This is a genomic window from Luteimonas sp. GW821-FHT14E02 (assembly GCF_058803905.1).
In genome coordinates this window covers 203,052-260,722 of record NZ_JBXAPK010000002.1, presented here as the reverse complement: position 1 = coordinate 260,722, position 57,671 = coordinate 203,052, and the positions used below count along the sequence as shown (strand labels likewise).

General features: G+C 64.9%; 50 protein-coding genes (2 of these 50 cut by a window edge). 20 read left to right on the top strand and 30 right to left on the bottom strand.

The genetic code is table 11. The annotated features are described in order from the left end of the window. On the top strand, positions 1–52 hold part of the coding region annotated (locus tag AC1RNP_RS04185; protein WP_493049993.1) for a hypothetical protein (this coding region is incomplete at its 5' end). The annotated region extends 255 nt beyond the left edge of the window; 52 of 307 annotated nt are visible. A 400-nt stretch (positions 53–452) separates the two neighbouring features. On the opposite strand, the gene AC1RNP_RS04180 is transcribed toward AC1RNP_RS04185, so the two are convergent. Continuing rightward, positions 453–809, bottom strand: coding sequence for a Rieske (2Fe-2S) protein (locus AC1RNP_RS04180; RefSeq protein WP_493050284.1), 357 nt, complete (start codon positions 807–809; stop codon positions 453–455). A gap of 105 nt (positions 810–914) precedes the next feature. Between AC1RNP_RS04180 and AC1RNP_RS04175 the strand changes: the two genes are divergently transcribed. From AC1RNP_RS04175 to AC1RNP_RS04155, 5 genes are all read left to right on the top strand, one after another. Continuing rightward, complete coding sequence (locus tag AC1RNP_RS04175; protein ID WP_493050283.1) at positions 915–1,196, top strand: hypothetical protein; 282 nt, start codon at positions 915–917, stop codon at positions 1,194–1,196. A 30-nt stretch (positions 1,197–1,226) separates the two neighbouring features. After that, a complete protein-coding gene (locus tag AC1RNP_RS04170) occupies positions 1,227–1,940 on the top strand; it encodes a fumarylacetoacetate hydrolase family protein (protein WP_493049992.1) in 714 nt (237 codons plus the stop codon). A 56-nt stretch (positions 1,941–1,996) separates the two neighbouring features. Then, the gene (gene mscL, locus AC1RNP_RS04165; protein ID WP_493049991.1) at positions 1,997–2,404 is read left to right on the top strand and encodes a large-conductance mechanosensitive channel protein MscL; all 408 of its coding nucleotides are present in this window, start codon (positions 1,997–1,999) and stop codon (positions 2,402–2,404) included. 257 nt (positions 2,405–2,661) lie between these two features. After that, positions 2,662–3,015, top strand: a complete 354-nt coding sequence (locus AC1RNP_RS04160; protein WP_493049990.1) for a gamma-glutamylcyclotransferase family protein — start codon at positions 2,662–2,664, stop codon at positions 3,013–3,015. A gap of 184 nt (positions 3,016–3,199) precedes the next feature. Further along, a complete protein-coding gene (locus tag AC1RNP_RS04155) occupies positions 3,200–4,600 on the top strand; it encodes a M28 family peptidase (protein WP_493050282.1) in 1,401 nt (466 codons plus the stop codon). Between the two features lie 129 nt (positions 4,601–4,729). On the opposite strand, the gene AC1RNP_RS04150 is transcribed toward AC1RNP_RS04155, so the two are convergent. The 3 genes from AC1RNP_RS04150 to AC1RNP_RS04140 form a co-directional block, all read right to left on the bottom strand. Further along, entirely contained in the window at positions 4,730–6,397 is a 1,668-nt protein-coding gene (locus AC1RNP_RS04150; protein WP_493049989.1) for a hypothetical protein, read from the bottom strand. A gap of 81 nt (positions 6,398–6,478) precedes the next feature. Beyond that, positions 6,479–7,252 (bottom strand): TrmH family RNA methyltransferase, encoded by a 774-nt coding sequence (locus tag AC1RNP_RS04145; RefSeq protein ID WP_493049988.1) that lies wholly within the window; start codon positions 7,250–7,252, stop codon positions 6,479–6,481. Further along, a complete protein-coding gene (locus AC1RNP_RS04140; protein WP_493049987.1) occupies positions 7,242–7,775 on the bottom strand; it encodes a GNAT family N-acetyltransferase in 534 nt (177 codons plus the stop codon). Before AC1RNP_RS04140 ends, AC1RNP_RS04145 begins: the two co-directional genes overlap by 11 nt. A 328-nt stretch (positions 7,776–8,103) precedes the next feature. Between AC1RNP_RS04140 and AC1RNP_RS04135 the strand changes: the two genes are divergently transcribed. Both AC1RNP_RS04135 and AC1RNP_RS04130 read left to right on the top strand, forming a co-directional pair. Further along, positions 8,104–9,282: an efflux RND transporter periplasmic adaptor subunit gene (locus AC1RNP_RS04135; RefSeq protein WP_493049986.1), complete on the top strand. Its 1,179-nt coding sequence runs from the start codon at positions 8,104–8,106 to the stop codon at positions 9,280–9,282. A 9-nt stretch (positions 9,283–9,291) separates the two neighbouring features. Continuing rightward, on the top strand, positions 9,292–12,474 hold the full coding sequence (locus tag AC1RNP_RS04130) for a multidrug efflux RND transporter permease subunit (RefSeq protein WP_493049985.1): 3,183 nt from the start codon (positions 9,292–9,294) through the stop codon (positions 12,472–12,474). Between the two features lie 81 nt (positions 12,475–12,555). Here AC1RNP_RS04130 and AC1RNP_RS04125 read toward each other — a convergent pair whose 3' ends face one another. Both AC1RNP_RS04125 and AC1RNP_RS04120 read right to left on the bottom strand, forming a co-directional pair. Next, positions 12,556–13,950: a heavy metal sensor histidine kinase gene (locus tag AC1RNP_RS04125; protein ID WP_493050281.1), complete on the bottom strand. Its 1,395-nt coding sequence runs from the start codon at positions 13,948–13,950 to the stop codon at positions 12,556–12,558. A 56-nt stretch (positions 13,951–14,006) separates the two neighbouring features. Then, positions 14,007–14,690 (bottom strand): heavy metal response regulator transcription factor, encoded by a 684-nt coding sequence (locus AC1RNP_RS04120; protein ID WP_493049984.1) that lies wholly within the window; start codon positions 14,688–14,690, stop codon positions 14,007–14,009. Positions 14,691–15,010: 320 nt separating this feature from the next. Between AC1RNP_RS04120 and cysK the strand changes: the two genes are divergently transcribed. Beyond that, positions 15,011–15,967, top strand: coding sequence for a cysteine synthase A (gene cysK, locus AC1RNP_RS04115; protein WP_493049983.1), 957 nt, complete (start codon positions 15,011–15,013; stop codon positions 15,965–15,967). Between the two features lie 101 nt (positions 15,968–16,068). Here the strand turns inward: cysK and AC1RNP_RS04110 are convergent, their stop codons facing one another. The 13 genes from AC1RNP_RS04110 to gap form a co-directional block, all read right to left on the bottom strand. Next, positions 16,069–17,079, bottom strand: coding sequence for a class I fructose-bisphosphate aldolase (locus tag AC1RNP_RS04110; RefSeq protein ID WP_493049982.1), 1,011 nt, complete (start codon positions 17,077–17,079; stop codon positions 16,069–16,071). Positions 17,080–17,185: 106 nt separating this feature from the next. After that, positions 17,186–17,755 (bottom strand): hypothetical protein, encoded by a 570-nt coding sequence (locus AC1RNP_RS04105; RefSeq protein WP_493049981.1) that lies wholly within the window; start codon positions 17,753–17,755, stop codon positions 17,186–17,188. 60 nt (positions 17,756–17,815) lie between these two features. Next, positions 17,816–19,282, bottom strand: coding sequence for a pyruvate kinase (gene pyk / locus AC1RNP_RS04100; RefSeq protein WP_493049980.1), 1,467 nt, complete (start codon positions 19,280–19,282; stop codon positions 17,816–17,818). Positions 19,283–19,416: 134 nt separating this feature from the next. Continuing rightward, the gene (locus tag AC1RNP_RS04095) at positions 19,417–21,690 is read right to left on the bottom strand and encodes a tetratricopeptide repeat protein (protein ID WP_493049979.1); all 2,274 of its coding nucleotides are present in this window, start codon (positions 21,688–21,690) and stop codon (positions 19,417–19,419) included. Then, a complete protein-coding gene (locus AC1RNP_RS04090; RefSeq protein ID WP_493049978.1) occupies positions 21,687–23,735 on the bottom strand; it encodes a DUF3857 domain-containing transglutaminase family protein in 2,049 nt (682 codons plus the stop codon). Before AC1RNP_RS04090 ends, AC1RNP_RS04095 begins: the two co-directional genes overlap by 4 nt. A 265-nt stretch (positions 23,736–24,000) precedes the next feature. After that, positions 24,001–24,216, bottom strand: coding sequence for a DUF6289 family protein (locus AC1RNP_RS04085; protein ID WP_493049977.1), 216 nt, complete (start codon positions 24,214–24,216; stop codon positions 24,001–24,003). A 78-nt stretch (positions 24,217–24,294) separates the two neighbouring features. Beyond that, positions 24,295–24,522, bottom strand: coding sequence for a DUF6289 family protein (locus AC1RNP_RS04080; RefSeq protein ID WP_493049976.1), 228 nt, complete (start codon positions 24,520–24,522; stop codon positions 24,295–24,297). A gap of 75 nt (positions 24,523–24,597) precedes the next feature. Beyond that, positions 24,598–24,816, bottom strand: a complete 219-nt coding sequence (locus AC1RNP_RS04075; RefSeq protein ID WP_493049975.1) for a DUF6289 family protein — start codon at positions 24,814–24,816, stop codon at positions 24,598–24,600. A gap of 106 nt (positions 24,817–24,922) precedes the next feature. Beyond that, positions 24,923–25,141: a DUF6289 family protein gene (locus tag AC1RNP_RS04070; protein WP_493049974.1), complete on the bottom strand. Its 219-nt coding sequence runs from the start codon at positions 25,139–25,141 to the stop codon at positions 24,923–24,925. A gap of 233 nt (positions 25,142–25,374) precedes the next feature. Then, positions 25,375–26,559, bottom strand: a complete 1,185-nt coding sequence (locus AC1RNP_RS04065) for a phosphoglycerate kinase (protein WP_493049973.1) — start codon at positions 26,557–26,559, stop codon at positions 25,375–25,377. Positions 26,560–26,692: 133 nt separating this feature from the next. Further along, entirely contained in the window at positions 26,693–28,051 is a 1,359-nt protein-coding gene (locus AC1RNP_RS04060; protein WP_493049972.1) for a DUF3999 domain-containing protein, read from the bottom strand. Then, entirely contained in the window at positions 28,048–30,753 is a 2,706-nt protein-coding gene (locus AC1RNP_RS04055; RefSeq protein ID WP_493049971.1) for a DUF2339 domain-containing protein, read from the bottom strand. The genes AC1RNP_RS04060 and AC1RNP_RS04055 overlap by 4 nt, the downstream gene beginning before the upstream one ends. Positions 30,754–30,963: 210 nt before the next feature. Then, positions 30,964–31,965 (bottom strand): type I glyceraldehyde-3-phosphate dehydrogenase, encoded by a 1,002-nt coding sequence (gene gap, locus AC1RNP_RS04050; protein ID WP_493049970.1) that lies wholly within the window; start codon positions 31,963–31,965, stop codon positions 30,964–30,966. A 212-nt stretch (positions 31,966–32,177) separates the two neighbouring features. On the opposite strand from gap, the gene AC1RNP_RS04045 reads away from it, so the two are divergent. The 5 genes from AC1RNP_RS04045 to AC1RNP_RS04025 all read left to right on the top strand — a co-directional run bounded on the left by AC1RNP_RS04045 (position 32,178) and on the right by AC1RNP_RS04025 (position 36,005). Beyond that, positions 32,178–33,026: a S1/P1 nuclease gene (locus tag AC1RNP_RS04045; protein ID WP_493049969.1), complete on the top strand. Its 849-nt coding sequence runs from the start codon at positions 32,178–32,180 to the stop codon at positions 33,024–33,026. 114 nt (positions 33,027–33,140) lie between these two features. Then, complete coding sequence (locus AC1RNP_RS04040) at positions 33,141–33,707, top strand: hypothetical protein (RefSeq protein WP_493049968.1); 567 nt, start codon at positions 33,141–33,143, stop codon at positions 33,705–33,707. Positions 33,708–33,747: 40 nt separating this feature from the next. After that, entirely contained in the window at positions 33,748–34,533 is a 786-nt protein-coding gene (gene modA, locus AC1RNP_RS04035; protein WP_493049967.1) for a molybdate ABC transporter substrate-binding protein, read from the top strand. A 147-nt stretch (positions 34,534–34,680) separates the two neighbouring features. Beyond that, positions 34,681–35,373 carry a molybdate ABC transporter permease subunit gene (gene modB, locus AC1RNP_RS04030; RefSeq protein WP_493049966.1) on the top strand — a complete coding sequence of 231 codons (693 nt, stop codon included), beginning with the start codon at positions 34,681–34,683 and terminating at the stop codon, positions 35,371–35,373. A gap of 2 nt (positions 35,374–35,375) precedes the next feature. Beyond that, positions 35,376–36,005, top strand: coding sequence for an ATP-binding cassette domain-containing protein (locus AC1RNP_RS04025; protein WP_493049965.1), 630 nt, complete (start codon positions 35,376–35,378; stop codon positions 36,003–36,005). Positions 36,006–36,034: 29 nt separating this feature from the next. Here the strand turns inward: AC1RNP_RS04025 and AC1RNP_RS04020 are convergent, their stop codons facing one another. Both AC1RNP_RS04020 and AC1RNP_RS04015 read right to left on the bottom strand, forming a co-directional pair. Beyond that, the gene (locus AC1RNP_RS04020) at positions 36,035–37,474 is read right to left on the bottom strand and encodes a TonB family protein (protein WP_493049964.1); all 1,440 of its coding nucleotides are present in this window, start codon (positions 37,472–37,474) and stop codon (positions 36,035–36,037) included. Then, positions 37,461–37,829: a BlaI/MecI/CopY family transcriptional regulator gene (locus tag AC1RNP_RS04015; protein ID WP_493049963.1), complete on the bottom strand. Its 369-nt coding sequence runs from the start codon at positions 37,827–37,829 to the stop codon at positions 37,461–37,463. The genes AC1RNP_RS04020 and AC1RNP_RS04015 overlap by 14 nt, the downstream gene beginning before the upstream one ends. Positions 37,830–37,940: 111 nt before the next feature. Here AC1RNP_RS04015 and AC1RNP_RS04010 point away from each other — a divergent pair, with 111 nt between their 5' ends. Beyond that, positions 37,941–39,878: an acetyl-CoA hydrolase/transferase C-terminal domain-containing protein gene (locus tag AC1RNP_RS04010; protein ID WP_493049962.1), complete on the top strand. Its 1,938-nt coding sequence runs from the start codon at positions 37,941–37,943 to the stop codon at positions 39,876–39,878. A 50-nt stretch (positions 39,879–39,928) separates the two neighbouring features. Here the strand turns inward: AC1RNP_RS04010 and AC1RNP_RS04005 are convergent, their stop codons facing one another. The 3 genes from AC1RNP_RS04005 to AC1RNP_RS03995 form a co-directional block, all read right to left on the bottom strand. Then, complete coding sequence (locus tag AC1RNP_RS04005) at positions 39,929–41,518, bottom strand: hypothetical protein (protein ID WP_493049961.1); 1,590 nt, start codon at positions 41,516–41,518, stop codon at positions 39,929–39,931. Between the two features lie 181 nt (positions 41,519–41,699). Continuing rightward, the gene (locus tag AC1RNP_RS04000; RefSeq protein ID WP_493049960.1) at positions 41,700–44,048 is read right to left on the bottom strand and encodes a TonB-dependent receptor; all 2,349 of its coding nucleotides are present in this window, start codon (positions 44,046–44,048) and stop codon (positions 41,700–41,702) included. Positions 44,049–44,312: 264 nt separating this feature from the next. Then, complete coding sequence (locus tag AC1RNP_RS03995) at positions 44,313–44,780, bottom strand: DUF3574 domain-containing protein (RefSeq protein WP_493049959.1); 468 nt, start codon at positions 44,778–44,780, stop codon at positions 44,313–44,315. 250 nt (positions 44,781–45,030) lie between these two features. Here AC1RNP_RS03995 and AC1RNP_RS03990 point away from each other — a divergent pair, with 250 nt between their 5' ends. Continuing rightward, positions 45,031–47,481, top strand: coding sequence for a TonB-dependent receptor plug domain-containing protein (locus AC1RNP_RS03990; RefSeq protein ID WP_493049958.1), 2,451 nt, complete (start codon positions 45,031–45,033; stop codon positions 47,479–47,481). A 103-nt stretch (positions 47,482–47,584) separates the two neighbouring features. Here the strand turns inward: AC1RNP_RS03990 and gloA are convergent, their stop codons facing one another. The 3 genes from gloA to AC1RNP_RS03975 form a co-directional block, all read right to left on the bottom strand. After that, entirely contained in the window at positions 47,585–48,118 is a 534-nt protein-coding gene (gene gloA, locus AC1RNP_RS03985) for a lactoylglutathione lyase (RefSeq protein WP_493049957.1), read from the bottom strand. A gap of 108 nt (positions 48,119–48,226) precedes the next feature. Then, on the bottom strand, positions 48,227–48,643 hold the full coding sequence (locus AC1RNP_RS03980; protein ID WP_493049956.1) for a thiol-disulfide oxidoreductase DCC family protein: 417 nt from the start codon (positions 48,641–48,643) through the stop codon (positions 48,227–48,229). A gap of 6 nt (positions 48,644–48,649) precedes the next feature. Beyond that, on the bottom strand, positions 48,650–49,276 hold the full coding sequence (locus AC1RNP_RS03975; RefSeq protein ID WP_493049955.1) for a DUF4166 domain-containing protein: 627 nt from the start codon (positions 49,274–49,276) through the stop codon (positions 48,650–48,652). Positions 49,277–49,365: 89 nt separating this feature from the next. Here AC1RNP_RS03975 and otsB point away from each other — a divergent pair, with 89 nt between their 5' ends. The 3 genes from otsB to otsA are packed head-to-tail and all read left to right on the top strand — an operon-like array spanning position 49,366 to position 53,342. Further along, positions 49,366–50,157, top strand: coding sequence for a trehalose-phosphatase (gene otsB, locus AC1RNP_RS03970; RefSeq protein WP_493049954.1), 792 nt, complete (start codon positions 49,366–49,368; stop codon positions 50,155–50,157). After that, positions 50,154–51,947 (top strand): glycoside hydrolase family 15 protein, encoded by a 1,794-nt coding sequence (locus AC1RNP_RS03965; RefSeq protein WP_493049953.1) that lies wholly within the window; start codon positions 50,154–50,156, stop codon positions 51,945–51,947. Before otsB ends, AC1RNP_RS03965 begins: the two co-directional genes overlap by 4 nt. A 24-nt stretch (positions 51,948–51,971) precedes the next feature. After that, positions 51,972–53,342 carry an alpha,alpha-trehalose-phosphate synthase (UDP-forming) gene (gene otsA, locus AC1RNP_RS03960; RefSeq protein WP_493049952.1) on the top strand — a complete coding sequence of 457 codons (1,371 nt, stop codon included), beginning with the start codon at positions 51,972–51,974 and terminating at the stop codon, positions 53,340–53,342. Between the two features lie 159 nt (positions 53,343–53,501). Here the strand turns inward: otsA and pgeF are convergent, their stop codons facing one another. Both pgeF and rluD read right to left on the bottom strand, forming a co-directional pair. Further along, on the bottom strand, positions 53,502–54,281 hold the full coding sequence (gene pgeF, locus AC1RNP_RS03955) for a peptidoglycan editing factor PgeF (protein WP_493049951.1): 780 nt from the start codon (positions 54,279–54,281) through the stop codon (positions 53,502–53,504). Continuing rightward, on the bottom strand, positions 54,278–55,264 hold the full coding sequence (rluD, locus tag AC1RNP_RS03950) for a 23S rRNA pseudouridine(1911/1915/1917) synthase RluD (RefSeq protein ID WP_493049950.1): 987 nt from the start codon (positions 55,262–55,264) through the stop codon (positions 54,278–54,280). The genes pgeF and rluD overlap by 4 nt, the downstream gene beginning before the upstream one ends. A gap of 92 nt (positions 55,265–55,356) precedes the next feature. Between rluD and AC1RNP_RS03945 the strand changes: the two genes are divergently transcribed. Then, on the top strand, positions 55,357–56,241 hold the full coding sequence (locus AC1RNP_RS03945) for an outer membrane protein assembly factor BamD (protein WP_493049949.1): 885 nt from the start codon (positions 55,357–55,359) through the stop codon (positions 56,239–56,241). Between the two features lie 100 nt (positions 56,242–56,341). On the opposite strand, the gene AC1RNP_RS03940 is transcribed toward AC1RNP_RS03945, so the two are convergent. Continuing rightward, a protein-coding gene (locus AC1RNP_RS03940) for an NAD+ synthase (protein WP_493049948.1) crosses the window boundary here: on the bottom strand, positions 56,342–57,671 show its 3' portion. It continues 323 nt past the right edge of the window; the window shows 1,330 of its 1,653 coding nt (coding positions 324–1,653); the start codon falls outside the window, past its right edge — the gene reads right to left on this strand; its stop codon occupies positions 56,342–56,344.

Genomic DNA, 57,671 nt, shown 5'->3' with positions numbered 1-57,671 from the left:
ACGAACCAAAGAAAAACGCTTTTCTCGACACAGCAATCCCATGGCGGATTGAGCCCCAGGATTTTCCGACTCGCCATCCATGGCTCGGTCGGAAAACGGCGGGCTTCCTGCCCGCCGCCCTTCGGGTCTAGGCACATATCGGCTCGCAAGGTTTAGCAGCCAAGAGCAAAATCTTTGCTCGGCTTTGCCTCATCTTTCGCTTCTAAAGATGCTTGAACGCACTTAGCTCCCGGAGACCCGGAGGGCGGCGCACAGGGATGTGCGCCGTTTTTCGACCGAGCCATGGATGGCGAGTCGAAAAATCCCGATAGCAATGAAACCCTGGGGCTGCTTCGTCGGGGAAAGCGTTTTTCTTTGGTTCGTTTCTTTTGGCGCTTACCAAAAGAAATGAACTCGGCCGCGACAGCGGACGAAACGCTCTTGCTTACCCTTAAACAACCGAAGAACCACACCTACCCCAAAAACACCTGCCCATCACTAACCCGCACCGCCACCGCCCGCAGGCTTTCCCCCCGGCACGGCCCAGCCACGCACCCACCATTGACCAACTCGAAGCTGGCACCATGCGCAGCGCAAACCAACAACCCATCCTTCGATTTCAGAAACTGCCCCGGCGCCCAATCAAGCCGCCGCCCGGCATGCGGACAGACATTGAGCCAAGCGCGCACATGGTCGCCATCACGATAGAGGATCAGCGATTCAGCGTCGCCGTCGATCACCGCCTCGACCTCGGCGAAGCCGCCATCCGGCAGCTCCGGCAAGGCGATCAGCCGCCGCGAAGGCTCGGATGAGGGGGTTGCCGTTTCCATTAACGAACTTCTTACATCTTCGTTCATGCCGCGCCCGATACTTGTCGCTTGAAGTTCGAACCACATCATTGTGTCACGTCGATGTCCGCACATTCGTTCCAGACCATGTTCCGTAACGTGAAAACCCGCCTCACCCTTGGCCTTGCCGCCCTCTTCGCACCGCGCAAGCCGCGCCACACGCTGCTGCGCGTTGCATTCGGCCTGCTCGGCGTGGCCCTGCTGCTGGTGTTGCTGGTGATCGGCGTGTTCGTCGGCGCGGCCATGTTGATCGGCGGCCTACTGCTGCGCCTGCTCGGTCAGCGCGGCAAGCCAGTGGCGACGCGCAAGCGTGTGGTCGACGGCGAGTATCGCGTCGTCCCGAAGACCAATCAGCCGCTGCTGCGCTGAAATCGCGACATCTCTCCAGCCTCCGATCCAATGACTGACGTCATCCCCGCGCCCGTCCCGCCGCGCGTTCCGGTCCGTGGCGGTGCCACGTTTCCCGTGCGCCGCATTTATTGCGTCGGCCGTAATTTCGCCGATCACGCCAAGGAAATGGGCGCCGAGGCTCCGGCCGCGAAAAGCGAGCGCGGATCGCCGGTGTTCTTCGCGAAACCCGCCGATGCGCTCGCGCTGGATGGCACCGCCGCCTATCCGCCCGGCACGCAGAACCTGCACCACGAGATCGAACTGGTGGTGGCACTCGGCCACGATGCGCCCGCGGGCGTGCTCGCCATCGAGGATGCGCAGGCGCTCGTGTTCGGCTACGGCGTCGGCCTCGATCTGACGCGCCGCGACCTGCAAGCCACGGCGAAAGCGAAAGGTCTGCCTTGGGATACGGCCAAGGGCTTCGACCAATCCGCGCCGATGAGCGAGCTGGTGCCCGCCGCCCAGGTCGGCGATCTGGCATCACGCACGTTGTCGCTGCATGTCAACGGCACGCTGCGCCAGCAATCACAGCTCGACCAGATGATCTGGGACGCCCCGGACATCCTGCACGAACTGTCCAAGCTCTATGCCTTGCGTGCCGGCGACCTGATCTTCATGGGCACGCCTGCCGGCGTGGCGGCGCTGGAAGCCGGCGATGTCTGTGTCGGTGCTCTTGACGACCTCATCGAACTGGACTGTCGCATCCTGCCGCCTGCCGTGTAAGCAATCCCCTCGCTGTGTAAGCTATCGTCTCCACAGGCGATTGCGAGGGTGAAATCATGGGCATGATCAGCGAGTTTAAGGAATTCATCGCGCGCGGCAACGTCGTCGACCTGGCGGTCGGCGTGGTGATCGGTGCTGCCTTCGGCAAGATCGTGACCTCGATGGTCGACGGCGTGGTGATGCCGGTGATCGGCTATCTCAGCGGCGGCGTCAGCGTCACCGACTGGAAACAGGTGCTCAAACCCGCTCAACTCGATGCCGCCGGCAAGGAAATCGCGGCCGAGGTGGCGATCAAGTACGGCGCCTTCCTGCAGACCATCATCGATTTCGTCCTGATCGCCTTCGTGATCTTCCTCTTCCTCAAGGCCTACAACCGTCTGCGCAAGCCCGCCGAGGCAGCGCCCGCCGCGACGCCGGAAGACATCGTGCTGCTGCGCGAGATTCGCGATTCGCTGAAGAAGTAATTCCCGCCTGCGCTTTGCCGGGAGCCGAAGTCTCGGATCTCTTGCCTTGAAAGCGCGAATGACATCGCCAGGATTCTCGATGCAGATCCTGGCGGTGTCGACGCCCGGCACCTCCTCATCCCCAGCCTTAAAACCGGCGATAAGCAGCGACGAAAAACGCTCAACGCTGGCATGACTCACAACAAGTCGAAGCATCGCCGCCACTTGCTAAGCTCGTGGTCTGGCAGCTGTTCAAGAGCACTCTCTTCAAGCGCACGATGACTTCCCGACTTTTCGTTTACGGAACGCTCGCCCCAGGGCGACCCAACGAACACATCCTGGCGAACGTCCCGGGAAAATGGCAGCCGGCGACGGTGACCGGCACGCTGTTCCAGGAAGGCTGGGGCGCGGCGATCGGTTATCCCGGCATCGTCCTGGACGAGCACGGCGGCAAAGTCGAAGGATTTCTCTTCAGCTCGGACGCCCTGGCCGAACACTGGGCGCGCCTCGACGAGTTCGAGGGCGAAGGCTACGAACGCGTCATCGCCCTGGCGAAGCTGGACGACGGTTCGATCGTGGATGCCTATATCTACAGCCTCAACGAAAGCGCCATCCCGGCGAACGGCAGCTGATGCGCATCGGATGCGAAGCCGCTCCGCGGCCCGGTTCAATCCAGACGATAACCTGACGAGAGAAATGCTCAAGTCGCACATGACTTGCGACAGATAGCACCGGCGTCGCGGGTTGCTAAGCTCGCGGTTTCCCTTCGTCCAAGGACATCGCATGCGCGCATCGCTCCGTCTCGCGCCGACGGCAATGCTGTTCGCCGCTTCGCTTCTGTCGTTCACCGGTGCAGCGATGGCCGCGCCGCGCGAGACGCGCATTCCCGAGGCCGCCCTCAAAGGCGCGGCCGAGTTGCGCGAGCGCGCGCTCGCCAGCGACCTCGGTTTCCGCATCACCGAATCATTGACGACGGAAGTCGGCCCGCGCCTGGCCGGCAGCGAAGCGGATGCGCGCGCCGTGCAGTGGGCGGAAGCAAAATTCCGCGAGCTTGGATTCGACAAGGTATGGAAGGAACCAGTGACGTTTCCGAAATGGGAACGCCGTGGCGAACATGGCGAAATACTGGGTACAAACCGCCAGCCATTGGCACTGACCGCGCTCGGCGGCAGCCCCGGCGGCACGGCCGAAGGCGAGATCGTGCGTTTCGCCGATCTTGCAACACTAGAAGCAGCGCCCGCGGGTTCGCTCGCCGGCAAGATCGCCTTCGTCGATTTCCGCATGCCGCGCGCGAAGGACGGCGCTGGCTACGGTCCTGGTGGCGGCATCCGCAGCCGTGGTCCATCGGCGGCGATCCGCACCGGCGCGATCGGTTATCTGATGCGCTCGGCCGGCACCGATTCGCATCGCAATCCGCACACGGGCATCACCCGTTTCGATGACGGCCTGACACCTGTGCCGTCTGCGGCGCTGGCCGCGCCGGATGCCGACCAGCTCGCGCGACTTCTGGAGCGTGGTTCCGTTCGCGTGCGCTTCGCGTTGGATTGCGGATGGGATGGCCAGGCCACGTCCTACAACGTGATCGGCGAGATGCGTGGTGCCAGCAAGCCCGATGAAGTCGTGCTGATCGGCGGGCATCTGGATTCCTGGGATCTCGGCACCGGCGCGATCGACGACGGTGCCGGCGTCGGACTGACGATGGCGGCCGCCAAGCTGATCGGCGACAGCAAACAGCGGCCCGCGCGCACGATCCGCGTGGTCGCCTTCGCCAACGAGGAACAAGGGTTGTACGGCGGCAAGGCCTACGCGCAGGAACATGCCAGGAGCGTCAAGCAGCATCAGCTCGCCGCCGAAAGCGACTTCGGCGCGGGTCGCATCTACGCCTACTCGAGCTCCGCGCCCGCATATGCGCAGGCCGCGGACCAGCAGATCGCCGAAGCGCTGGCACCGCTCGGCATCGAACACACGCCCGGCAAGGGCGGCCCGGGACCGGACATCAGCCCGTTCGCGGCACAGGGCTTGGCCTGGGCACGCCTGGCGCAGGACGGCACCGACTACTTCGATTATCACCACACGCCGGACGACACGCTCGACAAGATCGATCCGAAGGCGCTTGCGCAGAACGTCGCCGCGTATGCCGTGTTCGCCTATCTCGCCGCTTCGGCGGATGGGGATTTCGGCAGCGAAGCGAAGAAAGTGACGCCACCGGAGGAATAAACACCTCCGACACTACTGCTCGTCATCCCGGCGAAAGCCGGGATCCAGCCTTGTGTTCGGCAAGTGCGAAGCTTCCAGAAAAACTGGATCCCGGCTTTCGCCGGGATGACTCACGTTGGGCTGCGAGCCTTAGCGAATGAGTGCCACCACGCGTACCGCGCCCGCCCCCTCCTGCTGCATCCAGCCAATCCAACCTGCATCCGTCGCGGTATCGCGGATCGCGATGCCCCGCGCGATGCCGTCGGCATCAATCAAGAGCAACCGTTGCGCGGAAGCGTCATCGACATTGAAGCGCACGCGGCGTCCGGGCGTGCCGAGGCGATTGCCCACGCCATCGACCTTCATCTCGCGCACGTTTTGCAACCGCAACGCATCCGCTGCGGGCGCACGGCCAAGCCACTGCGTTTCCGGCCATGCGAATACCGCCGTGCGCGCCGTCCTGATCGCCGGCAGGGCTTGCACCAGTTCGTCGGGCACGGTTTCGCCCGTCGCCAGTTCCGGTTCGAGCACGCCAACCGCCGCGGCCACCGCGGTCTGATCGGCGACGCGCCACATGCCCGCGCCGAGTTTCGCCATCCAGACCTCGCTCGGCAGCAGGACGATCGCGCATAGCGTCGCCAATACCACGGCTCTGCCGGGACGCATGTAGGCAACCGTGGCGATGCCCAGACCACTCCAGAACAGGCTCGACCACACCACATAGCGGGGTGCCAGCAACTGATCGGGATGATCGAGGAAATACTCCAGCCGCACCAATACGATCATCGCGCCGACAGCGACCGCGAACCAGGACAAGCCGACGCCGAACAATGCCGCCGGCAACGGCGCGAGGCGCGCGCGCAGCGTACTCAACGCCAGCCAGGCCAATCCGAACACGGCCAGCAGTACGTGCGGCCAGCGCGCGAGCATGACCGGACCGAACGATGTCTGATAATTCTGCGCGAAGGATTCGGCGAATTTGCGAACGGGTGCGACCGGCAGTTGCGTGGCCAACGCCGGATCGAGCACGGGCCACGCCACGTAGACGGCGGGACCCGCGAGCCAGCGCAGCAGTCGATCCGCTTGCGCTCCCGGCACGAGGCGCAACGCCGCCGCATCGTTTCCGCCGCTCAGATGCAGCAGCGCCAGCGTGACCAGCAACCCGCAAGCCAATGCGACATGCGTCCACACCAACGCGCGACGCAGTCCCGCCACGATGAAGAACGCCGCGAAGCAGGCGATTCCGCTGCCGAAGGAAAACGCCGCGATCAAACCGAAGAGCGATGCGACGATGGCATCCTTGATGCCAATCCCGGCGTCATCCTGTCGCGACAACAGGCCGAGACCGATCGCCAGGCACAAGGTCACCGCACACGCATGCACGCTCTCGTTTGCATGCCCGAGTGCGCGCACGTTGCCCAGCCAGAACAATCCGAGCACGGCGAACAGCATTGCTGCCGCTCTCTGCGCAGGAGTCGGCAGGGAACGCAGCGCGCGCCACGCAAGCACCACTGTCGCCAACGCGAACGCGATTCCGACGCAGACCTGTAACCACTGTCCGGCGTGGAAGAATTGCATTTCCGCCACGCGCACCGCATTCGGGATGATCTCGTGGTGGCCGTTGTCCGGCGCGAGAACATTGTTCGGAAAGGGTGTCGTCAGGAAATGTCCCAGGAAGCGCCAACCATCCGCATAAGGCACGCGCGGTGCGTACCACATGACGATGATGGCGACCACGGCATAGAGCGCCGCCAGCCCCCAGGCAAGCGGGATCGCGATGGGCGCACGCGTAGATGATGTCTGCGTTGGATCATTCATAAGGGCGAATTAGAGCATTTTTGCCGTCATTCCTGCCCCGCATGAATGACGAGCGATGTCTCACGCTCAATCCCAGAATGCCTAGGAATGGTTTCTCGCCCAAGCGAAAAGCAGCACCGCCGTCGCGGCGGCGACATTGAGACTCTCGACCGTTCCAGTCCCGGGAATCGACAGGCGCAGATCGCAAGCCTCCGCGAGCGCCGCATCCATGCCCTCGCCCTCCGCGCCGAGCACGTACACCAGCCGCTCCGGCAACGCGGCCGCGAACAGATCATCGCCACCGCGCACGACGGTCGCGGCCAGCGTGAACCCCGCGCCTCGCAGCTGTCCGATGGCGTTCACGGCATTGCCCAGGCGGACCAGCGGCACCGCCTCCGCGCCACCTTCGGCGACGCGTGCGGCGGCACCGGACAAGGCCAGCGTCGAATCCCTCGGCAGCAGCAATGCGCCGACACCGAAATGCGCCGCGGAACGCAGGATCGCGCCAAGGTTGTGCGGATTGCCGACACCATCCAGCCACAGCGCGCACTGCGGTCCCGCAGGCAGATCACGCAGCCACGAACCCAGCGCGCCCGGCTCCTCGCGCAGGACCTCGGCGACCACGCCTTCATGATGCGAACTGGCCGCCAGCTTGCGCAGGTCGTCCTCTTCCACCACGCGATAACCGACGCGACGCGCCACGCACCATTGCAGCAGCGGCTGCAACTGCGGGATGCGGGTTTCGAGCAGGTACAGCTTGCGAATCGCCTGCGGACGCCGCGCGAACACGGCCTGCACGGCATTGAGACCGTAAATGCGCAATTCGGCATCGCGCTGCCCGCGCAACGCCGCGGAGGCTGATGGGTCACGGCGCATCGGCAAGATCCTTCCGTGTTCTGGCGAACGTGCGCAGATCGTGCAGGCATCCGCGCTTGAGCACGGCGCAGCGCTGCGTGCCCTCCTCAGTGAAACCGTTCTTGAGCAGCACGCGCGCGGAGCCGATGTTGAAATCCAGCACCGTCGCCTGCAAGCGATACAACTGCAGTTCGTGCATCGCCCAGGGCGCGAACACGCCGACGATGCGCGTCATCAAGCCGCGCCCCCAAAGGCTGCGCCCCAGCCAGTAGCCGAATTCCGCGCCGATGCGGCGCTCGCCCTGCCCGGGACGCACACCGATGCCGCCGCTGGCCTCGCCGCCGATCTCGATCGCGAACACCGGCTGGCTCAGGTCGATCACCTGCCCCGCCAGGAACGCCTCACCGTCGGCCCGGGTGTACGGATGCGGAAATCGGTCGCTGACGCCGCGCGAGACCTGTTCGTCATCAGCATGCCGCAGCAGCGCGTCGAGATCGCCCGCCCGCCAGCGCCGCAGCACGATGCCATCGCCGACGTCGATCATCGGGCACCCCGCGCGACCGCCATCTTCCTGGGCGTGACCATGGCCAACGACATCTCCTCTTTCACTCAAGCTATCCTAGAAACCCCGACAGCGCGCCGGATGCGCAGAGTACCAAGCCGCCGCCGGGGCGTCCCGAAACCACGGCGTCACCGGCACGGCCGCAGGGCATGGAAGATGAATCCCCTGATAACGGATTTGTACACATCCCGCTTGCCGCGATCGTCTGACAGGGTTGTCATTTTCGTGTCAGCGTGACGACCGGCGGGCATTGCTAGTCTCGTTGCAGTGCGTCAACACGGCTTCGCCGTGAACCTTGGAGACCCGTTCGTTGGCTTCCTTCGACAATAGCCGCTGCAAGCTTCTTGCCGCGATCGTTCTGTGCCTCGGCATCGCCGGCTGCGGCACCTCGGACAAACAACCCAAGCGCGACAAGGTCGTGGAAGTCGGCTATGTCGTCGTCAAGCCGACTTCCGTCGCGTTGACCAACGAGTTCAACGGCCGGGCGGTGGCCTACGAGAGCTCGGAAGTGCGTCCGCAGGTCGGCGGCCTGATCCAGCGCCAGCTGTTCCAGGAAGGCAAGCTGGTGCGTGCCGGCGAGCCGCTGTATCAGATCGATCCCAGCCTGTATCAGGCGGCCGTCGATCAGGCGCAGGCCAATCTGAAAAGCGCGCGCGCCAACCTCAAGGCCGCCGATGCGCTGGCGCGCCGCAATCAATCCCTGGTCGGCGACCAACTGATCAGCCGCCAGGATTACGACAATGCGGTGGCCGCCGCGGATCAGGCGCGCGCTTCCGTGGCGCAGAACGAGGCGACCCTCGCCACCGCGCAGATCAACCGGCGTTTCACTACCGTGCCGGCACCGATCAGCGGACGCATCGGGCGCTCGCTGGTGACGGTCGGCGGGCTCGTGTCGCCGGATCAAGCCACCGCGCTCGCCACGATCCAGCGCCTGGATCCGATCTTCGTCGACGTGCAGCAATCGGCGCAGCAGTTGCTCGCCCTGCGCCAGCAGCTGTCCTCCGGCAGCGCGCAGCCCGCCGATGCGGACGCCAGCATCCTGCTGCCGAACGGGAGCGTCTATCCGCAGCCGGGAACGCTCCAGTTCTCGGAAGTGCTGGTCGATCAGTCCACCGGCACCGTCACCTTGCGCATCCGCGTCCCCAATCCCGACGGCGTGCTGCTGCCGGGCATGTTCGTGCGCGCGCGCTTCGCGCAGGCGACCCAGGTCTCGGCCTATCGGGTTCCGCAGGCGGCGCTCGTGCGCGGGCCGACCGGCAACGCCTTCGTGTGGATCGTCGGCGCCCAGGATCGCGCGGTGCAGCGTCCCGTCACCGCCGATCGCGCCGACGGCAGTGACTGGATCGTCACCGCCGGGTTGCAACCGGGCGATCGCGTGATCACCCAGGGCACCGCCTCACTGCGCCCGGACATGCCCGTGCGCCCCGTCACCGCATCGACGCCGCAGCGCCTCCTGCCGCCGACATCGACACCCGCGGCGGGGGGCTGAGGCGAAGCAATGATTTCCCGCATCTTCATCGAACGCCCCATCTTCGCCTGGGTGCTGGCGATCGTCGTCATGCTGGGCGGCGCCTTCGCCATCAAGTCGTTGCCGATCTCGCAATACCCGAACGTCGCGCCGCCCACCGTCACCATCCGCGCCAGCTATCCCGGCGCCTCGGCGGAGACGATCGAGAACAGCGTCACCCAGGTCATCGAGCAGTCGCTGACCGGTATCGACGGCATGCTCTACTTCAGCTCGACGTCTGCGTCGCGCGGCCAGGTCACCATCAGCGTCACCTTCGACACCAGCGTCAATCCCGACATCGCCCAGGTCCAGGTGCAGAACCAGGTGCAGCAGGCGATCCCGCGATTGCCGTCGCAGGTGCAGCAGCAAGGCATCGTGGTACGCAAGGCCAATCCCGATGATCTGCTGCTCATCGCTCTCTACGACGAGACCAACACGGTCACCAACCGCGACATCGCCGACTATCTCGTCTCCAATTTCCAGGACCCGATTTCCCGCGTCAGCGGCATCGGCGACGCCAACGTGTTCGGCAGCGCCTACGCGATGCGGATCTGGCTGGACCCGGCCAAGCTCGCATCCTTCCAGCTGATGCCGAGCGACGTCGTCACCGCGATCCGCAGCCAGAACGCGGAAGTGGCGGCGGGCCAGGTTGGCGATCAGCCGCAACCGGCGACGCAGATGCTCAACGCGCTGGTGTCGGCGCAGTCGCGTTTGCAGACACCGGCGCAGTTCCAGCAGATCGTGCTCAAGACGGAACCGAATGGCGCGACCGTTCGCATCCAGGACGTCGCGCGCGTCGAACTGGGCTCCGAAAACTACAACTCCAATGCGCTCCTCAACGGCCATCCCGCCGCTGGCATGTCTTTGCAACTGGCACCGGGTGCCGACGCGCTGGAATCCGCCGAGCTGGTGCGGGCGGCAGTCGAGCGTCTCGCGACCAACCTGCCCTACGGCTGGAAAGTCACCTACCTCAACGACGCGACCACCTTCATTGAGTTGTCGATCGAGGAAGTGACGAAAACGCTGCTGGAAGCGGTCATTCTGGTCGTGATCGTCATGTTCGTCTTCCTGCAGAGCTGGCGCGCCACGCTGGTGCCCGCGATTGCAGTACCCGTCGTGCTGCTGGGCACGTTCGGCATTCTTTATGTCGCCGGCTTCTCCATCAACACGATGACGTTGTTCGGGTTGGTGCTCGCGATCGGCCTGCTCGTCGACGATGCCATCGTCGTCGTCGAGAACGTCGAGCGCCTGATGCACGAAAATCCGGGCATGACGGCGCGCGAGGCGACCATCGAGTCGATGCGCGAGATCAACGTCGCATTGATCGCGATCGCGCTGGTATTGTCGGCGGTGTTCCTGCCCATGGCGCTGTTCGGCGGTTCCACCGGCGTGATCTATCGCCAGTTCTCGCTCACGATCGTGTCCTCGATGGTGCTGTCGGTGCTGGTCGCGCTGATCCTGAGCCCGGCGTTGACGGCGACGCTGCTGAAATCCAAGCATTCCGAATCCGGGCATGGCTGGATCGCGCGTCATTTTCCGCGCTTCGCAGCCGCACCCCGCAATGCCGGGCAATGGTTCAACCGCACCTTCGAGAGTGCGACCGACCGTTACCTGCGGGCGGTGCAGAGCATCCTCCGGCATAAACTGGTCTACCTGCTGATCTACGCCGGCATCGCGGTGCTGCTGGTGCTCCTGTTCCAGCGCCTGCCGACCGGCTTCCTGCCTTCCGAGGATCAGGGTCGGGTGAGCATCCAGTTCCGTCTTCCGGGTGGCGCGACACTGGGGCGCACGATGCAGGTGCGCGACCAGGTTGCCGACTATCTCAACGAGAACGAGAAGTCGCGCATCAACGCCGCATTCCTGGTCGCCGGCGGCGGCGGGCCGACCGCATCGCAAAATTCCGGGCAAGGCTTCGTCAGCTTCATCGACTGGTCGCAGCGCACGGCACCCGAGGACGGCATCGACGCCTTCATCGCGCGCGTTGGCAAGGCGTTCTCCGGCTTTCGCGATGCGGAAGTCTTCGTGCTGGCGCCACCACCGATTCGCGGTTTCGGCCAGACCGCGGGCTTCACCATGGAATTGCAGAACACCAGCGGCATGTCACGTGACGAATTCGCCGCCGCAGGCAATCGCCTGCTCGCCGCCGCACGCCAGGACCCGCTGCTGAGCTCGGTGCGACCGACGCTGTTGGCCGATATGCCGACGCTGAAGGTCACCAGCGATCCGCAGATGCTCTCCACGCTCGGCCTGACGCAGGACGACGTGAACTCGACGCTCTCCACCGCCTGGGGCGGCTCCTACGTCAACGACTTCATCGATCGCGGACGCGTGAAGCGGGTCTACGTGCAGGGCGACTCCCAGTTCCGCGCCAAGCCTGACGATATCTATCAATGGCACGTGCGCGGCGGGAACGGGCAGATGACGCCCTTCTCGGCTTTCGCCAATACAGCGTGGGCACAGTCGCCGACCGCGCTGCTGCGCTTCAACGGCATTTCCGCCGCCGAATTCCAGGGCGTTCCCGCGCCCGGCGTGAGCACCGGCACGGCGATGGCACGGATGGAGGAAATCGCGCGCGAGATCCCCGGCGTGAGCGTGGCCTGGTCGGGTCTGTCGTTCCAGGAGCGCCTGTCGTCCGGACAGGCGCCGCTGTTGTACGCACTCTCACTGCTGCTGGTCTTCCTCTGCCTCGCGGCCTTGTACGAGAGCTGGTCGATCCCGATCGCGGTGCTGCTCGTCGTGCCGCTCGGCCTGATCGGCGCCGTGCTGGCGGTGACGCTGCGCGGCCTGGAGAACGACGTCTATTTCCAGATCGGTCTCATCACCACGATGGGTCTGGCGGCCAAGAACGCGATCCTGATCGTGGAGTTCGCCGAGCAGGCGGAGCGTCGCGGCAAGGAAGTGGTGGAGGCCGCGCTCGAAGCCGCACGCCTGCGTCTGCGCCCCATCCTGATGACGAGCTTCGCTTTCATCTTCGGCTCGCTGCCGCTGGCGCTCTCGACGGGCGGCGGCGCGAACAGCCGCATCGCCATCGGCACGGCGGTGGTCGGCGGCACGCTGACGGCGACGATTCTCGCGATCTTCTACATTCCGCTCTTCTACATCCTGGTGCGAACGGCGGTGCTCCGGCTGTCCCGCATGCGGCGGCATGACGACATGGAAGAACAGGCGATCTGATCTGATCGCCTGACCTGATGATCTCCCTGCTCGTCATTCCCGCGAAGGCGGGAATGACGAAATCCGAAGGGCGCCTCCCCTTCAATGATCGGTTTTTGTTGTCAAACCGCCCGCAATGGCGACAGTCGATGAAACAGCAGACGGCTTGATCGTCGCATCGCGAACTGTCGTGCCTGAAGACGCCGGCAGCAACAGATCGACGACAATCTCGCCTTCCTGATAACGCGCCTCCACGGTGCCACCATGCATGACCACGACCGCCTTGGCGATCGCAAGACCGAGGCCATGACTGCCGCCATCGTGCCGGCGCGCCGAATCCAGCCGGAAAAACCGATCGAACCAACGATCGATCTGCGAAGCGATGGCGGCACTCGCCGGGTTCCGCACGCTGACGGTAGCCATCCCGCCATCCTGATGGATCAACACGCGAATCGGACCACCGCTGTCGCCGTGACGGATCGCGTTGTCGATGAGATTGGCGATCGCACGTCCCAGTAGCGAAGGCTCGACCGCCGCGACGGCGTCACCGTCGACTTCAAGAACCCGCCCGGTCTCATCAAGAATACTTTCGAACAGTTCAGCGGTGCGGCGTGCGATCTCGGCGATGGAGGTCACGACAAGGTTGTCTACCATCGCGCCCTGATCGGCCCGCGCCAGGAACAGCATGTCGTTGACGATCGATCGCATGCGCTCCAGTTCTTCGAGGTTGGAATGCAACACCTCCTGCAGCTCGTCACCCGGGCGTGGACGCGACAGGACGACCTGGGTCTGACCGATCATGTTCCCCAGCGGCGTGCGCAACTCGTGTGCCACATCGGCGTTGAACGAGGACAGGCGCGCGTTCGCCACATGCAGACGTTCGAGTGCGCCGTTGAAGGCGCGCGTCATCTCACGCAACTCCTCCGGCAGATCGTCGAGTGGCAGAAGCGCCTCGGGATCATTCGGATTCAGCCCAGCCGCATGATGAGAAAGCTTGTCGAGCGGACGCAGACCGCGCCGCGCGATGGCGCGGCTCAGAACGCCGACGATCACGACCGCCAGGAGCGAGATGCCACCGATTCCCAGACCCAGCATGAGGCTGGTCTGCTCGACCGATCGATGGTCCAGCGCCACCGTCAATCGCAACGCCGGCCGCTCTTCGCGCGCCGGCACGTCCGTTTGCACGGCATGGAACGTGCGATCGCCCAATTGCACATAGAACGAGCCGTCGGCGACACGGCGCACGCGCGCGTTTGCGGGGAACGGCGTGCCGAAGTCGAATCGCGGATCCCCGCTGTCGATGATATAGCGCAGGCTGTCGCCGCGCGGCGTGAAGGATTCCAGCCTCTCCTTCAGAAGCGCCCATTTGTGCGGCTGATGTGTGCGATCGACCATCGGCAGGATGATCTGCAATCGCGTGAAGAGTTCTTTCGTCTGCTGTCGATTGAGCTCGCTCTTCTGGAACGCGAAGATCGCCGTGCCGGTCGCGAGGAACATCAGCGCCGTGGCCAGCGTCTGCGCCCGCATGATCCTCACCACGAGCGATGGCAGTTTCATGTCGGCTGCCCATCCTGATCTTCGAGGACATACCCCATGCCGCGCAGGGTATGCAGGAGCCGCGACTGGCCGACCTGATCGAGCTTGGCGCGCAAGCGCTTGACGGTGACCTCCACGATATTCGTGTCCGTATCGAAATTGATCCCCCAGACCGATTCCATCAGGATGGTCTTGGAAACGATCTGGCCGCGTCGACGCGCGAGAACAGCCAGCACGCCATATTCCTTGGCCGTCAGGTTCAATGGCCGGCCGCCGCGCATGGCCCTGCGGCCGATCAAATCGACATGCAGATCCGCGATCGTAACGCCGACGGACTGCTCGGCATGATTGCGCCGCGTGACGTTGTGCAGGCGCGCCAGAAGCTCGAGGAACGAAAAGGGCTTGACCAGATAGTCGTCGGCACCGGCGCCGAGTCCTCGCAGGCGATCCTCGACGGCATCGCGCGCCGTGAGCATGATCACCGGCGTCGCGTGATTCCGCCTCAGCCGTTCGAGTACGACCACGCCATCCAGTCGCGGCAGCATGCCGTCGAGGATGATGGCTTCGTAGCCGCCCGTTTCGGCCAGATGCAGGCCGTCCTCGCCGTTGTGCGCGACCTCGACGCTATACCCCTGCTCCGACAGCCCCTTGCGCAGGTATTCGGCGGTCTTGTGCTCGTCTTCGATTACAAGGATGCGCATGTTCGGTTTTCCGCTGCCGGGCCAGGCTCGCGTGTTCGTCTCCGTCTATCCGTTTCTAGCATAGCGAACCCCTTGCCACGGGCCCTCGAGCCGGCGCACAGTCGCGTCATCGGCGCAGCCCAGGTATCGGGCCGTTTCAACAAACGCCTGGTTAACATCAAGCTGGGCATCCGCTCAAAAAATCCGTTCGATTCTAACGGCAGCCGGCAAGATGCATCCGTGCCTTAAGCCATCCCCCGAAACGCGCTAGTGTGGTCAACCCACAAGGCCCGCACGCGTTACGCGGGTTCCCCGACCCTCCTGCTCGGAGCACCGCGACCATGATCCACGACAGCATCCTCGACACCATCGGCGGCACGCCTGTCGTGCGCCTACACCGCATCGCGCCGGAGCACGTCACGCTGTACGTCAAGGTGGAAGCGTTCAACCCCGGCGGCTCGGTCAAGGACCGCCTGGCCATCGCCATCATCCTCGATGCGGAGGCCAAGGGCCTGCTCAAGCCCGGGGATACCATCGTCGAGGCCACGTCCGGCAACACGGGTGTCGCCCTGGCGATGGTGTGCGCCGCGCGCGGCTACAAATTCGTCGCGACGATGTCGGAAACCTTCTCCATCGAACGCCGCAAGCTGATGCGCGCCTACGGCGCCAAGGTGATCCTCACACCCGCCGCCGAACGCGGCAGCGGCATGGTGCGCAGGGCCGAGGAATTGGCGAAGAAGCACGGCTGGTTCCTGGCGCGGCAGTTCGAGAATCCGGCCAATCCGGCGTATCACCGTCAGACCACGGCAGCGGAGATCCTGCGCGACTTCGCCGGCCGCCGGCTCGATCATTTCGTCACCGGCTGGGGCACCGGCGGCACGCTCACCGGTGTCGGTCAGGTGTTGAAGGTCGCACGTCCGGAAGTGAAGGTGACCGCCTGCGAACCTGCCGGCGCTTCGCTGCTCACCGGCAAGGAATGGCAGCCGCACAAGATCCAGGGCTGGACACCGGATTTCGTGCCCGCCGTGCTCGATCGCGAAGTCGCGTCGCAAATCCTCCCGATCGACGACATCCTCGCACGCGACACTGCGCGCCGACTGGCCGCGGAGGAAGGTATCTTCGTCGGCATCTCCGCCGGTGCCACCGCCGCCGCCGCACTGGAAGTGGCGAAGTCGGCGAAGAAGGACGATGTGATCCTGGCGATGCTGCCGGATACCGGCGAGCGCTATCTATCGACGTTCCTGTTCGAAGGCGTCAACGAAGGCTCCGACGACGAGTGGCTGGCGTCACTGGGCTGAAGTCCGCAGCGATTCATCGCGATACGGCGACATCACTCGACAATGAAAACAGAAACGCCGGCACAAGGCCGGCGTTTCCATGAGTCGATCTCAAGACGCGCTTACGCGGCCTTGCCCCACTTGCCGAGCGCGGCCAAGCCGTTGTCCTTGGCGCGCGCGTACACGGTTTGCTGCGCCTTCGCCACGTTGCCCGTCAGGTCCTTCGACCACAGCTGCAACGCGGCCGACTGCATGGCGCGGCCATAGGAGAACGACAGCGGCCACGGGTTCGGGCCCAGGCGGTTCATGGCATCGAGATGCGCGGTGGCATCCTCGTCACTCTGGCCACCGGAGAGGAACACGATGCCCGGCAGGATCGCCGGCACGGTCGACTTCAGGCACATCAGCGTGGCTTCGGCCACTTCCTCGACGCTAGCCTTCTCGCCGCTCTCACTGCCCGGCAGCACCATCGATGCCTTCAGGATCGTGCCTTCCAGCGCGACGTTGTGCTGGTACAGCGCGTCGAACAGCGCGCGCAGCGTCACTTCGGTGACTTCGTAGCAGGTTTCGATGTCATGGGCGCCGTCCATCAGCACCTCTGGCTCCACCATCGGCACCAGACCCTGTTCCTGGCACAGCGCGGCGTAGCGCGCGAGCGCGTGCGCGTTGGCCTCGATGCAGGTGCCGGAGGGGATGTCCTCGCCGATGTTGATCACTGCGCGCCACTTGGCGAAGCGCGCACCGAGCTTGTAGTACTCCTCCAGGCGAGCACGCAGACCGTCGAGCCCTTCGGTCACCACCTCGCCCGGGAAACCGGCGAGCGCGAACGGCCCCTTGTCGACCTTGATGCCCGGAATGACGCCGTTCTCAGTCATCACCTTGGTGAACGGCACGCCGGCCTTGGTGGCCTGACGGATGGTTTCGTCATACAGGATCGCGCCGCTGATGTAGTCGCCGAGCTTGGGCGTGGTCAGCAGCAGTTCGCGATAGGCGCGGCGATTCTCTTCGGAATTCTCGATGCCGACGCCGTCGAAGCGCTTCTTGATGGTGTTGTTCGATTCGTCGATCGCGATGATGCCCTTGCCCGGCGCGACCATGGCCAGGGCGGTTTCGGCAAGCTGTTCGATGCTCATGTCTGGGATTCGATGGCGGCGGGAGGAACTGGAAATTATAGCCAGGGCGCGTTAAGCCGTCCGCACGGGCCGGTGAATGCAACCGTTTTCAGGTTTGCCGGCATGTTCAATCCGGGACTTGCCCCTCGTCCTCACTCTGCCCCTGCCCGCGCCGCAGCCCGGCATAGCGCAGTTTGTGCAAAAGCGCGGCGAGCCCGCGTCCGCCCAGGATCAGGATGGCGCCCACCACCAATTGCAGCACCACCCTGGCGACCGCAACCTTGAAATCCGGCGGCAGATCCATGCGCCCGTATTCCTGGCTGAACTGGTCGTACACGAACGCCTTTATGCCCAGGCTCCCGCCGTCGAGCAGGCCCACGAAGAAAAACCAGGCACCGATGCCAGCGAGAATCAAGCCGAACCAGGTCGAAGCATCAAGATCGCTTTCGAAAACCTGATCCTGGGGACGTGTCAGCGCCAGCCGCGCGAATTTATCCGCGAAGAGCCAAAGCAATGCCGCCAGCAGCAACCCGGCCACGAACGGAATGGTGAAGATCCAGGGATTCATGTCCTCGTGCATCGCGTCTTCCATGACGGCGATCAAGCCCGGCAACTGGAACACGATCTTGGCGAGTATCCAGAGCGCGAAAACACGAATGATGACGCACAGCAGCGAGAAAGCGTTGGTCCTGGTCATGACGACTCCCTGATGGATGCACGGCCGCCTTGCGGCTTCCGGCAGCAGGGTACACCAGGGTTACAGTTCGCCCAGTCCTTCCGCGCGGCCGTCTTCGCCGACCTGCAGCAGACGCAGCGTGTTGGTGGCGCCATGGGTTTCCATGTGCTCACCGCTGGTGAACACCACGCGCTCGCCGGACGAGAGCAAGCCGGCCTCGACCAGCAGGCGGACACTGCCTCGCGCCGCCTCGCGCGGCGTCTGCCCGCGGCTGTCGTAATCGAACGGAAAGACGTCGCGCATCAAACTCATGCGCCGCCGCGCACCGACGTGGCGCGAGAACGCGTAGATCGGCGCGCTAGAACGGAATCGCGACAGATACCGCACGGTGCCACCGGATTCGGTCATCGCCACGATCGCGCGCACGCCGATGTGCTCGGTGAGGAACATCGCCGCCATCGCGATCGCCTGGTCGGCACGCTCAAGGTCGCGCGGCGCCTTCTCGAAATCGGTATCGGATTCGAACTGTTTCTCGGCACCGGTGCAGATACGCACCAATGCCTCCACTGCACGCACTGGAAAATGGCCGGCGGCGGATTCCTGCGACAGCATTACCGCATCTGTGCCGTCGATGACGGCGTTGGCCACGTCCAGCACTTCCGCGCGCGTCGGGACCGGGCTGTCGACCATCGACTGCAGCATCTGCGTGGCGGTGATCACCACGCGATTACGCGCCAGCGATTCACGGATGATCTTCTTCTGCAGACCCGGCAACTCCGCGTCGCCGATCTCCACGCCAAGATCGCCGCGCGCCACCATCACCACGTCGCTGGCTTCAATGATTTCGGCCAGGTTCTCGATCGCCTCAGCGCGTTCGATCTTCGACACCAGGGCGGCATCGCTGCCATGTTCGCGGGCGATGCGACGCGCCTCGTTCATGTCTTCGGCATTGCGACAGAACGAAACGGCGATGAAATCGGCGTCCATTTCGGCGGCGATCGCGATCAGTTCGCGATCACGCTCGGTCAGCGCGCCGAGCGAAAGCCCGCCGCCCTGCTTGTTCAAGCCCTTGCGATCGGACAGCACGCTATCGTTGATCACCGTCGTGACGATGCGCTCGCCTTCGATGCGTTCCACCTTGAGCTGCACCACGCCATCATCGAGAAGCAAGGTATCGCCGGGCTGCACATCCTGCGGCAATCCGAGATAGCTCACGCCGACCTGATGCTCGTCGCCCGGCGGCGCGTCGGTGCTCGCCAGCAGATCGAAGCGCTCGCCCGCGCGCAGCGAGACACGCCCATTGGCGAAGCGCTCGACGCGAATCTTCGGCCCGGGCAGATCGGCGAGGACGCCCACCTCCACTCCCAGCCGTGCGGCCGCCTCGCGCACGCGCTGCGCGCGCGCCACCTGCGCCGATGGATCACCATGTGAGAAATTGAGACGAACCGCGTTCACGCCCGCGCGCAGGATGGCATCGAGGACGCCAGGAGCGTCGGTGGCGGGACCAAGCGTGGCGAGGATGCGGGTGCGGCGGCGGTGATCGGCCATTGTGATCGTGTTTCGGGATGAGATCTCTATCCTAGCCCAGCCACGCGGCGGGAGCATGCGTCAGCACTGCTCGACCCGCCTCTTGTGGAACGGATCACCTTTAGGGAAATGCACGCGCTGATCCTTCCCGCGGATCATTCCTCGGGGTCGGTCTCGATGTACGGCTTTCCGGCTTCATACAAAGCAAGGCGTTTCTTGGCGCGTTTCAGCGTTTCCATCCCCTCCTTTTTGACATCCGGGGATCCATCGATATAGCCCTGAAACTTGGCGACTGCCTCTTTCTGCATTTTCACCGCCGTCGTGTAGTCGCCGACCGCCGCATGGCACGCTGCGACAGTATCCAACTGGCCCGCGCTGATTTCATCGATATCGCCGATGCGCGCGCTCGCTTCCAGGCCACGCTGCGGTTGGCGGATTTCATCGACGGGCGCCGTGCAAAGCGCCCAGGCCAGATTGTTGGCCGCCATCGTATCCCCCGCCTCCATGCCCTGCCTCCAAACATCCACTCCCTGCTTGCGCGACTCGAGTGTCTTCTTTTGGTGGTACAGCCATGAGCCGTACTCCACAAAGGCAAGCGGTTCTTTGGCGGCGAGCGCTCGATCCATCCAGCGCTTTCCCTCCATCTCGTCGACCTTGCCGAATTCACCCTTCAGGTATCCCATGCCTAGCATGGCCTCGGATTCATGATCCTTCGCCTCCGCGCCCTTGCGTAGCCATGCCTCCGCTTGCGCCGGTGACTTTTCCATGCCGTCGCCTTCCAGCGCCATCATTGCCAGCGCGCGGCTTGCCGCGGCGACCCCTCCATTGGCAAGTTTTTGATACACCTCGACCCCCGTCGGGATCTTCTCCTTGCCGACATAGCCCGATGCCATGATGCCGGCCAACATCAGCAACGAGTCGATGTCTCCCGCCTTGGTCGGTGCCAACAGCCAATTCATGGCCTCATTCCATTTCTGACCGCTGGCCGCCTCACGTGCCATGAGACGGGCTGCATATGATTGACCATCATTCGCCGCCGCACGGAGCCAACGTCCGCCCGCCTCACGATCCTTGGCGATATCGCGCCCGAACCGGAGACTCCATCCATATTGTTCTTCGGCCCATGCGTTGCCTGCCTCGGCGGCGCGGCGCATCCACTCGATGGCTTCCTTGGCCTGACCGCGGTTGATGGCATCCCGCGCGAGCAACGCATACCCTGCCCCGCGCGGATTGATGTCAGCTGCGGACAGTCGTGCACGCTGCGCGTCGTCGATGGTCATCTTCTGACGAAGGCGCCAGTCCGTCATGAGCACGACAGCCTCGAGGTTCCCCGCCTTCACAGCCCGATCGGCGGAATTCCGGACAAACTCCGGCATCTCGCCCTCATTCGTGAGGATCCAGAGCGATGCGATTAATGCGCTCGCCGATGCCTTTGGCCAGAGCTCGTCGGCTGCGTCAAGAAGAGTCTGGGCAGTCTTCTCATCTTTGCTAACACCAATCCCGTAGGCGTGCGCATATGCGAACAATGCCATGGGGAATGCCTGCCGCTGCTCGGAACCGGACAACATGGCATCCACCAGCCCATCGCGGCAACTTTCCGCAGGATTCTTCTGGCAAAGCAGCAGCCAGGCTCCGAGTGACTGCAAGCCGTGATCCGCAGCGGCCGTCTTCAACTTCGCTATTTTCTCCGCGGGGTCTTCGACCAGCCATGCCGCGCGAAGTGCCTGCGCGTCGACGGCGCGCGTCAGACCATTCTCGGCCTCTCCCTCTATCAACTGCTCCGCGATACTCCACTTCTGGATCGGATAACCGGTATAGGTATCCTCACGAACAACGGCATTCATGGTATCGAGCGTATCAAAGACAAGGTGGCGCTCTTGCTGAGTGGCCGGGTCCGTCACCACTTTCACGTAAGGAAGGTAGCGCGCCGGCCACGCCGATATGTAGTACTCGTATTTCGTCTCCAGGCCGGCAATCGAGAGAAGCGTGCTCGCATCCTGCGCCCCCATGACCCGTATCGGCGGCGCGATCGTGGGACTGGACGATTTCGCCTGTGACAACGCCAACGACGACAGCGCATCCAGGGCCACGCCATGGCGCTCAACCCCGGCCTTGTCGCCATTGGCCTGCGCGCACAACACCGCGATATGGCGAAGCGCAATGCTCACCGGCGCCATCTGCACCGCACCCTCGATCTCCTGCCGATGCTTGGTACATGCTTCGGCATCCACGCCTTCCTCGTCGTAGGACACGGTCGACATCAAATCGTAGCCCGCATACGACTTCTCGATGTTGCCCGTGGCAAGGAACTTCTTCCATTCATCCACCGCATCAAATGCCGCAGCCTTGGGCTCCGCTGCGAACGCCGTCGCTACTGAAGACAGGGGCAGTATCGCCATCAACACATGCGAAAAACGGAATATGCTCACTGAGCCTTATCCTCGGAGGGCAACGACAGGTCACGCAGGAGATTTTGCAGACGTTTGGCACGCGCATCGGCGTCATCGGTCAAGGGCATGGCGAATCTCAGGCTCGCCGCCAGCGTGTCCCGGGCACGTCGCAATTGCTCCAGGTGATTGCCGACCTCAGAAGCAGCGATATCCCTTTCCTTGACGTCGATCCGATACGTGAGCACCGCTTCGGCGTCGTTGACTTTCACATCCCGGTCATACGAAAACGCCTTGGCCGCGACACTTTCCTTCTCGTCCTTGAATTTTGCCCGCCACTGCGCCGGAATCCGGACGTGTATCTCCTGGACATAACGGCCCGGCGAGGCGAAGAAAAGCGGGCCTTTTCGCGCGATCGTCGACGGCAATGCCGCGAGTTCGTCGAGGGAGTCGGCACGAAGATCCAACCGGCGGACAGCGCCGCTTTCGCTTTCGAATGGCGCCGTCAGCGTATAATCTTCGCTGATGCGCAGGACGTTTGCCGCGCGATCATCGGATGGCGACGGCTCCGACACCACTTGCACCTGACCGAACCGCTTCCGGTAATAGTCGGCATAACGGCGCGTGCGCTCTTCACTGCTCTCGCTCGCCAGCCTCCTGCGGTATGTGTCCGCGGCGGCTCCGCGATAAGTGGTGGTGACCTCGAAACGCGTTTCTCGGCCATCCGCAGACGGCGTGTATTTCTCGATGGTTTCAATGCCGAAATCATGCCGGTCCGGCGCAGAGATAGTCACGGGCGACTCGATGCCCGCCGCGATCGGCAGCGCCACTCCCATGGCACTGAGATCGATGTCGCGCGGAGAACCGCCTTGCTGCGTCGCGGTGGCGTCTACCCAGACGGGCTTGCCGCCGACGTGGGCACGAACGATGACATGATCGAAGGCATATGCCGAGGGCAGGCGATCCTGAACCGCCCGTCCGTAGCGGATCGACGCCAACGCAGGCTCAGCCTTGATCCCCAGCCTGTGCAGCAACGTGACCAGCAGATAAGCCTTGTCCTTGCAGTCACCGCGACGATGTTTCCAGGTATCCGCCGGTGATGCGGGACGATGTGTGTTTTCGCCCATCTCGACACCGAAATAACGCACCTCGTCCTGGACCGCGCGCAGCACCGCCTGCAAGCGCGCCATCTCGTCAGGGAGGCGGCGCCAGTCCTGCAATCTGGATTCGAGTTCATCCGGCAAGCCCCCCTCCACGGCCGGATAAAGCGGAACCGCCCACGACACGACATCGGCCCAGGTGCGGTCTGTACTGACTTGGGCGAGCGGAAACGGCTGATACCAAACCGGATAATTCTTCTCGTCCTCGACCGGGGCCACTGACCGGGCAGTCAACACGACCTCCGCGCCATCCTTGGTGTCTGCGTATTTTGGTTCCGGCGCGCCATGATCGCCTTTCACATTGAAGCGCTCGCCCGGATCGGCCAGGACGCGAAGGCGCGACTCCAGCATTGGATTGCGCCATGCGAAGTACACGCTTTCCGCCTCCTGGCCCGCCAGGATGGGATTGCTTCCCGTGATCGTATAAGTCACCCGAACCACGTCATTGACACGCACGTCGTCGAATACGAGCAAGGCCGTGACATTGCCGTTCGCCATGTCTTCTTCGAATTCGCTCTCGCGGCGCGCCAGCGAAATTCGCTCCGGATTCAAACGATCCTGCCAGACGCCATCGCGGCGCAACTCGACGCGATGAATGGCAAGGCGCTGGTATTCGGGATTGAACGTGATACTGAGTTTCCCGGCATCGCCCAGCAAGGCCGTCGAACGCGCCTCAAACGCATAGTCGACGAAATCGACATGCGCCTTCCTGCGCCAGTCGACCTGTTCGTCAAAGCGCCATGTCCGCCATTGCGCATCCTTGGCTCCGGGCGCATCCGCGGGCCACGCATCCGGAAGCGGGCGCACGTCAGCGAACTCCGGCGGCGGTGCCACCGAGAATTCGAAATCACCGCGCTTGTAGACCCCGTCCCCAGCTTGTGCCCAACTGCTAATCAACAGCAGGCAAATCCCAAAAATCTTTCCCATTTTCTACCCTTCGCCCCTTGGAATCAGGCTACTACAAACCGCCTGCCCCCGGTATAGCCAGGCTTATTTTCTCGCGCCCCAATCCCAAGTACTCGATTGCATTGAACGCAGCCTTGGCTTTTTCGTTCAGATTAGTTTGGTTTCATGGCTCGAAACCACTGGCGGCCCTGCCCGAAAGACCACACCCTCCGACGAAATAAATACGGAACACCATAAAAAACGACCCGGACATTGCCGGGCCGTTCTTGTGTCGGATTGACCGAACTTACGCGATGCAGCCGGGAACCCACTTGAAGTTGCTTGTCGCTTCTCCATAGAGGGCATCGTCACCGCAGCCGATCATCTGGTACCCCACCTGGGCACCCGTCTCGTCGTAGTAGATCTTCGACCCGGGGTAGCAGCAACTGGCGTTGGTGGCCGCTCCGGTACTGGCCGAGGCCACCAGCAAGACGCCGAACAGAGCCATTTTGATGCGATGCATTGAAGTTCCCTCCTTTTTTGCGGCGGAATGCCGCGTGTTGAAACGTATGACAGTCGATGTCGACGGCAGCTCCGCAATTCAATCGCAATAGCCGAAGACGCGCGTGTAGTAAGGCGTCGAGTCTCCCCAGGACTGGTAGAACCCGCCGCAATCGGCATGATTGCCCCCGACCGGTTCACCCGTCTTCGACGCATCGGCGTAGTAGGTGGTCGTATACCACTGGCCAGGCGGGCCGGCGACGACGATGCCGGAAACCGCGCTGACACCCAGCACAAGCGCGAGCAGCAAGGATTTTCTGTAACGCATGCGGATACCCTCTCGTTTGAGTGCGGTGCGCTGGACGCACCAGGCCTGTTGCATGACAACAACGACGCGGCGTGCTTACAGCAGACAGCCGTAATAAGCCTTGAAGCGACTCGTCTCCTGTCCCGTGAGCTCTTCCTTGTTGGGATCGCTCGGATCGCATCCCTTGGTCTTGTAGCCGACGATGTTCCCCGCCTCGTCGTAGTACTCCCAGGTCACCGGGAAAAACGCGCTCGCGGTGCCGATGCCGGCCACGGCCAGCAAGACGCAGAACAGCGCTGCTTTCGTTCGCTTCATGTAGCTCTCCCTCTTTGTGCGCGGCCGATCGCCGCAGGTCGTCGATATGGAACCGCTTTTCTAGCGACGCGCGCGGGTCGTCATGCCCCGCGCATCGCGGTACGGATCAAGGCTCACAAGGCAGGTATTCGATCGTGTAGTGCTCAGTGCGTTCTCCCCAGACGTAGTAGGAACCCGAGCACGTTCCCACCTGCATGCCCACCACTTCGCCCGCATCGTTGTAAAACGTCATCCGGTAGGGCGCCTTGCCCGCCGAAGCCATGCCCGCCGCTCCGGTGACCGCAAGCAAGGCGACCAGCAGCACGAGGGTCTTGATGCGACGCATGGTGATCCTCCCCTTCGAGGCGCGGCGAATCGCCGCCGCCGGACCGTAGCGTCGGAAGGTTTCGGGTGAGGTGAAGCTTGGGTTAAGCGTTCGCGGACGGCGGCAGCCGCCGCAGTCCGATCGCGAACACGATCACTCTGCGATCGCCATACGGGTGCGTCCGGTTGTCAACCGGCCTCTCGTCAACCAGGGTGGCGTCGACCCGCGTATTGCGCTTCGCGGCGCGACCGGAATCAGCGAGCGGCGAGCGCCGCCACCGCCGGCAACTCCTTGCCTTCCAGGAATTCCAGGAATGCGCCGCCACCGGTGGAGATGTAGCTCAGATCATCGGCGATGCCGTACTTGTCGACCGCCGCGAGCGTGTCGCCGCCGCCGGCGATCGAGAACGCCTTCGACGCCGCGATCGCGCGTGCAAGCACTTCGGTGCCCTTGCCGAAGGCATCGAACTCGAACACGCCCACCGGCCCGTTCCATACCACCGTGCCGGCCTTGCCGATGAGTTCGGCGTAGCGGCGCGCGGTGTCGGGGCCGATGTCCAGGATCATGTCCTCGGCCGTCACCGCATCGACGGCTTTCACCGTGGCGGGCGCATCGGCGCTGAACGCGGGCGCGACCACGACGTCGCTCGGAATCGGAATGTCGGCGCCGCGCGCCTTGGCGTCGGCCATGATCTTCTTGGCAGTGTCGATGAGATCGGTTTCGACCAGTGACTTGCCGACGCCATGTCCTTGCGCCGCGATGAAAGTGTTGGCGATGCCGCCGCCGACGATCAGCTGATCGACCTTGCCGACGAGCGAGGACAGCAGCTCCAGCTTGGTCGACACCTTGGAACCGGCGACGATCGCCAGCAGCGGACGCGCCGGATTGTCGAGCGCCTTCGCCAGCGCATCGAGCTCGGCCATCAGCAGCGGACCGCCGGCGGCCTGCTTGGCCTGCTTGATCACGCCGTGCGTGGACGCCTGCGCGCGATGCGCGGTGCCGAACGCATCCATGACGAACACGTCGCACAGCGCGGCATAGCGCTTGGACAGCGCCTCGTCGTCCTTGCCCTCGCCGACGTTCATGCGGCAGTTTTCCAGCAGCACGAGCTGCCCCGGCGCGACGTCGACGCCGTCGAGATAATCGCGGATCAGCGGCACTTCGCGGCCGAGCAGTTCGGACAGGCGCGCGGCCACCGGCGCCAGGGAATCCTCTTCGCTCCACACGCCTTCCTTCGGCCGTCCGAGATGCGACATCACCATGACCGCGGCGCCCTTCTCCAGCGCAAAGCGTAGCGTCGGCAGCGATGCGGTGATGCGCTGGTCTGAGGTGACTTTGCCCGGCTGTCCATCGGCATGTTCGACAGGAACGTTCAGATCCTGCCGGATCAGCACGCGCTTGCCTTGGATGTCGAGATCGGTCATGCGGAGGATGGGCATCGCGAGTCCTGGGGGCGGGAATGGAGGATGTCCATTGTCCGCAGCTCCCAGGCCCGAGGCAAACCCAGGCTTCGATCGCCGCGCGGCTGAATACCGAAGACGAAGCGCGATCCGCACCCTCTTCGGTAGATTTTCAGGGCTTCGGATTCCGCAGCAGGCTCAACGCGAAAGCGATCACCGTCGCCGCGGCGGCGATCAGGACACCCCAGAGCAGCCATGCCTTCCAGTCGCGCTTGGCGGGCGCCGGTTGCAGCGCCTGCGTGCCCGCGAGGGCGCGCGCGGGGCCAGGCGTCGCGGCCGCAGGCTCCCAATCCTTGCCGCGCTGCGAGCGCAGCGCATCCAACAACTGCGGCAGCGGCGCATCGTCACGCTGCGCGCGCGCACTGCCCGCGACGAGCGCGTATGGCGCCTCGCCGCGGGCGAGGAACACGAGACGTTCCGGCCGATACCCGAGCCTGAGCCGCGGCGAAGTTCCCGCGGGGAGCGGGTTGGCGCTGCGTAACCGCCAATACCTGTCGCGCGTGATGCCCTGCAACGGCTGCGGGAGTGAGCGCGAGGAAATACCACCGGCATCGACGCGATAACCGACCCAGGGCGCCGCGACGGGCAACCAGGCGGCTTCCGCGGTATCGCGGGATTCCAGCGTCCACTCGTTGCTGTCGTTTCCGGGCAGGATCACATCGGCGCGTTCGATCGGGAAACGGCCGCGAAGCTCGAATTCGAACACTTCCCTGCCATCGGCCATCTGCGCGCGCTGTCCGTCGAGTTCGCGCCATTGCCCTGCCTGCTCGACCATCGATGCGAGCCGCGCGCGCACCGAGACGAGTCGCGGCGCGGCCGTTTTCTGCAAGGGCACCAGCCGCAGGTAGCGAAACGCGCCGTTCACCTCGACGCTGTCCTGACGCAGGTGATGGCCGGCATTGTTCAGATCGATCAGCGGCACGCGATCGTCCAGCGTCTGCCATTCACGCAGATCGCCGCTGGCTTCCAGGCGATAGCTCAGGTTGACCGGCGTATCGGATCGTTCCCATTCCAGCTGCAAGCTCCGGATTGGTTCGCGCAAGCGGCTGGCATCGAGCAGCCAGACCGGATTGGATGTTCCAGCATCGCCGGCGGAGGTGCGTGCGCGGATGCTGCGAATGCTGCCGTCGGGGTTGCGTTCGGTGATGACGCTCAGATCATCCGACGTGGTGATCTCGGCAGCATCGGTCTGCAGCGGAAACCACGGCAGCTCGACTTCGTGTGACGCCGGCGCCACCGAAGGTTCCGCATCGAACACCGCCGCCGGCACTGTCACGCCTTCCGCGTTGACGACATCCAGGTCGCGCATCGACGGCAACTGCACGTTTTCGTAGATCTCGGGCGTGAGCGTGACGCGGTATGCGCCGGCATCGGCCTTCGTCAGCACCAGCGGCCACTGCCTCGCATAATCGTCGCGCGCGGCGGCGCCCGCCAGCGATGGAATCAACAGCAGCCAGAGCCAATATTTCATACAGCACGCTCCTGTTCCATCTGAGCTGCACGCGGCGGCGCCGGTGCGAAGAAGCCGACCACCGTGCACAACAAGCCGTATGCGATGAACGAACCGATGCCGAGTAAGTTACCCAGGTGCGTGCGGTCGACCAGGATCAGTTTGGCCAGGACCACCGCCATCAGCACCGCACCGGCCAGCCACAGGCTGCGTCGGCCATGACGCGATCCGAGAATCCAGCCCAGCACGCCCAGCACGCTCCAGGTCACGGTCAGACAGGTCTGCGCGAGGCTCGTCGAGAGCATGTCCGCATCCCAGTTGAGTCCCCCCCAATGGTGCGCGGCGCGCAGCACGACCGCCGTGATCCAGACGAAGCCGGCGCCGAACAGGAACTGCGTGCGCCATGGCGCCGCCTCTTCGCGCAACCAGTGCGCGGACAGCAACAGGATCGCTAGCTGCATCAGCTCGGACGGATTCAGCAGCGGCGCCCAAGGCAGCGGCGCGGCACCTGCGGGCTGGAACAGCATGAACAACCAGCCCAACGCCAGGATGATGAAGTAGACGTGCTGCAACGGTGTGCGCTGCGCCGCGAAATCATCCGCGAGCGGCCATGCCAGCCACGCCCAACGGAACACCGAGACGGCGGCGATCGCCAGCCACGGCAGCGCGATGAGCGCCAGTTGCCAGCCTTGGCTGAGATCGAGCCAGATGGCGAGCCACGAGCACAGCAGCGAGAACGCCAACGGCCACACCAGCCACCACAGGAACTGCGCCCACCCCGCGAACCCGTCCCGCGCTTCACGCAGGCACAACAGGCTGCGGATGCCGAACACCGCGAATGCCAGCCATGCCCAGATGCCATAGCCCTCGAACGGATGACCAAGCGCACCGGACATGTCGGCATGCGCCATCGACTGCATCACGGCCAATGGCAAGGCCGCGAGGAATCCCGCGAGTGTCGTCAGCAACAGCAACGGCGCCGGACGTCGGCGATGCACCTCGGCCGCGAGCCAGCCGGTCACGGCGGCGAGGACGAGGATGGCGTCGAACTGGTCCCGCGCATCGACGAAGCGAACGATTTCGACAAGCACGTCGCCGAGCCACCACAGCAACCCCCACAGGTAGTACACCGCCGCCATCGAAGCCTTGTCCTGCGACCGATCGGCATTCGACTGACGGTATGCCCAGGCGCTGGCGAAACCGGCCAGCGCGATCAGCAGCGCGCTCATGAAACCGGAATTGATGACGGCGCGTTCTGAAGGGTTGGCGAACTCCCACGCCTGATCCACCCCGATCACGAACGCCACCGCCGCCGCCAATTGCAGGCCCGCCCCCATCAATTGCGGCAAGAGGCGCTTCTGCTTCAGGCCCAGCCACAACACGCCCGCGCCTTCCAGCGCGAAGACGCTGGCGGTCACGCGCGCGGACAACGCCAGCGGCACCGCCAGTGTCGCGAACCCCGCCGCCAGCAATGCATACGACTGGCCCAGCAACGTGTAGCTTTCGCGCCGGATCAGCAGCCATGCCAGCGCCGCGTACAGCGCTGCCAGCCCGAGCGCGCAGAACGCCAGCGGCATGCGCGCGCCTTCAAGCAATCCGGCCTGCAGCAGGAAGGCGATCAAGGGCGTGCCGAACAGCAGGCAGCCGTCGATCAGATCGCGCTTGCCGGCCGGGCGGCGGCGCGCGTAGAGGATCGGGATCAGCAGGTAGAAGGCGAAGAACAGCAGCAGGAAGGGTTCGGTACTGGCGAACTTGCCCGGGTCGTACTGCAACACGCCCCAGACCGTGCCGATGCCCCAGGTGAACACGAAGCCGAGCAGATTCAGCACGCGCCACGGCCGCCACCAGGCGATCGCCAGGATCGCCGCGTTCAAGATCGCGTAGTAGGAAAACAGTGCGACGTGGTTGCCACTGCCGGTCGACAGCCAGATCGGCGCCAGGAAGCCGGACAGAATGCCGAACACGGCCAGCACGCGCGCGTTCTGCGCGACTGCGAGCACGCCCAGCCCGCCGACCAACAGCACGCTCAGTCCGAACGCGACACCCGCATCCATCAACGCGTACAGCTTGAAGGCCGCGAAGATCGTCAGCAGCAGGATGCCGATCGCGCCACCTTGCAAGGTCAGTGCGAACGCGCGCCGCCGTTGGCGCTGGCGCCAGCCGAAGACCAGTCCGGCGAGAGCGAAGACAGCGACGCCGGCCAGGCGCAGCTCGATCGGCATCTGCAGCCAGCCCTGATCGTTGGCGTATTTGAGCAGCGCCGCCACACCGGCCAGCAACACCAGCATGCCGATCTTGACCGGCACGTTGCCGGTCGTGAGCCACTGCTGCGCCGCGCGGATCGCCACCTCGACCACATTGGGCGGCACAGGCTCGCTTCGGGGAGCCGGCCTGGGCAGCGGCGGCGGCCCCGGAGGTTGGGGAGCCGCAGGTCTCGGAGCCGGCGTCGGCATGGCGGCTTGCGGCTCGGGGGCAGGTGGCGCCGGGGCTGTCGGCGGACTTTGCGGCGCGGCTGGCGCCGCTTCCCGAACCGCTGCGGGTTCCGGCTCCTTGCGCGCGGAAGCCGCCTCCGCGGCCACGGCCTGCGCCACGCGCAGCCGGCTCACGTCGTTCTCGAGGCGGGCGACCCGGTGCTTGAGTCCACTGATGGACACCAACGCAACGATCAACAATACCGGCACGGCCAGCGCCGCCAGCACCAACAACACGATCAGCGAGTCCATCGTTGCCTCTTCGCACCGTCCGGGTGCGTAGCGCACGTTAACCGGCTGCCGTGGCGGCGCCAAGCGCCACGGAGCAAGTAGCGGAAAAAGCTACCAGGGGGCTAGAGGCGTCTCAACGCTCCCCCGGAAACGACGAAGCCCCACGGCGTGGGGCTTCGATCGCGACTCCTGACAGGCCCGCCCTGGCAGGCCGCTGCTGGCAGCCGGCGCTTACTTCGCCGCCACCACCCGCACCATCTCCAGGCACTTGTTGGAATAGCCCCACTCGTTGTCGTACCAGCTGACCAGCTTGACGAAGGTGGGATCCAGCGCGATGCCGGCATCTGCGTCGAAGATCGACGTGCGCGCATCACCACGGAAATCGGTGGCGACGACCTTGTCCTCGGTGTAGCCGAGGATACCCTTCAGCGCGCCTTCGCTCTGTGCCTTCATCTCCGCGCAGATTTCGGCGTAGGTGGCCGGCTTTTCCAGTTCGGCGGTGAGATCGACCACCGACACGTCGGAGGTCGGCACGCGGAACGACATGCCGGTGAGCTTCTTGTTGAGCTCCGGAATCACCACGCCGACCGCCTTGGCGGCGCCGGTGCTGGAAGGAATGATGTTCTCGAGGATGCCGCGGCCGCCGCGCCAGTCCTTGTTGGACGGGCCGTCGACGGTCTTCTGCGTGGCGGTGGTGGCGTGCACCGTGGTCATCAGGCCGCGCTTGATGCCCCACTTGTCATTCAACACCTTGGCCAACGGCGCCAGGCAGTTGGTGGTGCACGAAGCATTGGAGACGATCGCTTCGCCCTTGTATTGCTTGTCGTTGACGCCGAAGACGAACATCGGCGTGTCGTCCTTCGACGGCGCGGAGAGGATCACCTTCCTGGCACCGGCATCCAGATGCTTCTGCGCGGTGTCCTTGCTCAGGAACAGGCCGGTGGACTCGATCACCACGTCGGCGCCGGCGGCATCCCACTTCAGATTGGCCGGATCGCGCTCCTGGGTGAGACGGATCTTCTTGCCGTTGACGATCAGGTCGTTGCCGGACACCGACACTTCGCCCTTGAAGCGGCCGTGCACGGAGTCGTACTGCAGCATGTAGGCGAGATAATCCGGCTCCAGCAGATCGTTGATCGCGACGATCTCGATGTCGGGGAAATTCTGCACCGCCGCGCGCAGCACGTTGCGGCCGATGCGGCCGAAGCCGTTGATGCCTACCTTGATCGTCATCTTGGAACGCTCCTGCAAAAACAGTGAGGGGTGAGGGGCCGCGCGCCAGCGGACGCCTTCAAGGCGTCCGCTGCGGCTCCGAACGCCCGGCCATGGATGGCCGGGCCGGGGCTTCCGAAGCCAGACCTGCAACGCCATGGAAGGCACTGCAATCCTGACAACATGAAAGGGTATTTTAGCGGCTTCTCCCCGCGAGCCCCAACCACCACGTCATGAAAACGTTCACACGCCTGCTCGTCGCAGCCTGCCTGCTCCTGATCACCCCGCTCGCATCGGCCTGGAGCAACCTCGGCCACCGCATGGTCGGCGACATCGCCGAACGCCACCTCACCCCGGCCGCACGCGCCCAGGTGGCGGAACTGCTGGCCGGCGAACCCGAGCCAACCCTGGCGGGCGTCGCTTCCTGGGCCGATGAGCTGCGCAACGACGATCCCGACTACTTCAAGCGTTCCTCACGCTGGCATTACATCAAGATGACGGACACGTGCGCCTATGAGCCGGAACGCAATTGCCCGAACGGCGAGTGCGTGGTGGCGCAGATCGAACGCCAGACCGCCCTGCTCAACGATCGCAGCCAGCCGCTGGCCGCGCGCCGCGACGCGTTGAAGTTCCTCGTGCATTTCGTCGGCGACGTGCACCAGCCGTTCCATTCCGGCTATCGCGACGACAAGGGCGCCAACGATTTCCAGATCAGCCTGACTACCGACATCGCGCCGGAAGCCTATGCGCGCAGCCGTTACGTCGATGGCGTCATGGGCACGAATCTGCATTCCATCTGGGACTACTACGTGCTCACATCGCGCAAGCTGGATGCCAAGACCTATGCCGATCTGCTCGACAGCAGCAGTTCCTGGCCGACGCCCGCAAAACCAATCCTGGCCACCGACGCACCCGCATGGGCCGGCGAATCCTGCCGCCTGATCGATGCGCGGCATCTGTACCCGGACGGGCACAAGATGGGAATCGGCTATCTCGACGCGCAGCGCCCGCTCGCCGAACAGCGCATCCGCCAGGCCGCATACCGGCTGGCCGCGCTTCTAAACGAAACATTGACGAATTGAACGAGGTGTCAAGCGCATGTCGAGCGGCTTGCGGTAATCACAAGCCGCTGCTGACGTTGTCATCGGCGCCGCGTTGTTGCAGGCTGGCCTGACCTTCTTCACCCGGAACAGGCCGTGATGCGACTCGTCCCGCCATTGCTGATTCTCGGATTGTCCGCCTGTGCCAGCACGGGGCAGACGCAGCGCGCGCCGGCGCCCGCACCATCCGCGCAGGAGACGATGGCGAACCAGACGGGCGAACACGATCCGCGTCTGCATGCGGCACCACCGCAATCCCCTCCGATCGCGTCTCCGGTGATCGTTCCGCTCGACGCAGCGACGCTCGCGCCGCTGCCGCGCGAATCCATCACCACCACCGCGCACGAGCGCACGCTGCATTGCGAAGGCATCCCACTGCTCGCGCTGTTGCGCGCAATCAGCGCCATGCCCGCCGAACCGCTGCGCGGCGCGCAACTCACGCGCTACGTGCAGGCGGATGCGCGCGATGGTTATCGCGCGATCTATTCGCTGGCGGAGCTCGATCCGACGCTGGGCAATCGCAAGGTCTTCCTCGTCGATCGCTGCGAAGGCAAACCACTTGGCGACGACGACGGCCCGTTGCGCCTGATCGCGCCGGAAGACACGCGGCCGGCGCGCTGGGTGCGGCAACTCAAGGCCATCACGGTCATCGTCGCCCCCTGATCGTTTCCGCCGGCCGCCCCCAATTCTGATCGGAGTCCCCATGTCCCTGCCGTTCCGTCGCTGGTCGCGCCGAGCCTTCCTCGCCATGGCGCTTTGCTTCACGGCTGCCGGATTCGCCGCGGAGCCTGCCCCGCCCCTCACCGTTTTCGCCGCCGCCAGCCTCAAGGAATCGATGGACCAAGCCGCAGCCACCTACGAGAAATCGAGCGGACAGGCCGTGCGCGTGTCCTACGGCGGCAGCTCGGCGCTGGCGCGGCAGATCGAACAGGGAGCGCCGGCCGACGTCTTCATCTCCGCCGACCTGGACTGGATGGATGCCTTGCAGAAGCAGGGTCTCATCGACGTCGCCACACGGCATGATCTGCTCGGCAACACACTGGTGTTGATCGCGCCGAGCACCAGCCAGGCGAAAGCACCCGTGCTGAAATCCGGCACCAACCTGCTACCCCTGCTCGGCGACGGCCGCATCTCCCTGGCGCTGACCGACAGCGTGCCGGCCGGCAAGTACGCCAAGGCCGCGTTCACTTCGCTCGGCATGTGGAAAGCGCTGCAACCGCGCGCCGCCGAAGCCGAGAACGTGCGCGCCGCCTTGCTGCTGGTGGCGCGTGGCGAGGCGCCGCTGGGCGTGGTCTACGGTAGCGACGCCAAGGCCGAGCCCCGCGTGCGCGTGCTGACGACCTTTCCCCCGGACTCCCATCCGGTCATCGTGTATCCGGTCGCGAAACTGAAAGCGAGCGCGCATCCGCAGGCGGCAGCATTCGTGCGCTGGCTGCAGACGCCCGACGCCACGGCGATCTTCCGCAAGCATGGATTCACGGTGCGCTGATCCCCACATGCTCAACTCCTGCCCTTAGGATCCTCGATGCCGTCCATGGCGCAACTATCTTCATCTTCGAAGGCTCGGCCCAGCCGTTCATGGGTTCGGCCCCGCAACCGATGCCACGCTGGCATCGGCTGAGCGCAGTCCCTCGACATGTTCGATTTCACACCGGCCGAGCTCACCGCCATCCAGCTGAGCCTGAAAGTGGCGGCGGTCGCCTCGCTGGCGAGCCTGCCCTTCGGCGTGGCGATGGGTTGGCTGCTGGCGCGCAAGCGCTTCATCGGCAAATCCTTCGTCGACGCGCTGGTGCATCTGCCGCTGGTGCTGCCGCCGGTCGTGGTCGGCTACGCGCTGCTGGTGGCGCTGGGCAACAACGGCGTGATCGGCAGCTTCCTCTCGCAACAATTGGGCATCAGCTTCGCGTTTCGCTGGACCGGCGCCGCGCTCGCCAGCGCGGTGATGGGTTTCCCGCTGATGGTGCGCACGATCCGCGTGTCGATGGAGGCGGCGGACCAACGCCTCGAACACGCCGCCGCCACTCTGGGCGCGAATCCGTGGCGCGTGTTCCGCAGCGTCACGCTTCCGCTGGCGTGGCCCGGCATCGTCGCCGGCGCGGTGCTCGCCTTCGCCAAGGCGCTGGGTGAGTTCGGTGCCACCATCACTTTCGTCTCCAGCATTCCCGGCGAGACGCAGACGATCTCCTCGACGATCTACGGCCTGATGCAGGTACCCGGCGGCGAATCCGGCATCTGGCGCCTCGCGCTCGTCGCGATCGCGATCTCGCTGCTGGCGCTGATGGTGTCGGAATGGCTGGTGCGGCGCGCGCACCACGCCCGGAGGCATTGAGGATGCTGGCGATCGACATCCTCATCGAATACGGTCGGACCGACGCGGAGACGTTCCGCCGCCGCGTCCATATCGAGGACACGGCGCGCGTCATCGCGCTGAGCGGGCATTCCGGCGCCGGCAAGACTTCGGTGCTGAACGCCATCGCCGGCCTGGTGACGCCCAGCAGCGGCCGTATCGAAATCGACGGCCGCTGCCTGTACGACAGCACGCAAGGCATCGACGTGCCACCGCACAAGCGCCATGTCGGCTATGTATTCCAGGATACGCGGCTGTTCCCGCATCTCGACGTGCGCCGCAATCTCCGCTACGGGCGCCGCAGGGATGGCGCGACCTCGTTCGCCTTCGACGACGTGGTGGCCCTGCTCGGCATCGGCGCCCTGTTGAAGCGGCGCGTCACCACTTTATCCGGCGGCGAAGCGCAGCGCGTCGCCATCGGCCGTGCGCTGCTTTCGCAGCCGCGCATCCTGCTGCTCGACGAACCACTGTCGAATCTGGATCAGGCGCGGCGCGAGGAATTGATTCCCTATCTGCAACGCGTCCGCGACGAAACCACGCTGCCGATCGTCTACGTCAGTCATTCGACCGATGAGATTCGCCGCCTGACCGCATCCGTGCACGAATTCGAGTAGGCCGCCCGAACTAGGGCACCGGCCCGAAGCTATGTCGCCTTGCGAATGCCGCAGTATCCGGTTTTCGCTTTCTCGTCGAAGCTGACGACATCACAGCTCATCTGCTTGATCTGCTGCATTTCCTTCTCGTCGAAACGAATCCATTCATAGCCCTTCATTCCGAACGCAATCGGCTCCGGCGGCGGCGGTGGCAAGGCGGCCGGATGAGCAGGAGACGTTGGTGGCACAGGAGGCGCCGGTGGCGCAGGCGGCGCGGGAATCTCGAAATCGATTGGCACTCGTACCCAGCCCTCCACCGCCTTCCCATTCCTCATGAGGGGATTGAACTTCCATTGGCTGGCTGCGGCAACACTCACTTGCTCGAAGACACCCCCCGGCTTCGCGCTCTCGACCCGTACATCCTTGGCACTGCCGTCGGCACCGACCAGGATGCGCAACAGCACCCGCCCACTTAGCTTCTTCTCGACCGCATCAGCTGGATATTTCGGTGGAGGCGTCCGCGCCGGCACCGACATGATGTTGACCAGTTCCGGCTCCTCGCGCGGTTGGGCTTTCTGTACCGATTGCACCGGCTTTTGTTTCTGAATGGGTTGTGCCGGCTGCGTGGCCCAGGCGGCATAGCCGCCAGTCAGACCGATGGCGCACACGAACGTCATCCCCGCGACTACGCGGCGAATGGAAGGTGCGGGGCGTTTGAGCATGGCAATTCTCTCCTTGAGCGGATGGGTGCCGAACCAGTGACAGGCAACCGGAACGGGTAATGTCGACATTTGCGTCTTCACCATCGCCTCGCCGTAACGGCGACGTGTATTCGGATGGCGGGAGACGACGGTTTCGTCGCAGGCGAGTTCCTGATCACGGCGGAAGCGCTCGGCCGCGATCCACAGCAGCGGGTTGAACCAGTACAGACAACGGAAAGCGACGACCAGGACGTTGCTGATCACATCGCGGCGCTCGACGTGGATGCGTTCATGAGCCAGGATCAGCTCGCGTTCGGTGGCGTCGTAACGCGTGTCGAAATCGACAGGCAGGATGATGAGCGCCTTCAAGCCGATCACCGCCGGCAAACCGGCGCTGCGCTCGGCCTGCAACAGGCCATCGTCGAGCACTCGCAATATGCCCAGATCGCGCAGGAACCGCCGTTGCAGGCGCAGGTTCCGCAAGGCCATGAAGCCGACACCCGCGATCCACAATGCCAGCAGCAGCGGTATCGGATCGAACGGCGCGGGCGCCGCGACATGCCCCACGATCGGGGCCGCCATCGGGATCGCGGTGAGCACCACTTCCACGCTGGGAGCCGGCAGCAACACCGCCAGCGTCATCAGCGGTACCAACAGCCATGACGCGTAGGCGGCATTGGCGCCGAAGGCTGCGCGCAGCGGCCGTCGCAGCAACAGCACCAGCAGCATCGCGATCCCGCTGGCGCAGGTGGTTTCGAGCAACAACCGGAAGCCGTCATGCAGGGTCATCGTCGATCTCCTCCAGCAACTTGCGCAGTTCGGCGATGTCCGCCTTGCTCAAAGCGCCCTGATGGCTGAAATGCGCCACCAGCGGCGCGACCCGCCCGCCGAACAGGCGTTGCACCAGGCCCTCGCTCTGCTGCGCGATCCAGGCCTCGCGCGCGAGCACCGGGGAATACAGATAACGGCGGCCATCCTTGGCCGCCTGAATCACGCCCTTGTTCAACAGCCGGTTGAGCAGGGTCTTGATGGTCGGCTCCGCCCAATCGTTGTGGGCGAGCGCGGCCACCACCTCATCGGCGCCCAGGGGATGGCGCTCCCAGAGCACTTCCATCACCACGGCCTCGGCATCACTGATCGACATTCGATTACATCCGTAATTTTTACTGATTACAGATGTAATTTTTCGTTCTGTCAAGCCCCCTGCAACCGCTCTTTCGCGACAGGCCTCACCCCCTGCACGTATCCTGCCGCGATGACCGAATTCATCGATTCGCTGGACCTCGCCGTCGACCGTCTTCTCGCCCGCCTGCCCGGCCCGCTCCATGTCGGCGCCCCGCTGGGCATCGGCAAGCCGCATCGGCTGCTGAACGCGCTGTACGGGCGCATCGAGCGCGACCCGTCGCGGGAACTGCATCTGTACACGGCCTTGTCGCTGGACCCGCCCGACGCCGGCAGCGATCTCGAAAAGCGTTTCCTCGCCCCGTTCGTCTCGCGGCATTTCGGCGACGACTTTCCGCGCCTGGCCTACGTGCAGGCGCAACGGCGCGACGCGCTGCCGGCGAACATCAGCGTGGAAGAGTTCTACATGCAATCCGGCGCCCTGCTGGGTTCCACACAGGCGCAGCAGCACTACGCCAGCCTCAACTACACGCACGTCGCGCGCGCCCTGGCCGATCGCGGTGTGAATTGCATCGTGCAGAAGGTGGCCGTAAATGAAGACGGTACGCGCCTGTCGTTGTCGTCGAATACTGACCTGACTTTCGATGCCGTCGACGCCATCGCCACGACCGGACTGCCACGCCCGTATTTGATCGCCGAGATCGATCCGCAACTGCCCTGGCTCGACGGGACGGCCGCCGTGCCCGTGGACTACTTCGATCTTGTGATCGCGCCACCCGGCCCCTACCCGAAGCTGTTCGGCCTGCCGCGACAGCCGGTGAGCGATGCGGACTACGCGATCGGCTTCTACGCCAGCGCACTGGTTCGCGACGGCGGCACCTTGCAGATCGGCATCGGCGCGCTCGCGGACGCGCTCTGCCATGCGCTGGTGTTGCGTCACACCGACAATGCCGCTTATCGGCGCGTGCTGCATGCACTTGATCCGGAGATCGAGCGACATCCCGCGGTCGTCGCCAGCGGCGGACTCGATCCGCTGCCGCAAGGCCTCTACGGCTGCAGTGAGATGATCAACGAAGGCTTCAAGAAACTCGTGGAAGCTGGCGTGCTCAAGCGCAAGGTCGTCGACAAGGAAACGCTGATGCGCCGTATCGTCGACGGCAGCGCCAGCGATCTTGATCATGAGCTGCTGGCGCGCGACGGCGAATTCCTGCACGGCGCGTTCTACCTCGGCTCGCCGGAGTTCTACGACTGGCTGCGCAATCTCGACGATGACGAACGGCGCGGCATCGGCATGCGTCGCGTGAGTGAGGTCAACGAACTCTACGGCGGCAACGAAACGTTGGAGCGCCTGCAACGGCGCGAGGCGCGCTTCTTCAACACCTGCATGATGGCGACCGCGTTGGGCGCCGCCGTGTCCGACGGACTCGAGGACGGACGCGTGGTGTCCGGCGTCGGTGGCCAATACAACTTCGTGGCGATGGCGCATGCCCTGCCCGATGCGCGCTCGGTGCTGATGTTGCGCGCGACCCGCGGCAGCGGGAAGCAGGTTGAGTCCAACATCCGCTGGAACTACGGACACACCACGATCCCGCGGCATCTGCGCGACATCTACGTCACCGAATACGGCATCGCCGATGTGCGCGGGAAGACCGACGAGGAGTGCGTCCGGGCCATGGCGGGCATCGCATCTTCCCGTCACGCTGGTGCGGGATTACTGCTCACCGCGATGCAGAACGGCAAATTGCCACGCTTCATCCCCCGAGTGTCGACCGACAATTCGCCCGAACAGCTGCAGCAGTCACTGGCGCCGTTCCGTGCCGATGGCAGCCTGCCCGACTACCCGCTCGGCAGTGATTTCACTGAAGTGGAGCAGCGCTTGGTGAGGGCGTTGTCGTGGCTCAAGACCAACACGGCCACGCGCGGCGCGAAGCTCCGGACCATCGCCGCATCGTTGTTCTCAGGCGGTGCAAGCGATCACGAGGCGTTGCAGCGGATGGCACTGGATGCGCCGAATGGGATCACGGAGCGGTTGTATGCAAGGCTGCTACGTCACGCGCTCGCCCATGCGTGAGGATTTTGCTTCGTCATTCCCGCGCAGGCGGGAATGACGAGCAGGCGCGGCTAATCTCTCGGCTTCTGCAGCGACAGCAACGCAAGCAAACCTGCCAACGCCACGTATGCGCCGGCGAACTGCCAGGCGATCGTCGCCGGCAGCCCCTGCAACGTCCACGGCAGGTAAATCCCACCACGCGGATCGACCGAATGGATCAAGCCGAACAGCGTCAGGCCCGCGGCGACCAATAGGCAAGCGGACGCACGTAACAGCTTGCCATCGATCATCGCCGCCAATGCCGAGATCCACAGCATCGAAGTGATGATGAAACCATTGCCGAGCACGATGATCACCGCCAGTTCCGGCAAACCGTGCCCATCGAGTGTGCTCGTCAGTTCGGCGAAGCGTTCCGGCGCGATCCACGTCGGATTGCCGACCTTGATACTCAACAAATAAGCCACCGACGGCAGGAACCCGAGCACCATCGCCGGCGAATGCTTCTGCGGCGTGGCCTGGAACGCCTGCACGGTGATGTCGATACCGACGTAGACGATGATCGGCGCCAGCACCGCCAGCGGCAGCCATTGCACCAGTCCCGAAATCACGCCGAACATGCCGCCGAGGCCGACGAACAGGCCGGTGAGCAGCGTGTAGCCGCTGCGCGCGCCCATGTGCTTGTACGCGGGCTGGCCGATGTAGGGCGTGGTCTGCGCGACGCCGCCGCAGATGCCAGCGACCAGCGTCGAGAACGCCTCCACCAGCAGGATGTCACGCGTCCGATAATCGTCGCCGGCGGCGCGCGCGCTTTCACTGACGTTGATGCCACCCACCACCATCAGCAGGCCGAACGGTAGCAGCAGCGGCAGATACGGAACGGTGGATGGCAGTCCGTCCACGAACGCCAGCGACGGCCATGGCAGCACGACATTCAGCGGCACGCTTTCCGGCAGTGCGAATCCTGGTGCGCCGAGTCCTGCCAGGCCGAGCCCGTAATAGAGCGCCGTGCCGAATACGAACGCCACCAGCACGCCGGGCAATTTGATCGGCAGCCGCCCCTTGGCGATCAGCACGTACAACAACAGCCCCAGCGTGACGAATCCGACCACAGGCGAGCGCATTGTCTCCACCAGCGGCAGGAATCCCATCAGCATCAGCGCGATGCCGGCGATCGAACCGAGCAGCGCCGCGCGCGGCGCGATCCGCGTCACCGCATCGCCGAAAAACGACAGCACGAACTTCAGCGCGCCCATCACCACCAGCGACGCGGCGCCGAGCTGCCATGTCGACATCGCCGCGGCATTCGCTTCCATGCCCTGCTGCTTGAACGCCACAAACGCCGGTCCCAGCACCAGCAACGCCATGCCGATGCTGGTCGGTGCGTCGAGGCCGAGCGGCATCGCGGTGACGTCGTCGCGGCCGCTGCGCGCGGCCAGTCGCCGCGCCATCCACGTATAGATCAGATTCCCGACCAGCACGCCGAAGGCGGTGCCGGGAAACATGCGCTGGAACACGATCTCCGCCGGCATGCCGAAAATGCCGATCAGCGCCGCGCTGATGAATCCCAGGATCGACAGGTTGTCGACGACCAGGCCGAAGAAACCGTTGAAGTCGCCGGGGACGAGCCAGCGCTGCTTACGAGAAAACGAAGTTGCGGACATAGCGGCTCTTGCGTGTGCGCGTTGGTTCTGCTTTCCCTTCCCCCTCCCGGGCAAGGTGCCCCGAAGGGGCGGATGAAGGCAAAAAATCACTGGCCGATAGACGTTCCCTGGCTAGTGATTCTCCCTCCCTCATCCGGCGCTGCGCGCCACCTTCTCCCGAGGGGAGAAGGAAAAGCACGATTCAAAACCGTGCCGTGAACTCCGCGCCGATCGTGCGCGGCTCGTTGATGAAGCCGGTGAGGTTGTTGAAGTCGATCGCACCGACCACGCGCGTGGTGTCGGTGATGTTGCGGCCGTACAGCGCCACTTCGTAATTGCCGTAGTTCCAGTTGTAGCCGACGCGCAGGCCACCCTCGACGATCGGCTTGCTGCGGAATTCCTTGGCCTCGTACAGGAAGAAGTTCACCGCGCTGCGATACGACCAGTCGGTGTAGACGAAGAACTCGCCGCCGTCGCCGACCGGCAGGCCCCAGCGCGCGGTGAGGTTGTGCACCCACTTCGGCGCCTGCGGCAGCGGATTGCCGTTGATCAGCACGGTGCCGGGACGAGTCGGATCGGCCGGATCGGTGACCGTGCAACCACCGCCGCACGGCGCCACCGCCAGATCGCGATCCTTGATCTCGGTGTCGTTGTAGCTGCTGCCCAGCGTGACCAGCAGGTTGTCGGTCAAATAAGCCTCCAGATCCAGCTCGAAGCCCTGACCGATCGTCTTGTCGGCATTGAGCAGCACGGCGGTGTTAGAAGCACCGCCTACCGCGATCAGCTGCTGACCGTCGACGTCGTAGCGGAACACCGTGAATCCGAGGCGTGCGCGCTTGTCCCACAGGTCGGCCTTGATGCCGGCCTCGTAGGAGATCACCTTCTCCGAATCGGCCTGTGACACGCCGCCGTTCGGCGCCAACAGGCTGGCGAACAGCAGCCGCCCCTGCACGGACGGCGCGCGGAAGCCAGTGGCCACGCGCGCGAACACGTTGACGTTGTCGTTGATCGCGTAGACACCGCTAGCATCCCAACTGACGTTGTCCACGTCGGTATGCACGGCATAGGGACCGCCCGCCGGTGCGCCGAACGGCGCCGGCTGCAGCACGCTGGCGCTGAAATCCTTCTTGTCCTGCGTGTAGCGCACGCCGCCGCGCAGCTTCAGCTTGTCGGTGGCCTGGTATTCACCGGATACGAACACCGCCCAGGCCTCGTTCTTCTGCTTCTGCACGGCATGGCCGGCCTGCGTGCTGAAGGCCAGCGTGTCGTAGTTGAAGTTGTTGATGGTGACGTCTTCCTTGAAGTAGAACAGGCCGCCCTGCCAGTTGAAGGCGCCGCCGTAGTTCGACTCCACGCGGAATTCCTGCGTGATCTGCTTGTGATCGGGCAGACCATCCGCTGTTTCGGACGCGAACGGGATCACGCCGGGGCCGTAATTTCCCGGGCCGAGAAACACGGCGCCGTAACCACCGTCGATATCACCGCGATTGAGCGATTCCGCGCTCTCGTAACCGGTGATCGAATACAGGTTGTAGTCATCCAGTTCCCAACGCAGGCGCGCGCTGCCGCCCCAGGTTTCCAGATCGGAGAAGTTGACGCCGTCGGTCGACACCTTGTCCTTGTCGAAACCGGGCACGAGATCATTGGTGCCCTTCTCGATGATGTTGGCGCGGAACAGACGCGCGGTACCGTTCATGTTGCGCTTGTGCAGATTGAACAGCCCCTCGAAACCGTCACCTTCGTAGAGGAATTGCACGCGCGCCGCGGCCTCGTCGAAACCCTCGAAGCCGTCATTGGGCGCGCCGGGCAACGTGTTGTCGACCCAATCCTCGCGACGCTGGTACAGCGCCGACACGCGCGCCGACCAGCGATCGGTCAACGCGCCGCCAACCGCGCCCTCGAAGGTGAACAGACCATCCGAGCCGGCACCGACTTTCGTGTAGCCGTTGAATTCCTGCGACGGCTTGGCCGATTCGAACTTGACCACACCGGCCGGCGTATTGCGTCCGAACAGCGTGCCCTGCGGACCGCGCAGCACTTCCACGCGCTCCAGGTCGAACACCGGGAAACCTTTCAGCAGCGGGCTTTCCTGCACTACCTCGTCATAGATCAGCGACACTGGCTGCGAGGCGTTGAGATCGAAGTCGGTGTTGCCCAGGCCGCGGATGTAGAAGCGCGGGAAAGCGCGACCATAGGAGGATTCGATATTCAGGCTTGGCGCGCGAGCGGCCAGGGCGCGCACGTCGGCGGCGCCGGAGAACGCCACGTCGAGCTTCTCGCTGCTCACGGTGCTGATCGAAATCGGGACGTCCTGCACGTTTTCGACCTTGCGCTGCGCGGTGACCTCCACCGTGTCGAGCGTGGCGGCCTTGTGCTCGGTGGTGTCCTGCGCGGGCGCGGCCGGCGGCGTCTGCGCCGGGGCGGCGTCTTCCTGCGCCAGGGCGTTCATCGTCGGCAACAAGGCGGCGATGGCCAGCGCCAGCGGCTGCCAGGTGTAGCGACGGGCGCGGAAAGGACGGACGCAGGAATGCGTGGCGTGCGGTTGCGACATTGCGGTGAATCCCCGTGGACGAAGGTAATGGGTGGCACAGTCCCCTGCCAGCCGCATGGTGCAACACAACATGGGCCGCGGCAACGATTTGTGCTTAGAGCGTGTCATGGCCTTTGGGGTGCGTGCACGGGCCTATGGGGCTGCGCGAGGTAAGGCGCACGCCGCCGTCCAAGGCTGGCGGCCTTGGCAAGGCGGGCAACGCGGCATCGTGCGGCCCCATAGGCCCGTGCACGCACCCCAAAGGCCATGACACGCTCTACGTTCTCAAAACGAGACTTGTACCGGCTGCTGCGACCAGAGCACCGATTGGTGGTGCGTGGCCTGTTTCCAGGCCAGCCGGATCGCCTCGATGTCGGCGCGGCGCTGCGGCGTGTCCTCGTGCAGGATCACCAGCACCTTCGATTTCAGCCGTTCCGGCTCGGCCTTGCCCTGGCCGCGAAACAGCCATTGCCCGTAGGCATCGAAGACCGTGAGGCCATCGGGAAAACGCGGCGTCACCTCCTTGTCGAGGAAGGCACGCCAGCGCGTTTCGTTGATCTCCGTTGCGGTATCGCCTTCGGTGCCGACACCGAAATACAGCTCGCTGCGGATCCAGCCCGCCGTCGCATGCCCGGGACGCGCGGTATCTCCCTGCATTTCCGAGGTGACGCCATCGGAACGGCGGGCGTCCTGCTGGGTGGCGCAGCCGGCCGTGACCAGCAGCACGGAAAGCACGAGGGTTCGCCAGATCATGGGGATTCCGCTTCGGAACAGAACTCGAGGTATGCGAGTTTGCCAGCGATTGCCGCACGCGTGACAGGATTCCGTGCGATATGTGCAGATAACCATCGATCGGTTGACGCGGCCGTACCGGAAAGCGAAGGTTGGCGGGGGATGCCTGGCGTCAGGGCGCTGCTTCGCTTCCGCGCGGCGGACGAGACCCGGTGATTCAGCTTCGCGACGCCCCATCCCGCCCCCACGCCCCACCTCAGGAACAATCTGCATGCCTCACCCCGCCGTGACGCCGCTGTGCGCCGCCATCGCCCTCGCGTCCGCCGGCGCCGCGTTCGCGCAATCCACCACGCAGCCCGCGCCCGACGACTCCGCCACCACGCTCGACGCCGTCATCGTCACCGGCACGCGCGCGCACGACCGCACCGTGCTGGAATCCACCGCGCCGATCGACGTGCTCAGCGCCGAGGACATCCGCAAGGCCGCCGCGCTGAACGGTGAACTCGGCAGCGCCTTGCAGGCCCTGCTGCCGTCGTTCAATTTCCCGCGCCAATCCAATTCCGGCGGCGCCGACCACGTGCGTGCCGCGCAGCTGCGCGGCCTGAGCCCCGATCAGGTGCTGGTGCTGGTCAACGGCAAGCGCCGCCACGTCAGTGCGCTGGTCAACACCGACAGCAAGATCGGCAAGGGCACCACACCGGTCGACTTCAACGCGATCCCGGTCAGCGCCGTCAAACGCATCGAGGTGCTGCGCGATGGCGCCGGCGCGCAATACGGTTCCGACGCCGTCGCCGGCGTGATCAACATCATCCTCGACGACGCGCCCGAGGGCGGCGCCCTGGAAGCCAGCTTCGGCGCGCATCACACCGACGTGAAACCGATCGACCGCACGCTCACCGATGGCCAGACGACCTTCCTCAGCGGCAAGGTCGGTACACGGCTGGGCGATGATGGCGGCTTCCTTCGCGTCGGCATCGAGTTCAAGAATCGCGAGGCGACCAATCGCGCCGGCTTCGACCAGATTCCGTTCTTCGAGGAACAGACGCCGGACAATCTCGCCCTCGCCGGCCGACGCAACTACGTGCTCGGCGACGGCGCGTCGAAGGACATCAACGCCTGGTTCAACAGCGAACTGCCACTGGGCGCAACCAGCGAGTTGTATCTCTTCGGCACCTGGCACCAAAGCGACACCGAGGGTGCCAACTATTTCCGCTATCCCGACGGCGTCGCCAACTTCAAGTCCGTGTATCCCAACGGCTATCGCCCGATATCGCTGGGCGAGAACCGCGATGCCGCGCTGGTGGGCGGCGTGCGCGGGCAATGGGGGGCGTGGGATTACGACGCCAGCCTCAATTATGGATTCAACGATTTCACCTATCGCCTGCGCAATTCGCTCAACGCCTCGCTCGGGCCGGGCAGCCCGACGCGCTTCCGCACTGGCGACTACGCCTTCCAGCAGACGGTGGCGAATCTCGATCTCAGCCGCGGCTTTGGTGGCGGCAACAGCACGCACACCTTCGCCGCCGGCGTGGAATTCCGCCGCGAGGACTACCGCACCCACGCCGGCGATCCGGCGTCGTATGCCGCCGGGCCGCTCACCGACCGTCCGACCGGCTCGCAGGCCGGTGGCGGCCTCACGCCGCAGGACGAGGCCGATCTCGCCCGCGATGTCGCCAGCGCCTACGCCAGCCTGTCGAGTCAGTTCGGCGAGAAATTCTCCACCGACATCGCCGCGCGCTACGAGCACTATGAAGACTTCGGCGGCCAGTTCACTGGCAAACTGGCCGCGCGCTACGAGTTCACGCCCGCCTTCGCCTTGCGCGGCGCGGTGTCGAACAACTTCCGCGCACCGTCGCTCAGCCAGATCGGCTTTGAGTCCACCTCCACCGGTTACGACGCCTCGGGCCGACTGACCACGGGCCGGCTGCTGTCGGTCAACAATCCGATCGCGCAGGCGCTTGGTGCGCGCTCGCTCGATCCGGAAACCTCGCGCAATTTCAGCCTCGGCTTCACCAGCCGCATCGGCGAGCACTTCGACCTGTCGCTGGACCTGTTCCGCATCGACATCGACGACCGCGTCGCGCTGTCGGAAAGCATCACCGGCGATGCGCTGGAACAGTTCGTGCAGGACCGTTTCGGCGTGACCGGCGTGCAGAGCGCGAGCTTCTTCGTCAACGCCGCCGACACCCGCACCGAAGGCGCGGAACTGGTCACCAACTGGCGCCACGCGCTGGCCGGCGGCGAACTGCGGCTCACCGGCACTTATAGCTATGCCAAGACCGAACTGAAGCGCATCGTCGCCACGCCGTCGCAGCTGAGCGCGATCGATCCCGCCTACATCCTGTTCGGCATCGAGGAAAGCAACACGCTCACCGACGCCACGCCGCGCACGCGCGCACAGTTCAGCGCCAACTGGAACGACGAGCGCTGGTCGCTGCTCGCGCGCGTGAGCCGTCATGGCAGCGCCACGCGCATCTTCGATTTCGGCGGCGGTTTCACGCCAAAACAGACCTACGGCGCGGAATGGCAGCTCGATGCCGAGGCCGAATTCCGCATCACGCCGCAATGGCAGGTCGCGATCGGCGGACAGAACCTCACCGACAACTATCCCGACCGCTCGATTGACGACATCGCCTACTTCGGCAACCTGCCCTACGACGTGCTCTCGCCGATCGGCAGCAACGGCGCGTATTACTACGCTCGCGTGCGCTACGCCTTCTGACTGATCCCCATCCTCTTTGCTCGTCATCCCGGCGCAAGCCGGGTCCCAGCTCTTGAATGTCTGGCTGAAATGCCGGACTCCGGCTTCCGCCGGAATGACGGGCCTATAACGGCGTTGGCTGGATCAGTTCGATCCAGTAGCCATCGGGATCCTTGATGAAGGCGATATCCCGCATCTGCCCATCGCTGAGGCGTTTCTGGAACGTCACGCCCAGCGATTCCAGCCGCTCGCACGCGCTACGCAGATCGGGAACGCTCACGCAGATGTGCCCGAACCCGCGCGGCTCGCTGTTGCCGTCGTGATAGACGCGGCCTTCCTCGCGCTCGGTGCCGTGATTGTGGGTGAGTTCGAGCACGCCGCGCTGCCGCGCGAGCCATTGCCTGCGGTCGGCGTCGCTGTCTGGGATCTCGTTGCCGTCGTCCGCCAGGACGAGGAAATAGAGCGAGAACTTTGCCTGCTCGAAATCGATCTTGCGCACCAGCGTGAAGCCGAGCACACGGGTATAGAAATCGAGCGAGGCTTGCGCGTCCTTGACGCGCAGCATGGTGTGGTTGAAGACGAACTCGCGGGTCGCGGCATCGCGTTCACGGGCGACGCCCGGCACTTCCGCCAGTTCGGCGCGGCTGTGTGCGGTCATGATCGGAATCTCCAAACGGGCATGACAGTATCGCCGATGTGCCGTTGCCGATCCGTCATCCCGCGCGCAACGCCCCGTTCCGGGCATCGCGCGAACGAGATGGCCTGTTTAGAGGAAGCGATGGCGCGTCTCCGCATCCGGCAGGTAGCACGCCTCTTTCTTGCCGAACCAGCGATAGCGATTGCGCGCCAGCCAGCGATAACCGCGATCGCGCAACGCGCGCGGCAGCAGGCGAAACACGCCCGCCACGCGCCAGGGCCAGCCCACGCGCGCCAGGATCGTGAGCACGGCATCGCTATCGGTATGCGCGCCTTTCGAATCGATGAACAGGAATGACAGCGGATCGTCAGGATCGAGACCACTGCCCGCCAGCAACGCACGCCCCGCCTCGGTCTGCATCGCGGCGAAACGGAATTGCCCACGACGATCGTGGCGCAGCAGGAAATCCACCCAACCGCTGCATAGAACGCAGACGCCGTCAAAGACCACGACCGCTTCGCCGTCCGCAACGGGAAGTCGCTCCATCGCTGCCTAGACTTGCCCGGAAAGCGTGGCTTCGGTTCGAACCACGACACCGGCGGAAGCGGGATTGGACAGGATCGCGGCGGTATCCGTTTCGCGCTCGAGCCAGCCCTCATAGCGCACCAGCGATCCGATCAACGGCATCGCGGCATCCACGAAGAACGTATAGCGCCCGGCTTCCTCACCCTCGCGACACGTCACCCGGGAGAACCACGACGCCGGCAGCGGCAGCAGACCGAACAGGCGCGCCCCTTCCACATGCCAGTGGATCGCCGCTTCGTGGACGCATATCGAGAACCGGAACTGCATCGGTCCGAGCCGTTCGACCAACAGGCGATTGCGCAGGCGCAGGCGCGAGCGCATGCGATGCACGCGGCCCGTGGGACCGCCGAAATGGCGCGTCCAGGTCTCGCTCGCGGCTTTCGTATCGAAGTCGACCGTCGCCGGTACGTCCTGCATGGCGGGCGGCAGCCTCGTGAGCGCCGCGCATAGCCGCGCCAGCGGATTGCGGCCGCGCGTAATGCTCGCGCGTCCGACATAACGGCCTTTTCCGCGAATCTCGTGCAGCGCGCGAACGGAAGGCGGCAGCGCGTAGAACGAAACGCCGAGCAAGCTCTGGAACAACGTGGGCGTCATGTGACGGACTTCAAAGAGTGACTGCGAGAACGCGTGGTTTACGGTCGTTTACGTAAGTTTACGGGTGAACAGGCCAACATGTGGAATCAATGTCACGCACCGATCACGAGACTGCCGCCCCCCGCACGGCGTCCTCGGCCTCGCATGCACGGCCGGCGCCGCCGGCACCCGCCGACGACTGGGCCCTGTTCCTGGACGTCGACGGATGCCTGCTCGAGCTGGCCGAAACGCCTGATGCGGTCGTCGTTCCGGCGGGATTGCGCGAACGGCTGGAAACCTTGCGCGTGCGCCTCGGCGGCGCGCTCGCGCTGGTCAGCGGTCGCACCATCGCCACTCTCGACGATCTGTTCGCGCCGTCGCGATTCGATGCCGCCGGCCTGCATGGTATCGAACGCCGGCAGCACGGCCGCGACGACGTCGCCGCCATCGCACCTCCCGAACTCGACACGTTGCTTGAGGAAGCCCGCCGCCTGGCGCGCGATCACGATGGCGTCGTCGTCGAAGACAAGATCGCATCGCTCGCGCTGCATTGGCGGCAGGCACCGGCAGCGGAACATCTGCTGCAAGCATTCGCGTTGCACGCGCTGTCCCACCTGCCGGGATACCGGCTACAGCATGGCAAGCAGGTCGTGGAACTGCGACCAGGGCATGCCGACAAGGGCGACGCGATCGTCGCCTTCCTCGAAGCGCCGCCGTTCGCGGGCCGGGTCCCGGTGTTCGCTGGCGACGATCTCACCGACGAAAGCGGTTTCGTCCAGGTCAACGCACGCGGCGGCACCAGCATTCTGATCGGCGATCCGGCGCGCGAACGCGACAGCGCGGCACGCTGCGGATTGCGCGATCCGGCGGCGGTGCGCGCCTGGCTGGGAGTCATCTCATGAACACATCGGCATCGCCGCAGGACCTCGATCTCGGCGTGATCGGTAACGGCAGTTTCGGCGCCCTGCTCGACAAGCGCGGACGCGTGGTCTGGAGTTGCCTGCCGGCGTTCGACGGCGATCCCGCATTCTGTGCCCTGCTGTCGCCACGCGATCACGAAGGCGGCGATTTCAGCATCGAACTGGAGGATTTCGCCAGCAGCGACCAGTATTACCTCTCCAACACCGCGATCCTGCGCACCGTGCTGCGCGACGTGCATGGCGGTTCCGTGGAAATTATCGATTTCGCACCGCGCTGGCGCGAAAACGATCGCTTCTATCGCCCCGTGAGCATCATCCGCCAGGTGCGGCCGCTCTCCGGCCGTCCGCGCATCCGTGTGCGCGTGCGCCCGCTGGCCGACTGGGGCGCGAACGTGCCCGAGCAGACCTGGGGCAGCAATCACGTGCGCTGGCGCCTGCCCGACTTCACCCTGCGCCTGACCACGGACGTGCCGGTGCGCTATGTGCGCGACGCGACGACCTTCGTGCTGACGCATCCGGTGCATCTCGTGCTGGGCGTCGACGAGCCTCTCATCCGCTCCATCGCCGGCTACGTGCACGAAGCGCACGAACGCACCCGCAACTACTGGCGCGAATGGGTGCGTTACCTGTCGGTGCCGCTCGACTGGCAGGAGGCGGTGATCCGCAGCGCGATCACACTGAAGCTGTGCCAGTACGAGGACAGCGGCGCGATCATCGCGGCGATGACCACCTCGATCCCGGAAGCGCCGGATACGCCGCGCAATTGGGATTATCGCTACTGCTGGCTGCGCGACGCCGCTTTTGTGGTGCGCGCCCTCAACCGGCTGGGCGCGACGCGCACGATGGAACAGTTCCTCGGTTACATCTTCAACATCGCCACCCACGACGGCTCGCTGCAACCGCTGTACGGCATCGATTTCTCGTCGGAACTCGACGAATACGAAGTCGAATCCCTGCTCGGCTACCGCGGCATGGGGCCGGTGCGGCGCGGCAATCTGGCCTGGACGCAGAACCAGCACGACATCTACGGCAGCGTGGTGCTGGCTTCCACGCAGCTGTTCTTCGATCTGCGCCTAGCCGATCCCGGCGATCGTTCCGCCTTCGAGCGATTGGAACCGCTGGGCGAGCGTGCGGCCGTCCTGTTCGATGTGCCGGATTCCGGCCTGTGGGAATTCCGCGGCCGCGCCGAGGTACACACCTACACCGCGGCGATGTGCTGGGCCGCCTGCGATCGGCTGGCGAAGATCGCCGGCGTGCTCGGCCTGGACGATCGCGCCACCTACTGGCGTTCGCGCGCCGACACCATCCACGCGCGCATCCTGGAGGAAGCCTGGAACGAAAGGCTTGGCCACATCACCGACACCTTCGGCGGCCATCGCCTCGACGCCTCGCTGCTGCTGCTTGCCGACATCGGATTCGTCGCCGCCGACGACCCGCGTTTCATCGCCACCGTCGACGCCATCGGCCGCGACCTGCGACGCGGCGACGCGCTGTTCCGCTACATCGCCGCGGATGATTTCGGCGAACCGCAGACCAGCTTCACCATCTGCACGTTCTGGTACATCGATGCGCTTGCCGCGATCGGCCGCAAGGACGAGGCGCGGGCGATGTTCGAGCGCATCCTCGCGCGCCGCAACCATCTCGGGCTGATGTCCGAAGACCTCGCCTTCGACGATGGCGAGGCCTGGGGCAATTTCCCGCAAACCTATTCGCATGTCGGCTTGATCATCGCCGCGATGCGGTTGTCGCGCTCCTGGCAGGAAGCTTCGTGAGCATGCCGTTATGAGCGCACAGTCATGAGCCGCCTGGTCGTCGTCTCCAATCGCGTCGCCATTCCCGGTGAAAGCCGGGCGGGCGGTCTCGCCGTCGGTTTGCAGGCGGCGCTGCGGGAGCGCGGTGGACTGTGGTTCGGCTGGAGCGGAAAGACCGTGCGCGAGGCCAGCGGCGCGCTGCATGAGCTCCGTGACGGCGACATCCGCTACGTCACCATCGATCTCAACAAGCCCGACCTCGACGCCTATTACAACGGCTTCGCCAACCGCACGCTCTGGCCACTGCTGCACTTCCGCCTCGATCTTGTCGACTACACCCGCGAGACGCGTGAAGGCTATCGCCGCGTCAACGCGCTGTTCGCCGAGAAGCTGGCACCGCTACTGCGTGACGATGACACAGTCTGGATCCACGACTATCACCTGATCCCGCTCGCATCGCTGCTGCGCGAACGCGGGATCGGCGCACGGATCGGCTTCTTCCTGCATGTACCGATGCCCTCCGCCGACCTGGTCGCGGCGATGCCGGAACATGCGCGGCTGTTCTCCGCGCTGTACGCCTACGATCTGGTCGGCTTCCAGACGTTCCGCGATGTGGAGCGCTTCCAGGATTACGTGCGCTTGTTCGGCGGCGGCCGCGTGCTTACCGGAGGCGTGCTGGAGGCACCCGGCGGGCGCCGCTTCCGCGCGGCGGCGTTTCCGATCGGCATCGATACCGAGCTCATTGCCCAGCAGGCGCGCGCGGCCATGAGCAAGAACGCGGTGCGCGACTTGCGCCGCAGCCTGCACGAGCGTCAGCTCGCCATCGGTGTCGATCGCCTCGATTATTCGAAGGGACTGCCGGAACGCTTTCGCGGCTTCGAGCGATACCTGGAACGCCATCCCGATCAGCGCGGCAGCCTGACCTATCTGCAGATCGCGCCGGTCTCGCGCGGCGAGGTCTCCGAATACCGCCTGCTGCGCAATGAGCTGGAACAGATCGCCGGCCACATCAACGGCACACATGCCGCACCGGAATGGACGCCGCTGCGCTACGTCAACCGCAACTTCGCCCATGCCACGCTGACGGGCTTCTATCGAATGGCACGCGTGGGATTGGTGACGCCGCTGCGCGACGGCATGAATCTGGTGGCCAAGGAATACGTGGCGGCGCAGAACCCGGAGGACCCCGGCGTGCTGGTGCTCTCGCTGCTGGCTGGCGCCGCATACGAACTGAAGGAAGCGCTGCTGGTGAATCCGCACGATCTCGACGGCGTCGCCGATGCCATCGCGACCGCCGCCAACATGGCCAAGGACAAGCGCATCGAGCGTTGGCAGGCGATGATGGCGCATCTGCGCGAGCACGATATCGGCGCCTGGTTACGCGATTATTTGAAAGCGCTGGGCGAGGAGCAGTAACGAAATGCTCTCTCTGTCATTCCCGCGAAGGCGGGAATCCAGAGTCTTTCCTGCCGCCATTGAAGAATTGAAGCCGCTGGATGACCAGCCATTCGACTGTTGAAAGCCCCCGCTTTCGCGGGAACGACGAGCAAAAGCAACGACAGATACTTCCCCAGCTCACGAGTCGCTGTTGAACCAGGCGATCGTCGCCATCCGCCCGGTGCGCTGATCTCGACGATGCGAATAGAAGCGCTGCGAATCCGAGATCGTGCATAACCCGCCACCCTGCACGCGCGTCACGCCGGCATCTTCCAGGCGCTGCCGGGCCAAGGCATACAGATCGACGCGCCAATGCCCCGGACGCGTCGCGGCGAAAGCGGCTTGCGCGCGCGCGTCGCGCGAGACGAACGCATCGAAGACTTCCTCGCCGATCTCGTAGGCCTGCGGTCCCGCCGCTGGACCGAGCCACGCCACCAGGCGTTCTGGCGCACAACGCATTGCAGCAACAGTGGCTTCCAGCACACCCGCCGCCAATCCGCGCCAGCCCGCGTGCGCGGCGCCGACGCCCGTCGCCTCGCCATCGTCCACGGCGGCGAACACCACCGGCAGACAATCCGCGGTGAGAATCGCGAGCACCGTGCCCGGCGTTGACGTCACCGCCGCATCCGCCTCGGGCTCGTCGGCACCGGGTTTGACGGCAACGGGCTCCACGGCGACATGCGTGCCGTGCACTTGCCGCAGCCAGCGCGGCTGCGACGGCAGGCCATAGGCTTCGACCAGCGCCTGGCGATTGCGCTCGACCGTCGCCGGATCGTCGCCGTCCGCCGCCGTGCGATTGCCAAGATTGAAACTATCGAACGGCGCCTGCGAAAACCCGGGGCCATCGCGCAACGTGGTGAACGCATGCGCGTTCGCCGGAACATTCCAGTCCGCGGGCTGTACACCTTTCCGCTTCATCGCCGCGTCACTTGGGCGTGTTCGGCCGCATCCTCACGCAACAGCCGCATCAACGTCCGCATGTCCTCCGGCACCGGTGCGCTGCAGCGTACCGGCTCGCCGCTCAGCGGATGCTTGAATTCCAGTGTCTGCGCATGCAGGGCCTGGCGCTTGAATTCACGCAACGCCGTCGTCAACGCCTCCGATGCGCCCTTGGGCAGGCGCAACGGTCCGCCGTAGAGCGGATCGCCGACGATCGGATGCTTCAGATGCGCCATGTGCACGCGAATCTGATGCGTGCGGCCAGTTTCCAGCCGGCATTCGAGCGCGGTGTGGGCGCGATAGCGTTCGTGCAGGCGGTAATGGGTGATCGCTTCGCGGCCGTCGTCGCGCACGGCCATGCGCAGGCGATCGCGTGGATGACGATCGATCGGCGCATTCGCGGTGCCGCCGCTGACCAGGGCGCCGACCACGATGGCGAGGTACTGGCGATGCACTTCCCGCGCCGACAGTTGCGCGACCAGCGCGGTGTGCGCGGGCAGCGTGCGCGCGACCACCATCACGCCAGAGGTGTCCTTGTCGAGCCGGTGCACGATGCCGGCGCGCGGCAACGCGGCCAGAGCCGGATCGCGATGCAGCAGGGCGTTGACCAGGGTGCCGGCGCGATTGCCTGCGCCAGGGTGCACCACCAGGCCCGCCGGCTTGTTCAGGACGAATACGTCGGGATCCTCGTGCAGCAGATCGAGCGCGATGTCCTCGGGCGCGTCGTCGGTGCGGGTGTCGAGGATCGCCGTCAGCGTGACCGTCTCGCCGCCGCGCACCGGATCACGGGGACGCGCGACATCGCCGTCCAGGCGGGCATCGCCGGATTTGATCCAGGCCGCCAGCCGCGAACGCGAGAATTCAGGGAACAGCTCCGCCAGCACCGCGTCGAAGCGGCGGCCGGCCGCGCTGTCGGGCACCTGCGCGGTACGAGGATCGATGGAATCGGGGGACTGGGGCATGGACGGGTTCGGTTCAGGCGCCGGCCGCGGGCGGCGGGCGTGGGCTGCTATTATCCGGCCTTCGTGCCGCCCCTGCCCAATCCTGCTCCCATATGACCCCACGACTGCCTGCCCCGCGCCACATTCTGGTCCTGCTGATGCTGGCCGTTTTCGCCGTCTCCGGCTGCTCGCGGGTCAAGGGCATGTTCAAGAAGGACAAGGACGAGCTGGAAGGCCAGCCGGTCGAGCAGATCTTCGAGAAGGGCCACTCCTCGATGGAACGCGGCAACTGGGACGGCGCGGTGAACACCTATCGCCGCCTGATCGCGCAGTATCCATACGGCCCGTACACCGAACAGGCGCTGGTGGAAACCGCCTACGCACAGTTCAAGCAGGGCAACAACGAAGAAGCGATCTCCTCCATCGACCGCTTCCTGCGCACCTACCCCACGCACCGCAACGCGGCCTACATGTACTACCTGCGCGGCCTGGTGAACTCCAACCGCGACACCGTGTTCCTGCAGAAGGTCTGGCAGCTGGACGCCAGCCGCCGCGACCTGGCCACGCCGTTCCAGGCCTACAACGACTTCACCATCGTTACCGACCGCTATCCGAACAGCCGCTACGCCGCCGACGCGCGCCAGCGCATGGTGGCGTTGCGCAACCTGTTCGCGCGTCATGACATGGACGTGGCGCTGTACTACCTGCGACGCGGTGCCTACGTCGGCGCGGCCGACCGTGCCAAGTTCCTGCTGGAAACCTACCCGCAGAGCGAATACCAGAACGACGCCGTGGCCGTGCTGGCCGCGTCTTACGACAAGCTCGGCAACAAGACGCTCGCCGACGATGCCAAGCGCGTGCTGGAAATGAACGATCCGCAGCACCCGTACTTGAAAGGCGACTGGCCCGACTATCCATGGACCATCCGCAAGCTCAATCCTTTCGCCAGCGAGAAGTCGGCGCTGGACAACGAAAAGAAAAAGAAAGAGAGCAACTGACACCCAGCATCACGAGAACGCCGCCGAAAGGCGGCGTTCTCGTTTTCACACTCTTGATTCAATCCCGATCCGCGTCGCGCCCGATCTGCGGTCGCGTGGTTCAGGCGGGATACTTGTTGGTGATCGGATAGCGCCGTTCGCGCCCGAACGCGCGGCGCGAGACCTTCGGTCCCGGCGCGGCCTGGTGCCGCTTCCACTCGCTCGTCCGCACCAGGCGCAGCACGCGATCGACGGTGGCGGCATCGAAGCCGGCCGTGACGATCTCGTCGCGCGACTGCTCCTGGTCGACAAAGCGCAGCAGGATCGCGTCGAGCACGTCGTAGGGCGGCAGCGAATCCTGATCTTTCTGGTTCTCGCGCAGTTCCGCCGAGGGCGGCCGGCTGATGACCTCCCACGGGATCACCGGCGCGCCGGCCACGGCGTTGCGCCATTTCGCCAGCGCGAACACCTCGGTCTTGTACAGGTCCTTGATCGGCGCGTAGCCGCCGCACATGTCACCGTAGATCGTGGCGTAGCCGACCGCGTATTCGCTCTTGTTGCCGGTGGTGAGCAGCAGGCCGCCGAACTTGTTCGACAACGCCATCATCAGCACGCCGCGGGCGCGCGACTGCAGGTTCTCCTCCGTGGTGTCGACCGCGCGCCCCTCGAAGGTGTCCGACAACGTATCGAGGAAGCCCTGGAACGGTTTCTCGATCGGCAACGCCAGCAGGCGCACGCCCAGCGTTTTGCACTGCTCGACGGCGAGATCGTTGGACAGATCGGCCGTGTAGCGCGAGGGCATGCGCACGGCGGTCACGTTCTCCGCGCCCAGCGCGTCGACGGCGATCGCCAGCACGAGCGACGAGTCGATGCCGCCGGACAGCCCCAGCCAGACCTTGTCGAAGCCATTCTTGCGGCAGTAGTCGCGGGTGCCACGCACGACCGCGCGCCAGGCCAGCGAGTCGCGGCTCTCCTCGCTCTCGGCCGGCCACGACACGAGCGTGAACTTGCGCGTCGATGGCGCGTAATCGGCCACCAGCCAATGTTCCTCGAACGCGCGCGCCGCCGGATGGATGAAGCCGTCGCCGTCAGCCAGTACGGAAGCACCATCGAACACCAGCGCGTCCTGGCCGCCGACCACGTTGAGATAGGCGACCGCCGTGCCGAGTCCGTCCGTCCGTGTTTCGGCAACACGCGTCTCAAGCAGCGCATCGCGCTGCGCATGCTTGTCGCGCTCGAACGGCGATGCGTTGGGCACCAGGACCAGCTGCGCGCCGGCGCGCACGGTGTCGGCCAGAGGTTCGGCGAACCACATGTCCTCGCAGATCACCAAACCGACCGGCACGCCCTTCACCTCGAACACGCATGGCCCACCGTCGGGATCGACGTTGAAGTAGCGGCGCTCGTCGAAGACGTTGTAGTTCGGCAGTTCGCGCTTGCGGTAGGTTGCT

Bases quoted from the DNA above. Each gene is read 5' to 3' on its own strand.
- AC1RNP_RS04105 (WP_493049981.1), bottom strand. From the start codon at position 17,755: ATGACCAGGACCAACGCTTTCTCGCTGCTGTGCGTCATCATTCGTGTT.
- AC1RNP_RS04075 (WP_493049975.1), bottom strand. From the start codon at position 24,816: ATGAAGCGAACGAAAGCAGCGCTGTTCTGCGTCTTGCTGGCCGTGGCC.
- gloA (WP_493049957.1), bottom strand. From the start codon at position 48,118: ATGACCGCACACAGCCGCGCCGAACTGGCGGAAGTGCCGGGCGTCGCC.
- AC1RNP_RS04080 (WP_493049976.1), bottom strand. From the start codon at position 24,522: ATGCGTTACAGAAAATCCTTGCTGCTCGCGCTTGTGCTGGGTGTCAGC.
- AC1RNP_RS04060 (WP_493049972.1), bottom strand. From the start codon at position 28,051: ATGAAATATTGGCTCTGGCTGCTGTTGATTCCATCGCTGGCGGGCGCC.
- AC1RNP_RS04055 (WP_493049971.1), bottom strand. From the start codon at position 30,753: ATGGACTCGCTGATCGTGTTGTTGGTGCTGGCGGCGCTGGCCGTGCCG.
- AC1RNP_RS04025 (WP_493049965.1), top strand. From the start codon at position 35,376: ATGCTGGCGATCGACATCCTCATCGAATACGGTCGGACCGACGCGGAG.
- AC1RNP_RS03975 (WP_493049955.1), bottom strand. From the start codon at position 49,276: ATGACGCCCACGTTGTTCCAGAGCTTGCTCGGCGTTTCGTTCTACGCG.
- AC1RNP_RS04120 (WP_493049984.1), bottom strand. From the start codon at position 14,690: ATGCGCATCCTTGTAATCGAAGACGAGCACAAGACCGCCGAATACCTG.
- AC1RNP_RS04155 (WP_493050282.1), top strand. From the start codon at position 3,200: ATGCTGTTCGCCGCTTCGCTTCTGTCGTTCACCGGTGCAGCGATGGCC.
- AC1RNP_RS04010 (WP_493049962.1), top strand. From the start codon at position 37,941: ATGACCGAATTCATCGATTCGCTGGACCTCGCCGTCGACCGTCTTCTC.
- otsB (WP_493049954.1), top strand. From the start codon at position 49,366: ATGTCACGCACCGATCACGAGACTGCCGCCCCCCGCACGGCGTCCTCG.
- AC1RNP_RS04180 (WP_493050284.1), bottom strand. From the start codon at position 809: ATGGAAACGGCAACCCCCTCATCCGAGCCTTCGCGGCGGCTGATCGCC.
- cysK (WP_493049983.1), top strand. From the start codon at position 15,011: ATGATCCACGACAGCATCCTCGACACCATCGGCGGCACGCCTGTCGTG.
- AC1RNP_RS04070 (WP_493049974.1), bottom strand. From the start codon at position 25,141: ATGCGTCGCATCAAGACCCTCGTGCTGCTGGTCGCCTTGCTTGCGGTC.
- AC1RNP_RS03995 (WP_493049959.1), bottom strand. From the start codon at position 44,780: ATGATCTGGCGAACCCTCGTGCTTTCCGTGCTGCTGGTCACGGCCGGC.
- pgeF (WP_493049951.1), bottom strand. From the start codon at position 54,281: ATGAAGCGGAAAGGTGTACAGCCCGCGGACTGGAATGTTCCGGCGAAC.
- mscL (WP_493049991.1), top strand. From the start codon at position 1,997: ATGGGCATGATCAGCGAGTTTAAGGAATTCATCGCGCGCGGCAACGTC.
- AC1RNP_RS04065 (WP_493049973.1), bottom strand. From the start codon at position 26,559: ATGCCCATCCTCCGCATGACCGATCTCGACATCCAAGGCAAGCGCGTG.
- AC1RNP_RS03965 (WP_493049953.1), top strand. From the start codon at position 50,154: ATGAACACATCGGCATCGCCGCAGGACCTCGATCTCGGCGTGATCGGT.
- AC1RNP_RS04150 (WP_493049989.1), bottom strand. From the start codon at position 6,397: ATGAATGATCCAACGCAGACATCATCTACGCGTGCGCCCATCGCGATC.
- AC1RNP_RS04045 (WP_493049969.1), top strand. From the start codon at position 32,178: ATGAAAACGTTCACACGCCTGCTCGTCGCAGCCTGCCTGCTCCTGATC.
- AC1RNP_RS04160 (WP_493049990.1), top strand. From the start codon at position 2,662: ATGACTTCCCGACTTTTCGTTTACGGAACGCTCGCCCCAGGGCGACCC.
- otsA (WP_493049952.1), top strand. From the start codon at position 51,972: ATGAGCCGCCTGGTCGTCGTCTCCAATCGCGTCGCCATTCCCGGTGAA.
- AC1RNP_RS03980 (WP_493049956.1), bottom strand. From the start codon at position 48,643: ATGGAGCGACTTCCCGTTGCGGACGGCGAAGCGGTCGTGGTCTTTGAC.
- AC1RNP_RS03945 (WP_493049949.1), top strand. From the start codon at position 55,357: ATGACCCCACGACTGCCTGCCCCGCGCCACATTCTGGTCCTGCTGATG.
- AC1RNP_RS04005 (WP_493049961.1), bottom strand. From the start codon at position 41,518: ATGTCCGCAACTTCGTTTTCTCGTAAGCAGCGCTGGCTCGTCCCCGGC.
- AC1RNP_RS04090 (WP_493049978.1), bottom strand. From the start codon at position 23,735: ATGGGAAAGATTTTTGGGATTTGCCTGCTGTTGATTAGCAGTTGGGCA.
- AC1RNP_RS04170 (WP_493049992.1), top strand. From the start codon at position 1,227: ATGACTGACGTCATCCCCGCGCCCGTCCCGCCGCGCGTTCCGGTCCGT.
- AC1RNP_RS04000 (WP_493049960.1), bottom strand. From the start codon at position 44,048: ATGTCGCAACCGCACGCCACGCATTCCTGCGTCCGTCCTTTCCGCGCC.
- modB (WP_493049966.1), top strand. From the start codon at position 34,681: ATGTTCGATTTCACACCGGCCGAGCTCACCGCCATCCAGCTGAGCCTG.
- gap (WP_493049970.1), bottom strand. From the start codon at position 31,965: ATGACGATCAAGGTAGGCATCAACGGCTTCGGCCGCATCGGCCGCAAC.
- AC1RNP_RS04085 (WP_493049977.1), bottom strand. From the start codon at position 24,216: ATGCATCGCATCAAAATGGCTCTGTTCGGCGTCTTGCTGGTGGCCTCG.
- AC1RNP_RS04015 (WP_493049963.1), bottom strand. From the start codon at position 37,829: ATGTCGATCAGTGATGCCGAGGCCGTGGTGATGGAAGTGCTCTGGGAG.
- AC1RNP_RS04145 (WP_493049988.1), bottom strand. From the start codon at position 7,252: ATGCGCCGTGACCCATCAGCCTCCGCGGCGTTGCGCGGGCAGCGCGAT.
- AC1RNP_RS04110 (WP_493049982.1), bottom strand. From the start codon at position 17,079: ATGAGCATCGAACAGCTTGCCGAAACCGCCCTGGCCATGGTCGCGCCG.
- AC1RNP_RS04130 (WP_493049985.1), top strand. From the start codon at position 9,292: ATGATTTCCCGCATCTTCATCGAACGCCCCATCTTCGCCTGGGTGCTG.
- rluD (WP_493049950.1), bottom strand. From the start codon at position 55,264: ATGCCCCAGTCCCCCGATTCCATCGATCCTCGTACCGCGCAGGTGCCC.
- AC1RNP_RS04020 (WP_493049964.1), bottom strand. From the start codon at position 37,474: ATGACCCTGCATGACGGCTTCCGGTTGTTGCTCGAAACCACCTGCGCC.
- AC1RNP_RS03990 (WP_493049958.1), top strand. From the start codon at position 45,031: ATGCCTCACCCCGCCGTGACGCCGCTGTGCGCCGCCATCGCCCTCGCG.
- modA (WP_493049967.1), top strand. From the start codon at position 33,748: ATGTCCCTGCCGTTCCGTCGCTGGTCGCGCCGAGCCTTCCTCGCCATG.
- AC1RNP_RS04175 (WP_493050283.1), top strand. From the start codon at position 915: ATGTTCCGTAACGTGAAAACCCGCCTCACCCTTGGCCTTGCCGCCCTC.
- pyk (WP_493049980.1), bottom strand. From the start codon at position 19,282: ATGGCCGATCACCGCCGCCGCACCCGCATCCTCGCCACGCTTGGTCCC.
- AC1RNP_RS04125 (WP_493050281.1), bottom strand. From the start codon at position 13,950: ATGTTCCTCGCGACCGGCACGGCGATCTTCGCGTTCCAGAAGAGCGAG.
- AC1RNP_RS04140 (WP_493049987.1), bottom strand. From the start codon at position 7,775: ATGATCGACGTCGGCGATGGCATCGTGCTGCGGCGCTGGCGGGCGGGC.